The sequence below is a fragment of the Microbacterium alcoholitolerans genome (assembly GCF_050408615.1).
GTDB lineage: Bacteria > Actinomycetota > Actinomycetes > Actinomycetales > Microbacteriaceae > Microbacterium.
The window spans coordinates 1,472,223-1,527,368 of sequence record NZ_JBNTKD010000001.1 but is presented as its reverse complement, the minus strand read 5'-3'; the positions used below and the strand labels follow the sequence as shown (position 1 = coordinate 1,527,368).

The 55,146-nt window shown below is 67.5% G+C and carries 59 protein-coding genes and 1 tRNA gene (2 of these 60 running past the window's edge); 38 read left to right on the top strand and 22 right to left on the bottom strand.

The annotated features are described in order from the left end of the window. A protein-coding gene (locus tag ACQUSX_RS07295) for an AraC-like ligand-binding domain-containing protein (RefSeq protein ID WP_428907609.1) crosses the window boundary here: on the bottom strand, positions 1-542 show its 5' portion. 418 nt of this gene lie to the left of the window's left edge; only the first 542 of its 960 coding nucleotides appear in the window; its start codon is at positions 540-542; the stop codon falls past the left edge of the window. A gap of 262 nt (positions 543-804) precedes the next feature. Here ACQUSX_RS07295 and ACQUSX_RS07290 point away from each other — a divergent pair, with 262 nt between their 5' ends. The 10 genes from ACQUSX_RS07290 (at position 805) to ACQUSX_RS07245 (ending at position 8,878) form a co-directional block, all read left to right on the top strand. Then, positions 805-1,812 carry an ABC transporter substrate-binding protein gene (locus tag ACQUSX_RS07290; RefSeq protein ID WP_428906284.1) on the top strand — a complete coding sequence of 336 codons (1,008 nt, stop codon included), beginning with the start codon at positions 805-807 and terminating at the stop codon, positions 1,810-1,812. Then, on the top strand, positions 1,809-2,294 hold the full coding sequence (locus ACQUSX_RS07285) for an ester cyclase (RefSeq protein ID WP_428906283.1): 486 nt from the start codon (positions 1,809-1,811) through the stop codon (positions 2,292-2,294). The genes ACQUSX_RS07290 and ACQUSX_RS07285 overlap by 4 nt, the downstream gene beginning before the upstream one ends. Positions 2,295-2,325: 31 nt before the next feature. Further along, positions 2,326-3,093: an ABC transporter permease gene (locus tag ACQUSX_RS07280; RefSeq protein ID WP_428906282.1), complete on the top strand. Its 768-nt coding sequence runs from the start codon at positions 2,326-2,328 to the stop codon at positions 3,091-3,093. Next, positions 3,093-3,929, top strand: coding sequence for an ABC transporter permease (locus ACQUSX_RS07275; protein ID WP_428906281.1), 837 nt, complete (start codon positions 3,093-3,095; stop codon positions 3,927-3,929). Before ACQUSX_RS07280 ends, ACQUSX_RS07275 begins: the two co-directional genes overlap by 1 nt. 10 nt (positions 3,930-3,939) lie before the next feature. Further along, positions 3,940-4,758: an ABC transporter ATP-binding protein gene (locus ACQUSX_RS07270; RefSeq protein WP_428906280.1), complete on the top strand. Its 819-nt coding sequence runs from the start codon at positions 3,940-3,942 to the stop codon at positions 4,756-4,758. Positions 4,759-4,899: 141 nt separating this feature from the next. After that, positions 4,900-5,112 carry a multidrug transporter gene (locus ACQUSX_RS07265; protein ID WP_428906279.1) on the top strand — a complete coding sequence of 71 codons (213 nt, stop codon included), beginning with the start codon at positions 4,900-4,902 and terminating at the stop codon, positions 5,110-5,112. 69 nt (positions 5,113-5,181) lie between these two features. Further along, a complete protein-coding gene (locus tag ACQUSX_RS07260) occupies positions 5,182-5,799 on the top strand; it encodes a TetR/AcrR family transcriptional regulator (protein ID WP_428906278.1) in 618 nt (205 codons plus the stop codon). Further along, positions 5,796-7,358, top strand: coding sequence for an MDR family MFS transporter (locus ACQUSX_RS07255; RefSeq protein WP_428906277.1), 1,563 nt, complete (start codon positions 5,796-5,798; stop codon positions 7,356-7,358). Before ACQUSX_RS07260 ends, ACQUSX_RS07255 begins: the two co-directional genes overlap by 4 nt. A gap of 53 nt (positions 7,359-7,411) precedes the next feature. Beyond that, on the top strand, positions 7,412-7,978 hold the full coding sequence (locus ACQUSX_RS07250) for an NADPH-dependent FMN reductase (RefSeq protein WP_428906276.1): 567 nt from the start codon (positions 7,412-7,414) through the stop codon (positions 7,976-7,978). Between the two features lie 33 nt (positions 7,979-8,011). Beyond that, positions 8,012-8,878: an LLM class flavin-dependent oxidoreductase gene (locus tag ACQUSX_RS07245; protein WP_428906275.1), complete on the top strand. Its 867-nt coding sequence runs from the start codon at positions 8,012-8,014 to the stop codon at positions 8,876-8,878. A gap of 42 nt (positions 8,879-8,920) precedes the next feature. Here the strand turns inward: ACQUSX_RS07245 and ACQUSX_RS07240 are convergent, their stop codons facing one another. The 4 genes from ACQUSX_RS07240 to ACQUSX_RS07225 form a co-directional block, all read right to left on the bottom strand. After that, the gene (locus ACQUSX_RS07240; protein ID WP_428906274.1) at positions 8,921-10,357 is read right to left on the bottom strand and encodes a rhamnulokinase; all 1,437 of its coding nucleotides are present in this window, start codon (positions 10,355-10,357) and stop codon (positions 8,921-8,923) included. Further along, positions 10,354-12,390 (bottom strand): bifunctional aldolase/short-chain dehydrogenase, encoded by a 2,037-nt coding sequence (locus ACQUSX_RS07235; protein ID WP_428906273.1) that lies wholly within the window; start codon positions 12,388-12,390, stop codon positions 10,354-10,356. Before ACQUSX_RS07235 ends, ACQUSX_RS07240 begins: the two co-directional genes overlap by 4 nt. A gap of 69 nt (positions 12,391-12,459) precedes the next feature. Next, positions 12,460-13,221 (bottom strand): DeoR/GlpR family DNA-binding transcription regulator, encoded by a 762-nt coding sequence (locus tag ACQUSX_RS07230; RefSeq protein ID WP_428906272.1) that lies wholly within the window; start codon positions 13,219-13,221, stop codon positions 12,460-12,462. Positions 13,222-13,271: 50 nt separating this feature from the next. Beyond that, entirely contained in the window at positions 13,272-14,321 is a 1,050-nt protein-coding gene (locus ACQUSX_RS07225) for a LacI family DNA-binding transcriptional regulator (protein ID WP_428906271.1), read from the bottom strand. A 204-nt stretch (positions 14,322-14,525) separates the two neighbouring features. On the opposite strand from ACQUSX_RS07225, the gene ACQUSX_RS07220 reads away from it, so the two are divergent. From ACQUSX_RS07220 to ACQUSX_RS07185, 8 genes are all read left to right on the top strand, one after another. After that, the gene (locus ACQUSX_RS07220) at positions 14,526-15,572 is read left to right on the top strand and encodes an autoinducer 2 ABC transporter substrate-binding protein (RefSeq protein WP_428906270.1); all 1,047 of its coding nucleotides are present in this window, start codon (positions 14,526-14,528) and stop codon (positions 15,570-15,572) included. A gap of 86 nt (positions 15,573-15,658) precedes the next feature. Next, positions 15,659-17,173, top strand: coding sequence for a sugar ABC transporter ATP-binding protein (locus tag ACQUSX_RS07215; protein ID WP_428906269.1), 1,515 nt, complete (start codon positions 15,659-15,661; stop codon positions 17,171-17,173). Between the two features lies 1 nt (position 17,174). Next, positions 17,175-18,188, top strand: coding sequence for an ABC transporter permease (locus tag ACQUSX_RS07210; protein ID WP_428906268.1), 1,014 nt, complete (start codon positions 17,175-17,177; stop codon positions 18,186-18,188). Positions 18,189-18,201: 13 nt separating this feature from the next. Beyond that, positions 18,202-19,242, top strand: coding sequence for an ABC transporter permease (locus ACQUSX_RS07205; protein WP_428906267.1), 1,041 nt, complete (start codon positions 18,202-18,204; stop codon positions 19,240-19,242). Further along, the gene (locus ACQUSX_RS07200) at positions 19,239-19,802 is read left to right on the top strand and encodes an RpiB/LacA/LacB family sugar-phosphate isomerase (RefSeq protein ID WP_428906266.1); all 564 of its coding nucleotides are present in this window, start codon (positions 19,239-19,241) and stop codon (positions 19,800-19,802) included. Before ACQUSX_RS07205 ends, ACQUSX_RS07200 begins: the two co-directional genes overlap by 4 nt. Positions 19,803-19,817: 15 nt before the next feature. Beyond that, positions 19,818-20,567, top strand: coding sequence for a glutamine amidotransferase (locus ACQUSX_RS07195; protein WP_428906265.1), 750 nt, complete (start codon positions 19,818-19,820; stop codon positions 20,565-20,567). A 5-nt stretch (positions 20,568-20,572) separates the two neighbouring features. After that, on the top strand, positions 20,573-22,000 hold the full coding sequence (locus ACQUSX_RS07190) for a rhamnulokinase (protein ID WP_428906264.1): 1,428 nt from the start codon (positions 20,573-20,575) through the stop codon (positions 21,998-22,000). A 23-nt stretch (positions 22,001-22,023) separates the two neighbouring features. Further along, complete coding sequence (locus ACQUSX_RS07185) at positions 22,024-22,800, top strand: class II aldolase/adducin family protein (RefSeq protein WP_428906263.1); 777 nt, start codon at positions 22,024-22,026, stop codon at positions 22,798-22,800. Between the two features lie 52 nt (positions 22,801-22,852). Here ACQUSX_RS07185 and ACQUSX_RS07180 read toward each other — a convergent pair whose 3' ends face one another. The 3 genes from ACQUSX_RS07180 to ACQUSX_RS07170 are packed head-to-tail and all read right to left on the bottom strand — an operon-like array spanning position 22,853 to position 25,731. Further along, positions 22,853-24,163, bottom strand: a complete 1,311-nt coding sequence (locus tag ACQUSX_RS07180; protein ID WP_428906262.1) for an MFS transporter — start codon at positions 24,161-24,163, stop codon at positions 22,853-22,855. 33 nt (positions 24,164-24,196) lie between these two features. Continuing rightward, positions 24,197-25,363, bottom strand: a complete 1,167-nt coding sequence (rhaI, locus tag ACQUSX_RS07175) for an L-rhamnose isomerase (protein ID WP_428906261.1) — start codon at positions 25,361-25,363, stop codon at positions 24,197-24,199. Positions 25,364-25,365: 2 nt separating this feature from the next. After that, positions 25,366-25,731: an L-rhamnose mutarotase gene (locus ACQUSX_RS07170; protein ID WP_428906260.1), complete on the bottom strand. Its 366-nt coding sequence runs from the start codon at positions 25,729-25,731 to the stop codon at positions 25,366-25,368. Between the two features lie 174 nt (positions 25,732-25,905). Between ACQUSX_RS07170 and ACQUSX_RS07165 the strand changes: the two genes are divergently transcribed. From ACQUSX_RS07165 to ACQUSX_RS07120, 10 genes are all read left to right on the top strand, one after another. Beyond that, positions 25,906-26,925 carry a LacI family DNA-binding transcriptional regulator gene (locus ACQUSX_RS07165; RefSeq protein WP_428907608.1) on the top strand — a complete coding sequence of 340 codons (1,020 nt, stop codon included), beginning with the start codon at positions 25,906-25,908 and terminating at the stop codon, positions 26,923-26,925. A 62-nt stretch (positions 26,926-26,987) separates the two neighbouring features. Continuing rightward, positions 26,988-28,640 carry a sodium-dependent transporter gene (locus tag ACQUSX_RS07160; protein WP_428906259.1) on the top strand — a complete coding sequence of 551 codons (1,653 nt, stop codon included), beginning with the start codon at positions 26,988-26,990 and terminating at the stop codon, positions 28,638-28,640. Beyond that, complete coding sequence (locus ACQUSX_RS07155; RefSeq protein WP_428906258.1) at positions 28,637-28,771, top strand: methionine/alanine import family NSS transporter small subunit; 135 nt, start codon at positions 28,637-28,639, stop codon at positions 28,769-28,771. The genes ACQUSX_RS07160 and ACQUSX_RS07155 overlap by 4 nt, the downstream gene beginning before the upstream one ends. Positions 28,772-28,854: 83 nt before the next feature. After that, positions 28,855-29,514, top strand: a complete 660-nt coding sequence (locus ACQUSX_RS07150) for a GntR family transcriptional regulator (protein WP_428906257.1) — start codon at positions 28,855-28,857, stop codon at positions 29,512-29,514. A 53-nt stretch (positions 29,515-29,567) separates the two neighbouring features. Then, the gene (locus ACQUSX_RS07145) at positions 29,568-30,212 is read left to right on the top strand and encodes an asparagine synthase (protein WP_428906256.1); all 645 of its coding nucleotides are present in this window, start codon (positions 29,568-29,570) and stop codon (positions 30,210-30,212) included. Positions 30,213-30,285: 73 nt separating this feature from the next. Further along, a tRNA-Arg gene (locus ACQUSX_RS07140) sits at positions 30,286-30,358 on the top strand. Positions 30,359-30,458: 100 nt separating this feature from the next. After that, a complete protein-coding gene (locus ACQUSX_RS07135) occupies positions 30,459-31,964 on the top strand; it encodes an L-serine ammonia-lyase, iron-sulfur-dependent, subunit alpha (protein ID WP_428906255.1) in 1,506 nt (501 codons plus the stop codon). 45 nt (positions 31,965-32,009) lie between these two features. Then, a complete protein-coding gene (locus tag ACQUSX_RS07130) occupies positions 32,010-32,597 on the top strand; it encodes a TetR/AcrR family transcriptional regulator (protein ID WP_428906254.1) in 588 nt (195 codons plus the stop codon). A gap of 72 nt (positions 32,598-32,669) precedes the next feature. Beyond that, entirely contained in the window at positions 32,670-33,479 is an 810-nt protein-coding gene (locus ACQUSX_RS07125; protein WP_428906253.1) for an ABC transporter ATP-binding protein, read from the top strand. Beyond that, positions 33,476-34,210: an ABC transporter permease gene (locus tag ACQUSX_RS07120; protein WP_428906252.1), complete on the top strand. Its 735-nt coding sequence runs from the start codon at positions 33,476-33,478 to the stop codon at positions 34,208-34,210. Before ACQUSX_RS07125 ends, ACQUSX_RS07120 begins: the two co-directional genes overlap by 4 nt. A gap of 22 nt (positions 34,211-34,232) precedes the next feature. Here the strand turns inward: ACQUSX_RS07120 and hrpB are convergent, their stop codons facing one another. The 6 genes from hrpB to ACQUSX_RS07090 form a co-directional block, all read right to left on the bottom strand. Beyond that, a complete protein-coding gene (gene hrpB, locus ACQUSX_RS07115; RefSeq protein WP_428906251.1) occupies positions 34,233-36,776 on the bottom strand; it encodes an ATP-dependent helicase HrpB in 2,544 nt (847 codons plus the stop codon). A 5-nt stretch (positions 36,777-36,781) separates the two neighbouring features. Continuing rightward, entirely contained in the window at positions 36,782-37,312 is a 531-nt protein-coding gene (locus ACQUSX_RS07110; RefSeq protein ID WP_428906250.1) for a hypothetical protein, read from the bottom strand. A gap of 91 nt (positions 37,313-37,403) precedes the next feature. Continuing rightward, entirely contained in the window at positions 37,404-38,981 is a 1,578-nt protein-coding gene (locus ACQUSX_RS07105) for an SPFH domain-containing protein (protein WP_428906249.1), read from the bottom strand. A gap of 119 nt (positions 38,982-39,100) precedes the next feature. Next, positions 39,101-40,447: a DUF222 domain-containing protein gene (locus ACQUSX_RS07100; RefSeq protein ID WP_428906248.1), complete on the bottom strand. Its 1,347-nt coding sequence runs from the start codon at positions 40,445-40,447 to the stop codon at positions 39,101-39,103. 120 nt (positions 40,448-40,567) lie between these two features. Further along, positions 40,568-40,999, bottom strand: coding sequence for a MarR family winged helix-turn-helix transcriptional regulator (locus ACQUSX_RS07095; RefSeq protein WP_428906247.1), 432 nt, complete (start codon positions 40,997-40,999; stop codon positions 40,568-40,570). A 198-nt stretch (positions 41,000-41,197) separates the two neighbouring features. After that, positions 41,198-42,460 carry a PEP/pyruvate-binding domain-containing protein gene (locus tag ACQUSX_RS07090; RefSeq protein ID WP_428906246.1) on the bottom strand — a complete coding sequence of 421 codons (1,263 nt, stop codon included), beginning with the start codon at positions 42,458-42,460 and terminating at the stop codon, positions 41,198-41,200. Between the two features lie 9 nt (positions 42,461-42,469). Between ACQUSX_RS07090 and ACQUSX_RS07085 the strand changes: the two genes are divergently transcribed. From ACQUSX_RS07085 to ACQUSX_RS07060, 6 genes are all read left to right on the top strand, one after another. After that, positions 42,470-42,865 carry an SANT/Myb-like DNA-binding domain-containing protein gene (locus ACQUSX_RS07085; protein WP_428906245.1) on the top strand — a complete coding sequence of 132 codons (396 nt, stop codon included), beginning with the start codon at positions 42,470-42,472 and terminating at the stop codon, positions 42,863-42,865. After that, the gene (locus tag ACQUSX_RS07080) at positions 42,862-43,497 is read left to right on the top strand and encodes a transcriptional regulator (protein ID WP_428906244.1); all 636 of its coding nucleotides are present in this window, start codon (positions 42,862-42,864) and stop codon (positions 43,495-43,497) included. The genes ACQUSX_RS07085 and ACQUSX_RS07080 overlap by 4 nt, the downstream gene beginning before the upstream one ends. A gap of 76 nt (positions 43,498-43,573) precedes the next feature. Continuing rightward, the gene (locus ACQUSX_RS07075) at positions 43,574-44,026 is read left to right on the top strand and encodes an OsmC family protein (protein WP_428906243.1); all 453 of its coding nucleotides are present in this window, start codon (positions 43,574-43,576) and stop codon (positions 44,024-44,026) included. Continuing rightward, positions 44,023-44,382: a hypothetical protein gene (locus ACQUSX_RS07070; protein ID WP_428906242.1), complete on the top strand. Its 360-nt coding sequence runs from the start codon at positions 44,023-44,025 to the stop codon at positions 44,380-44,382. Before ACQUSX_RS07075 ends, ACQUSX_RS07070 begins: the two co-directional genes overlap by 4 nt. After that, a complete protein-coding gene (locus ACQUSX_RS07065; protein ID WP_428906241.1) occupies positions 44,379-45,044 on the top strand; it encodes an ArsR/SmtB family transcription factor in 666 nt (221 codons plus the stop codon). Before ACQUSX_RS07070 ends, ACQUSX_RS07065 begins: the two co-directional genes overlap by 4 nt. Before the next feature lie 70 nt (positions 45,045-45,114). Beyond that, positions 45,115-45,594, top strand: coding sequence for a DUF1990 family protein (locus ACQUSX_RS07060; RefSeq protein WP_428906240.1), 480 nt, complete (start codon positions 45,115-45,117; stop codon positions 45,592-45,594). Between the two features lie 49 nt (positions 45,595-45,643). Here ACQUSX_RS07060 and ACQUSX_RS07055 read toward each other — a convergent pair whose 3' ends face one another. From ACQUSX_RS07055 to ACQUSX_RS07025, 7 genes are all read right to left on the bottom strand, one after another. Then, positions 45,644-46,309, bottom strand: a complete 666-nt coding sequence (locus ACQUSX_RS07055; RefSeq protein ID WP_428906239.1) for a response regulator — start codon at positions 46,307-46,309, stop codon at positions 45,644-45,646. Then, entirely contained in the window at positions 46,309-47,442 is a 1,134-nt protein-coding gene (locus ACQUSX_RS07050) for a sensor histidine kinase (protein WP_428906238.1), read from the bottom strand. Before ACQUSX_RS07050 ends, ACQUSX_RS07055 begins: the two co-directional genes overlap by 1 nt. Before the next feature lie 56 nt (positions 47,443-47,498). Next, complete coding sequence (locus ACQUSX_RS07045; RefSeq protein ID WP_428906237.1) at positions 47,499-48,344, bottom strand: ABC transporter permease; 846 nt, start codon at positions 48,342-48,344, stop codon at positions 47,499-47,501. Next, positions 48,341-49,285: an ABC transporter ATP-binding protein gene (locus ACQUSX_RS07040; protein WP_428906236.1), complete on the bottom strand. Its 945-nt coding sequence runs from the start codon at positions 49,283-49,285 to the stop codon at positions 48,341-48,343. The genes ACQUSX_RS07045 and ACQUSX_RS07040 overlap by 4 nt, the downstream gene beginning before the upstream one ends. 130 nt (positions 49,286-49,415) lie before the next feature. Beyond that, the gene (locus tag ACQUSX_RS07035; RefSeq protein ID WP_428906235.1) at positions 49,416-49,913 is read right to left on the bottom strand and encodes a GNAT family N-acetyltransferase; all 498 of its coding nucleotides are present in this window, start codon (positions 49,911-49,913) and stop codon (positions 49,416-49,418) included. 11 nt (positions 49,914-49,924) lie between these two features. Further along, complete coding sequence (locus tag ACQUSX_RS07030; protein ID WP_428906234.1) at positions 49,925-50,131, bottom strand: CDGSH iron-sulfur domain-containing protein; 207 nt, start codon at positions 50,129-50,131, stop codon at positions 49,925-49,927. Further along, on the bottom strand, positions 50,128-51,183 hold the full coding sequence (locus ACQUSX_RS07025; RefSeq protein WP_428906233.1) for an iron-containing redox enzyme family protein: 1,056 nt from the start codon (positions 51,181-51,183) through the stop codon (positions 50,128-50,130). Before ACQUSX_RS07025 ends, ACQUSX_RS07030 begins: the two co-directional genes overlap by 4 nt. Positions 51,184-51,409: 226 nt before the next feature. Between ACQUSX_RS07025 and ACQUSX_RS07020 the strand changes: the two genes are divergently transcribed. Both ACQUSX_RS07020 and ACQUSX_RS07015 read left to right on the top strand, forming a co-directional pair. Then, a complete protein-coding gene (locus ACQUSX_RS07020; RefSeq protein ID WP_428906232.1) occupies positions 51,410-52,909 on the top strand; it encodes an arylsulfatase in 1,500 nt (499 codons plus the stop codon). A gap of 57 nt (positions 52,910-52,966) precedes the next feature. Further along, positions 52,967-53,242 (top strand): hypothetical protein, encoded by a 276-nt coding sequence (locus tag ACQUSX_RS07015; protein ID WP_428906231.1) that lies wholly within the window; start codon positions 52,967-52,969, stop codon positions 53,240-53,242. Between the two features lie 9 nt (positions 53,243-53,251). Here ACQUSX_RS07015 and ACQUSX_RS07010 read toward each other — a convergent pair whose 3' ends face one another. Continuing rightward, positions 53,252-54,271, bottom strand: coding sequence for a zinc-dependent alcohol dehydrogenase family protein (locus tag ACQUSX_RS07010; RefSeq protein ID WP_428906230.1), 1,020 nt, complete (start codon positions 54,269-54,271; stop codon positions 53,252-53,254). A gap of 131 nt (positions 54,272-54,402) precedes the next feature. Here ACQUSX_RS07010 and folE point away from each other — a divergent pair, with 131 nt between their 5' ends. Next, the gene (folE, locus tag ACQUSX_RS07005) at positions 54,403-55,074 is read left to right on the top strand and encodes a GTP cyclohydrolase I FolE (RefSeq protein WP_428906229.1); all 672 of its coding nucleotides are present in this window, start codon (positions 54,403-54,405) and stop codon (positions 55,072-55,074) included. Positions 55,075-55,140: 66 nt separating this feature from the next. Further along, a protein-coding gene (locus ACQUSX_RS07000; RefSeq protein WP_428906228.1) for an NAD(P)/FAD-dependent oxidoreductase crosses the window boundary here: on the top strand, positions 55,141-55,146 show its 5' portion. Its footprint extends 1,134 nt past the window's final position; the window shows 6 of its 1,140 coding nt (coding positions 1-6); its start codon is at positions 55,141-55,143; its stop codon lies beyond the right edge, outside the window.

Here is a 55,146-nt window from a genome sequence, read left to right as displayed (position 1 = left end):
AGTGAGAGCGTCTCATTGAGAGACGCGATGTCGAGCTGACTGCTCAGCGCGCCGAGAAAAGATGATGCGATCGCGCCGAGCCCTTGCCGTCCGGAGAATCGCAGGGCGGTGAGGTGGGACAGCGTCTGCCGGTCGACATGCAGCGCTTCGGCGGGGAGCATGACGACGAACATGCGGTGCCGTTCCGCGAAATCGAGCGTGTACGGACGCGTGGTGTCGTAGAACGCGAAATCCCCCGGCGCAAGCGCGGCGTCCCGACCGTCTTGCGTGATGACGCTGTACCCGTCGAGTTGAAGGCTGAGCTTTATGTGTCCGGGGTCGGAGCGGGCAATCTGCCGCTCGCTGCGCGTAACGCGCACCGGTGACCCGCTCACAGTGGCGACGTTCGCCCGGGCCAGAGGCTGAGCGACAAGCGCGCCGGTGAATCGCCGTCGTTCCTCCGGGTCGGGATTATCTGCCATCAGAGGCACGAAACTGTGGTTGACGGCATCCCGCCAGGCGTCGAACCGCTCACTCTCGCTGAGCACCTCGCAGTCGAGCATCGCCCTCTCCTCGACGACCGCAATCTCCGTTGTCTGCGTCACCGTCCGGCCTCTCCGCTCCATTGCATCAGTCACAACATCATCCCTCATTCGGCGGGAACTGCGTGGTCTGGCCGACGTCTGTGCAGCGCCGCGCGTGAAGCGTGCAGAACCGGCATGGTGCAGTGCGTCTTGCGCACATACATCCTGGGACGGCGGAAATAGATTGTCGTGAGCCCGACGTGATCGTGGCACCCGTGAACATCGAACGGAATGAACAATGATGAACTTTCCACGCACGCTGAGCACCGCCGCCGGCATCATCGCAGTGGGTGTCCTCGCCTTGAGCGGATGCGCGTCGTCCGCACCCGAGGGTCAACAGGATGCTCAGGACGGCGGCCTCACGACCGTACGAGTCTCCGCCCTGGCTGGGGTGGGCGGAAACGCCGCCCTCTACATGGGGATCGAACAGGGTTTCTTCGAGGACGAGGGCCTCTCGCTCGACATTCAGGAAGTGCAGAACGAGTCCGCGTCCATCGCAGCTCTCCAGGGCGGTCAGGTGGATGTCGCCTACGCGCCCACGATGACGACGCTGACGGCGATCAGCCAAGGGATCGACCTTCGACTTCTCGCGGCAGCGGACGGTTATGCCGCGGGGGCCAACCAGCAACCCGACCTCTCCAAGGTGGATGGCACCAGCCTGTACGGCGACCCCGAGTCGGGCATCGATGACCTGCAGGACCTGAAGGGGAAGAAGATCGCGATCCCAGCCCGCAAGTCGCACTTCGAGATCGTGATCGCCCAGGCGTTGAAGAACGAAGGCATCGATCCGGGATCGGTCGAGTGGGTGACGATGGACTTCCAGTCCGCGTCGACGGCGCTCAAGGCCGGTCAGGTGGATGCCGCGAGTTTTGTCGAACCATTCGGATCCGAAGTGCGTTCGGCCGGCATGGAGCTTCTCCTGTCTCCCACCGTGTCGTTCTTCGAAGAAGGAGCGGTCGCGGTGTGGGCGACAACCCCGAAGGCGGAAGATGAGCTGGGATCGGCGCTCGCCGCGTTCCAGCGGGCGATTTACAAGGCGGGCGCCTACGCGGTGGCTCACGACAGCGAGACCAGAGCGAAGATCCTCGAGATCACGCAGATGGATGTCGCCCCCGAGGACCTCATCGTCGTGCATTGGCCCGACACGCTGACCGTGCGCGATGTCGAACCGATCGCCGAGAAGATGGTGAAGCTCGGCTTCCTGGATGCGTCCATGGACGCTGGCGCCCTGATCGTGGAGCAGCCATGATGGAGAAGAACCCCACCGCGACCGGCGTCACGATCGCGGAAGAAGCGATCCGCGTCGTGTGGTCCGAGGGAGACACCTCTCGCATCCCTGAGTTCTACACGGCCGACTTCGTCGCCCACCAGCCACGGCCTTCGCTGAACTGGACCGGGGCGCCCGAGACGATGGACTGGACCGGGCATGCCGGTCTGAAAGCCGTCGTCAACGCGGTCCGCGCCTCGTTCCCGGACTACACGGAGACACCTGAACTCGTCGTCGCGGACGGAGATCTCATCGCCATGCGGATGCGCAACCGCGGCACGCACACCGGTTCGCCCATCGGCAGACTGGCTGCGAGCGGGAAGAGGATCGACGTCGTGGACACGATGTTCGTCCGGATCTCGAATGGGAAGATCGCGGAGCAGTGGGGGCTCTTCGATGAGTTCTCCGTCGGCCTGCAACTCGGGCTCATCTCGCCGCACGATCTTCCCATGCTGGGCGAGTGACCTCGGCCGAGATGATACCAAGGAGATCCCGGTGACAATCAAACGCCTGATTCTCGGGGCCGTCGGCTTCCTGCTGATCCTCGCTATCTGGCAGTGGGCCGCAAGCGGCCCGCTGTCGGATGGGCCGCTGCCCACGGCGGCGGCGACATTGTCCGAGTTGCTGGCACTGCTTCCGACCGCAGAGTTCTGGGGCAGCGTGTGGCTCACGGTCCAGGTCGCGCTCGGTGGGTTCCTGATCGCCCTCGTCGCAGGGGTCGCTCTGGGAATAGGCACGGCATCATCACGAGTGACGATGCACGCGACCAGGGCCGTGCTGGAATTCTTGAAGCCGATCCCGCCCATCGTCATCCTCCCGCTGGTGGTGCTGGTGCTTGGCCCGACCATGGATATGGGAATTTTCCTCGTCTTCTTCGGCTGTCTGCTGCCCGTACTCATGCAGACAGCGGCCGGCGTCCTCGATGTCGACCCCGTCGCACTTGCTACGGGGCGATCATTCAGCATGGGGCGGGGGGAGATCCTCCGACGGATCGTGCTTCCCAGCGCGATGCCGCACATCGGGACGGCGATACGACTGTCGGTGCCGACGTCGCTGGTGACCGCCGTCGTCGCCGGGCTGCTCGGCGGCGGGCCGGGACTCGGGAACAGCCTGATCAAGGCCCAGCTGAGCGGGTCGCAGGAACTGCTATTCGCCTATGTCATCGCGCTCGGACTGCTGGGACTCGTTTTCCAAGCCGTGAGCGATGGCATCGAGAGTCGTGTCCTTCGTTGGCATCCGTCGTATCGAAAGGCAGTGCACTGATGACCAGCACCATCACCGAGGCGACGAGGACTCCTCGGCGCGCGGGCGCCGCGCTTCCGCGTCTGAGCCGCCGCACGCTCATCGCCATCGAAGTCATCGTGCCGACGCTGCTCATCGCCGCCTGGTGGGCTGCTTCTGCGGGCTCGACCGATCCGTTCTTCCCTCCGCTCTCCGCGATCCTCCTGCGCTTTCGTGAACTGTGGCTCTTCGATCATCTGCTCAGTGATGTCGTCCCGAGTCTCGCCAACCTGTTCGGAGGCTTCATCCTGGGCGGACTCGCCGGCATCCTCGTCGGCATCGTGCTCGGATTGTTCGCGCCTATGAAATGGGTGTTCGGTCCCGTGATCGACTTCTGGCGCGCGCTTCCGGCCGTCGCCCTCATCCCCATCTTCGTGTCGTTGATGGGTTTCGGAAACGAGACCCGGGTCTTCGCCATCGTCCTCGCAGCCTTCTTTCCCGTGGTGATCGCCACCATGGACGGGGTACGCGCGCTTGACCCCCAGCTACGTGATGTGTCGGCGGTGTACCGGCTCACCAGAAGCGAACGACTCTTCCGCGTGTATCTACCCGCGGCGGGCCCTCGCATCGCCTCAGGGCTGCAGGTGAGTCTGCAGGCCTCCTTCGTGGTCATGGTAGCCAGCGAGATGCTTGGCTCTTCGCTCGGCATCGGAGCGATGACCCTCATCGCCCAGCAGTCCTTCGCGATACCGGACATGTGGGCGGGCATCATCCTTCTCAGCGTCATCGGGTACGCCACCAACCTGCTCTTCAACATCGTCCGCGACCGCGTGCTCCGGTGGTACGTCCGCTCGCAGAAAATCGGAAAGGAATCGTGAGATGAGATCGATGGAAGAGGTGCACGTCGGCACTCGTGCTGATGCGCGCGAAGAGCCGCGGTTGAGCGTGCGCGGCCTCAGCAAGTCGTACGGGAATGGCGACGACGCAGTGAACGTCATCGCAGACCTCACCTTCGACGTCGCAATGGGGGAGATCGTGTCGATCGTCGGCCCATCCGGGGTCGGCAAGACCACCCTCCTCAAGTGCCTCACCGGACTGCAACCGCTCACAAGCGGCGCCGCACTGATCGACGGCCGACTCATCGACGGACCGCCCGAAGAGATGGCGCTCGTCTTCCAGGAATACACCCGTTCGTTGATGCCCTGGCTCACGGTGCGCAAGAATGTACTCCTCCCGCTGCGCCACCTCAGGCTTCCCAAGCCCGAGCTCCAACGTCGGATCGACGAGGCGATCGCCGCCGTCGGTTTGGAGCACGCCACGGAAAAATACCCGTGGCAACTTTCGGGCGGCATGCAGCAGCGCGTCGCGATCGCGCGAGCACTGGCCTATCGACCCGAAGTGCTCGTGATGGACGAACCGTTCGCATCAGTGGACGCGCAGACCCGGTTCGAGCTGGAAGACCTCTGCCTGACGATTCGAGATCAGTTCAACATGACCATCCTGGTCGTGACTCATGACATCGATGAAGCCGTCTATCTATCCGATCGCATCGTCGTCCTCGGGAAGAAACCCGCAGTCGTCACACGTCTGCTAGATGTCGACCTTCCCGGTCCACGCAGCCAGATCCGGACCCGCTCGCTGCCGCACTTCGCCGACATGCGCACGGAGGTTCTCTCGCTCATTCAGGAGGGAAAGACGTCGCAGTAGTCCTCTGATGGCGTCATCGGCCCCGGGAGCGACCGAAGAACCCATGATCGGTTTGCCGGTCAGCGCCACGCTCCGTACCACTTCCGTGGTGAGGAGACCAGGGGATCGCGATCCGAGACGATCAAGCGCATCGTGCTGAGCATGTCCGAGAGCAACCGTGAACCAGACGAGATGACCTCCGAGCAGAAGCGACGGGATCAACTCCTTCGTGCCGAGCATTCCACCGAGGCCGACGCCGCACCGCGCATCGAGGTCTCCGAGCACGACGGGAACGTGCGGATCGACATCGCCGAGACGGCGGCCGTGCGTCCGGGGCCGGGTCCGGGTGTCGACGGCGCAGATGAGCCGAGTTAGGCGTGCTGGCCGCGCATCGAAGAAATCACGCACCCTGTGCAGAATTGCAGAAGATGCAATAATGCTCGGATGCAAGAACCTGAGGGCCTGAGAGCGCGCAAGCAGCGGCAGACGCGGGACGCCATCCATCGCGCCGCCGTCGAGCTCGCGCTCGAGAACGGACCTGAAGGTGCCACGGTCGCGGCGATCAGCGCCCGCGTCGACATCTCGCCGCGCACGTTCTTCAACTACTACCCGACCAAGGAAGACGCCATCGTCGGGCTGCACGAGGGGCTGCCCTCCGACGAGGAGCTCGACGAGCTGCGCGCGGGAACCTCCGACGACCTCATCGACGACATCCTCACCTTGATGATCGGCGTCTTCACTCCCAGCGATGAGACGCTGCTCGAACACCGCAAAGCACTCATCGCGAAGCACCCGCACCTGATCCAGCGGCAGTGGGCGCGCATGATCGGCGTCGAGCAGCGCATCGCCGGCGTCGTCGCCGAGCGCATGCAGACCTCGGGCGCATTCACCGACCTCAGCGACATCGACGATGCCGCACGCGCCCTCGTCGTCACGTGCAACGCGGTGCTGCGCCTCAGCATCCGAAAAACCATCACCGAGCACGCCTCGACCGACGGCATCCGACCGCACGCCGACGAGACTCTGCACGCCCTTCGAGAGGTACTGCGCACACTGCCATGACCACGACGACCATCAGACCGCGCTCTCACGAAACGCGCCGAGGCATCATCCTGCTCTTCATCGGACTGGTGCTGGCGATGCTCCTCGCCGCACTCAGCCAGACGGTGCTGAGCGCCGCGATGCCCACCATGGTGGGCGAACTCGGCGGCGTCGACCAGATGCTCTGGGTGATGACGGCGTACATCCTCGCATCCACCATCATGATGCCGATCTACGGCAAGATGAGCGACCTCATCGGCCGCAAGGGGCCGATGATCTTCGCGATCGTCACGTTCATGGCCGGCTCCGTCGTCGGCGCGCTCGCTCCGGACATGACGGTGCTGATCGTCGCGCGGATCGTGCAGGGCCTCGGCGGGGGCGGCCTCATCATCCTGTCGCAGGCGATCATCGCAGACGTCATCCCCGCGCGCGAGCGCGGCAAGTACATGGGCATCATCGGCGCGGTCTTCGCCGTGTCGTCCGTGGCGGGTCCTCTGCTCGGCGGCTGGCTGACCGAAGAGGTCGACTGGCGCTGGACGTTCTGGCTGAACATCCCGCTCGGCCTGCTCGCCCTCACCGCCGCGCTCACGCTGCTGCACCTGCCGAAGGGCACGACCTCCAGGCCGAAGATCGACGTGCTCGGCATGATGACGCTCGCCGGCGCGACCGCCTGCCTGATCCTGGTCGCATCCTGGGGCGGCAACGACTTCGAATGGACCTCTCCGGTCATCCTCTCGCTCATCGCCGCGACCGTCGTGCTCGCCGTGCTGTTCGTCCTGGCAGAGCGCCGCGCGGCCGAGCCGATCATGCCGCTCGGGATGTTCCACGAGCGCAACTTCGTGCTCGCCACCGTCGCCGGCCTCCTCATCGGCGTCGCGATGTTCGGCGCGATCGGCTACTTGCCGACGTACCTGCAGATGACGTTCGGGCAGGATGCCACGACCGCGGGCATCCTGATGGTGCCGATGATGGGGATGATGCTGGTCACCTCGCTGCTCAGCGGCTGGCTCGTGAGCAGGTACGGCAGGTACAAGTGGATGCCCATCGCCGGCGCCCTGTTCATCGTCGTCGCGCTCGTGCTGCTCGGCCTGATGACGCCCGAGACCCCTCTGTGGCGCTTCTGCATCGACGTCGGACTGCTGGGCGCGGGCCTCGGGGTCAACATGCAGATCCTCGTGCTGATCGTGCAGAACTCGTTCCCGAACCGCATCGTCGGAACGGCCACCGCGGCGAACAACTTCTTCCGCCAGATCGGCGCATCGCTCGGCAGTGCGGTGATCGGCAGCCTGTTCGCCCTGCGGCTCGTGAACATCATCAGCGAACGGCTTCCCGCCGGGGCGGCCGCGGCACAGGTGGGCGAGGTCGCGTCGCTCACCCCGCACAGCGTGCTCGAGCTGCCCGCCGCCGCGCGCGACATCGTGGTGCACGGCTACAACGACGCGCTCACCCCGCTCCTGCTCGGCATGGCGCCGCTCGCCGTCGCAGCGTTCATCCTGCTCTGCTTCATCAAGGAGGTGCCGCTGAAGACGACGATCGAGCGCGACGTCGTGCACGATCGTGTTGGGGAAAGACAGGGCTGACAACCGCGGCAACCGGGCGCACACTGGTCTCACATCAACCGTGAGGAGCTGCCATGTCGTACAAGGTCGGATACTTCGTCGGAAGCCTGTCGTCCACCTCGATCAACCGCGTACTGTCGAAGGCGCTGATCAGCCTCGCCCCCGATGATCTCGAATTCACGGAGATCCCGATCGGCGACCTGCCCCTGTACAGTCCGGACTACGACTCGGACTATCCGGAGGTCGCCCGGAAGCTGAAGGACACCATCGCCGGCAGCGACGCGGTGCTCTTCGTCACCCCCGAGTACAACCGGGCCATTCCGGGCGCACTGAAGAACGCGATCGACTGGGCGTCGCGCCCGTGGGGCGAGAACTCGTTCGACCACATGCCGACGGCGGTGATCGGGGCGTCCATCGGCGTCATCGGCACGGCAGTGGCGCAGCAGAACCTGCGCTCGGTGATGGCCTTCTGCAATGCCCGCCAGATGACGGCGCCCGAGGCATACATCCACTTCTCCCCCGAGGTGTTCCGCGAGGACGGGACGATCACGAAGCCCGACACGGAGGAGTTCCTTCGCACGTTCATGAAGGAGTTCCACGAGCACGTCCAGCGGGTGCTGACCGTGCTGCCCCGCTCGTAAACGCGCGCGGACGAACTCTGGCATCATGCCCTCATGAGCAGCATCGGAGCCGTCTTCAGCCCGTATCAGCATCCCCCGGAGGATTTCAGAGCCGCGGTTCACGCGGCGGAGGCCGCCGGTCTCTCCCAGTTGTGGCTGTGGGAGGACTGCTTCCGCGAGTCGGCTTATGCGTCGGCGGCGGCCGCGTTGGCGTGGACCGAGAATCTGCGGGTCGGGATCGGCATCGCTCCGCTGCCGCTTCGCAACGTGGCGGTCACGGCGATGGAGGTCGCCACGATCGAGCGCATGTTCCCCGGCCGGCTCATGCCCGGTTTCGGTCACGGCGTGCTGGAGTGGATGGGGCAGGCCGGTGCGCGGGTGAAGTCGCCGTTGACGCTGATGCGTGAGCAGCTGCCCGCGCTGCGCGCACTGCTCGAGGGAGAAGAGGTCACGTTCTCCGGACGCTATGTGAACCTCGACCGCGTCCGGCTGGACTGGCCGCCGGATGCTGCACCTGCGGTGTACGCGGCGGGTGAGGGCCCGAAGACCCTGGCGCTCGCCGGTGCCGTCGCCGACGGCGCGATCCTCACCGGCGGCTACTCCTCGGCGGAGGTCGTCGACCAGATCGCCCGCGTGCGCGCCGGTGCGCGCGAGGCGGGCCGAGAGAATGAGCCGAAGATCGTCTCTTATCTCACGGCGGCGTTCGGCGACGGCGCGGAATCGCGGGTGCGCGAAGCGCTCGGCGAGCGGGGCATCGACGACGACCGCGCCGCATGGGGAGACCCCGCTGAAGTCGCCCAGGTCGTGCGACGCCTGAGGGATGTCGGCATCGATGACGTCGTGCTCTCGCCCGCAGCCGGCGAGCCGGACCTGGGCGAGTTCTTCCGCGCCGCGGTGGAGGTCGAGCGCCTGATCGGTTGAGCTCAGACCGTGCTCAGCGCCTGCTGCGCGTCGCGGGCTTCCTCAGCGCGGCTCGTACCGCACCGGCGAGTGCCCGGCGGCGACGATCGTGCGCAGCTGCTCGAGGGTGGCGCCCTGGCCGTCCAATGCCCGTGCCTGGACGAGCACGTTGCCCAGCGCGGTCGCCTCGACCGGTCCCGCGAAGACCGGCAGGCCGGCACGGTCGGCGGTCGCCTGGCAGAGCGGCTCGTTCAGCGAGCCGCCGCCGACGATGTGGATGCTGTCGACCGCGCGACCTGCCAGGTCTCCTGCCGTGCGCACGGCATCGGCGAACGCCGCGGCGATCGACTCGACGATCGTCCGGACGAACGCGGGGCGCCCGACCGGAACGTCATGACCGGATCGGCGCAGCAGCGCGGCGATACGCGCGGGCATGTCGCCGGGAGTGCTGAGCGAGGGGTCGTTCGCGTCGAACAGCGGCTCGTGAGCGTCCACCGCGCCGGCCTCCGCCGTCTTAGCATCCACCGCCCCGGCTTCCGCGAGCAGGGCCGGAAGATCGATCGGCCTGCCGTCCTCGGCCTCCCAGGCTCGGATGGTCTCGCTGAGCAGCCAGAGGCCGGTGACGTTGTGCAGAAAGCGGATGCGCCCGTCGACGCCGAGCTCATTGGTGAAGTTCGCCTCGCGTGCGGCATCCGACAGCACCGGCGCTTCGAGCTCGAGCCCGACGAGCCCCCACGTGCCGCACGAGATGTAGGCGGCATCGGGAGAGACCAGGGGAGCGGCGACCACCGCCGAGGCGGTGTCGTGCGACCCGACGGCGATCACCGGCAGAACCGAACCGATGCGGTCGGCGACGTCGGGCCGGAGGCGCCCGACGGTCTCGCCGGGGTTCACCAGCTCGGGCAGCATCCGGCGGGGTATGCCGAGCTGCTCGGCGAGCTCGAGATCCCACTCCGAGGAGCGCACGTCGAGCAGCCCTGTCGTCGAGGCGTTGGTGCGCTCGGCCACCTGCCGTCCGGTGAGCAGCCAGGCCACCAGATCGGGGATCAGCAGTGCCGCATCCGCCTCGGCCGTGCGGGCATCGACACGGTACTGATACAGGGTGTTGAACGGCAGGAACTGCAGCCCGTTGCGCTGATACAGCTGCGCGAACGGAACGATGTCGTGCACCTCGGCGATACCCCGCTCGGTGCGGTCGTCACGATAGTGGAACGGCTCGGCGAGCAGCGCCCCGTCGCGCAGCAGACCGTAGTCGACCGCCCACGAGTCGATGCCGATGCTCTCGATGGCCGGCTCGCGACGCACCGCCTCGGCGAGGCCGTCGACGATGCTCGCGTACAGCGCACCGAAATCCCAGTGCAGGCCGTCCTCGCGCTCGACGGGCCCGTTCGGGAAGCGCGAGACGAGCTCGAGGTCCACCGCATCGGCGGTGATCCGGCCGATCACCACCCGCCCGCTGGTCGCTCCGAGATCGACCGCAGCGACCGCGCGGGCGGTCATCGCAGGAACGCGGCGGCGACGCCGGAGTCGACAGGGACGTGCAGGCCGGTGGTGCGGCTGAGCTCGGGGCCGGTGAGCACGTACACGGCGTCCGCGACGTTCTCGGGCACGACCTCGCGCTTGAGGATGGTGCGGTTGGCGTAGAACTGACCGAGGTCCTCTTCTGCGACGCCGTAGGTCGCGGCGCGGTTGGCGCCCCAGCCCGAGGCGAAGATCCCCGAGCCGCGCACGACGCCGTCGGGGTTGATGCCGTTGACCCGGATGCCGTGCTCGCCGAGCTCCACGGCCAGCAGGCGCACCTGGTGGGCCTGATCGGCCTTGGTTGCCGAGTAGGCGATGTTGTTGGGACCGGCGAAGACCGAGTTCTTCGACGAGATGTAGATCACGTCGCCGCCGAGCTTCTGCTCGATCAGCACCTTCGCGGCGGCCTTCGAGACGAGGAACGAGCCCTTCGCCATCACGTCGTGCTGCAGGTCCCAGTCCTTCTCAGTGGTCTCCAGCAGCGGCTTCGACAGCGACAGGCCGGCATTGTTGACGACGAGGTCCACGCCGCCGAAGGCGAGGACCGCCTCGTTCAGCGCAGCCTGAACGGCATCAGCATCCGCCACATTCGCGGCGACGCCGATCGCGACGTCGGAGTCACCCAGTTCTGCGGCAGCCGCCTGCGCCTTCTCGAGGTCGAGGTCGGCGACGACGACGCACGCGCCTTCGGCCGCAAGGCGCGTGGCGATGGCCTTGCCGATGCCCGATGCCGCGCCGGTCACGAACGCGATGCGGCCCTGGTGGGTCTTCGGCTTCGGCATCCGCTGCAGCTTGGCTTCTTCAAGCGCCCAGTACTCGATGCGGAACTTCTCGGCGTCGGAGATGGGGGAGTACGTGGAGAGCGCCTCGGCGCCGCGCATCACGTTGATGGCGTTGACGTAGAACTCGCCGGCCACTCGGGCGGTCTGCTTGTTCGCGCCGTACGAGAACATGCCGACCCCGGGGATGAGCACGATCAGCGGGTCAGCGCCCCGGATAGCCGGGCTGTCGGCAGTCGCGTGCGCGTCGTAGTAGGCCAGGTAATCGGCACGGTACTCGGCGTGCAGCTCGTGCAGGCGCGCGATCTGCTCGTCGAGGGTCGCCGTGGCCGGCACGTCGAGGATCAGCGGCTTGACCTTGGTGCGGAGGAAGTGGTCGGGGCAGCTCGTGCCCAGGGCGGCGAGGGCGGGTGCCTTCTCGGATGCCAGGAAGCCCGTCACCACGTCGGAGTCGGTGAAGTGACCGACCATCGGCGTGTCGTGCGAGGCGATGCCACGGATCGTCGGCGCGAGCGCCGCCGCGCGCTCGCGACGCTCTGCGTCGGCAAGCGCCTCGAACCCGGAGCGCGCGCCGCCGAACGGCTCGGCTTTCCCGTGCTCGGCGATGTAGGCCGCCGCGGTGTCGATGATCCACAGGGAGTTCGCCTCGGCAGCATCCGACGTGTCTCCCCACGCCGTGATGCCGTGCCCGCCCAGGATGCAGCCGATGGCATCCGGGTTCTGCTTCTTGATCTCGGCGATGTCGAGACCCAGCTGGAAGCCGGGGCGACGCCACGGTACCCACACGACCTTCTCGCCGAAGATCTTCGCCGTCAGCTGCTCGCCGTCGGCCGCGGTGGCGATCGCGATGCCGCTGTCGGGGTGCAGGTGGTCGACGTGCGCGGCGTCGACGAGGCCGTGCATCGCGGTGTCGATCGAGGGAGCCGCGCCGCCCTTGCCGTGCAGGCAGTAGTCGAATGCGGCGACCATCTCGTCCTCGCGGTCGATGCCGGGGTAGACGTCGACCAGTGCGCGCATGCGGTCGAGTCGCAGCACGGCGAGGCCCTGCTCCGTGAGTGTGCCCAGGTCGCCGCCGGAGCCCTTCACCCACAGCAGCTCGACCGGCTGACCGGTGACCGGGTCGGTCTCGGTTCCCTTGGCCGAGGTGTTGCCGCCGGCGTAGTTGGTGTTCTTCGGGTCTGCGCCGAGACGGTTCGAACGCGCGATGAGGGAGGCGGCGGTGGGATTGGTCATGAGGCTCCGAACTCAAAGGTGTTGTTACTTCATGTTAATAGTGACAAGAAGTAACGAGAGATGCAAGTGTCAGCGAATGTCGACGGAGTCTCGGTACCGGTCAAGCCGGCGATCGGCAGGGTCGAGTTCCGTGATCATCACGTGCACTTCTGGGAGTGTGAAAGACAGTGACGCAGCGATCGCATCCAGCTTCGAGGAGTCGACGCACAGAATGATCTGACGGCTGTTGCGAGCGAAGCACCGCTTGACCTGACTCTCAGCCAGCGAGATCTCAGAACTGCCATGGCTCGCGTCAACGGCGCTCGCTGAAGTGAAGAAGCGCTGGTACAGCATGGATTCGGCGGCCTCGCAGGCGAGCTTTCCCACGAAGCTCCCCGTCTGGGCCTCGAGCTCTCCACCTACCAGCACGGGCGTGAGCCCCTGACCGGTGCGCAGCACGCTGAAGCTCTCCCATGAGTTCGTTGCGATCATGAGATTCGAGTGCGTGTTCAGGTCGGGAGCGAGCGCTGCCACGGTGCTGGAGGCATCCATCGCGATGGCTCCGCTCGCAGGCAGCAGGGCTGCGGCTTTCGCAGCGATCGCCTGTTTCGCGCGCGTGCGCACGGTGCGGCGTTCGCGGAACGGGCGTGGTCCGTCGATGGACAGCGCGCCGCCGCGAACTCTCCGCAGCAGTCCCTCGGCTTCAAGATCATCCAGATCTCGCCGCACGGTCATCTCGGACACTCCGAGCTCCCTGGCCAGTGCGTCGATCTGCGCGGCACCCTCGCGGTTCACTGCGGCGAGGATCGAGGTGCGGCGCTCTTCGCCGCGGATGGTGCTGTTCGTCGCCATCGGGTGCCTTCCGTGATCGATCGTGTGACTTCGCACAGGATATCTCGCGTTCAGCGGTGCGAGTCGGTCCTCCGGTCCGTGGAAAGGCGGACGACCAGCTCGGGTTCGAGCACGACCCGGCGATGAACGTGTGACGCATCGCCCGCGGAGTGCTCCAGCAGCAGTTGGGCCGCGATGTGCCCGAGTTCATCGATGGGCTGCCGAATGGAGGTCAGCGGCACGACCCAGTCCCTGGCGAATTCGATGTCGTCGTAGCCGACGAGAGCAACATCGTCGGGAACCGTCAGGCCGGCTGCCGCGAGGGCGCGGTACGCACCGAAAGCCAGCATGTCGTTACCGCAGAAAATGGCATCGGGCACCCCCGCTTCCAGCAGGAGATCCGCTGCACGCTGACCGTCGCGAATGCCGATGCCGGAGACGCTGATCTCGGTCAGCTGCTCGTCCGGGTCGAGCCCGACGTCGATCATGGCCTGGCGGGCGCCGGCGGCGCGCTGCGTGAACTGACGCAGGTCAGGGGACCCTCCGAGGAAGGCGATCTTCCGGTGGCCGAGTTCAAGCAGGTGTTGCACGGCGAGCGCGCCGCCGCTGAAGTTGTCGACGGTGACTGAGCAGTGCTGTTCCCCGCCTTCGAAGTCGAGCAGGACCACCGGGAGGTCGCCGGGCAGATTGACGTAGCGATCGGAGTCCGGGTCGGGTGTCGCCGGCGCGAGGAGCGCCCCGCGCACGCGCTGTGCGGCGAGCATCGTGAGCAGAGCCGACTCCCGCTCGAGATCTCCCTCGGAGTTGCAGAGCATGACGACGTGATCCGACTCGCGCACCGCCCGTTCGAGCGCGTGCGCCGTCTCCATGTAGAAGGGGCTTTCGACGTCGAGCACGACGAGTCCGATGACGCTGCTGGCGGCGCCCGTCAGCACGCGCGCCTGCTGGTTGGGAACGAAGCCCAGCGTGTGAATGGCCTCTTCCACGACCTTGCGAGTACGAGGGTGCACGCGCTCGGGGTGGTTGATGGTGTTCGAGACCGTACCGGTGGCCACCCCGGCGAGTTCGGCCACGTCGCGCAGTCGCACTGGACCGCGGTGGGCCGGCGTATTGCCCGCCATGGCTCGCCCCCTTTCGATGACACTGCTGCCTGCTCACTTTACGGCCGCGCAGGGTGCTCTCTTGCGAGAACGTCGGCGACCCGGTACCTTTTGAAGCGCTTCAGAAACTGAAGCGCTTCAAAAGTGTTTATATCACGCAGCGGCGCGGGAATCCCTGTCCAGCGTCGCCCCATCCCGATCCGTAGTCGCATCAAGGAGACGAACATGAAGCAACGACGCTTTACCGGCCTCGCCGTCGGTCTGGCCGCAGTGCTGACGCTGGGCCTCGCAGCGTGCACCCCCGGTGGCGAAGCCGCCGGACCAGGCTCCGACGGAGCGAAGGGCGATGGTGATTACACCATCGCCATCGTTCCGAAGGATTCCACGAACCCGTGGTTCGTGCGCATGGAGGAGGGCGTCAAGCAGTACGCCGCCGACACCGGGATGGAGGTGTACCAGAAGGGCCCCGCTGAGACCGACGCCACAATGCAGGCGCAGGTCATCCAGGACCTGATTGCGCAGGGTGTCGACGCCATCGGCGTCGTCCCGGTCGATCCGGGTGCGCTTGAGACCGTGCTCAAGCAGGCGATGGACGCTGGAATCGTCGTCGTCACGCACGAAGGCGCCAGCCAGCAGAACACGATGTACGACATCGAGGCGTTCAACAACAGCGACTACGGCGGGTTCATCATGGACAATCTCGCCGAGGCGATGGGCGAAGAGGGCGTTTACACCACCATGGTCGGACACGTCACGAACGCATCGCACAATGAGTGGGCCGACGGAGCCGTCGCGAGGGCCGACGAGGAGTACCCCGACATGACGCTTCTCGCTGCAGAACCGCGGGTCGAATCCCAGGATGACGGAGAAGTGGCCTACCAGGTCGCCAAGGAGGTGCTGAAGAAGTACCCCGAGATCAAGGGCATCGTCGGCACCTCGTCGTTCGACGCTCCCGGCGTCGCCCGTGCGATCGAGGAACTCGGCCTCACCGGGAAGGTCTTCGTGACAGGCACCGGTATGCCGGAGGCCAACAAGGGCATCCTCGACAAGGGTCTCGTGCAGAGCCTGACCCTGTGGGACCCCGCGGATGCCGGATACGCGCTGGCCGCGCTAGCCACGAAGATCCTGGACGGCGAGGACATCTCCGACGGTGTCGACCTCGGCATCAAGGGCTATGAGGACATGAAGTTCGCCGAAGGCAGCGACAAGGTCCTCGAGGGCGACGGGTGGATCGTCATCAACAAGGAAAACGTCGACAGCTTCGGCTTCTGAGCCGCAGGGCGATCGCCGGGGCGGACACGCTCCGCCCCGGCGATCGTTCGGCTGACTCGCAGAACCCAGTTAGAAAGGACGCGCCGATGGTGGAGAACGTCATCGCCGTACGAGGCGTCAGCAAGGCCTTCGCCGGAGTGCAGGCGCTGGATGACATCTCGCTGGAGATCGCACCTGGCGAGATCCACTGCCTGGCCGGTGAGAACGGCAGCGGGAAGTCAACGCTCATCAAGGTCATCTCCGGCGTGCACTCACAGGATTCGGGCGTCGTCGAGCTCGGTGGCGAGCCGTTCACGAAGCTCAATCCGCGCACCGCCATCGCGCACGGCGTGCAGGTGATCTACCAGGACTTCTCCGTCTTCCCGAATCTCACCGTGATGGAGAACCTCGCTCTCCCGGCCGAGCTCTCCGGCCGGCGTCCGTTCGTGAGCTGGCGTCGCATGCGCAAGGTCGCCGCGCAGGCACTCGCGAAGATCAACGTCGACATCGATCTCGACGCGATCGTGGGCACCCTGTCAGTGGCGCAGAAACAGCTGATCGCCATCGCCCGTGCACTCATGAGCGATGCGCGGCTGATCATCATGGATGAGCCGACCACGGCGCTGACCAAGCGCGAGGTGAACGCTCTGTTCGCGATCATCCTCGACCTGAAGTCCCGAGGCATCGCGACCCTCTTTGTCAGCCACAAGCTGGAGGAGGTGTTCGAGATCAGCGAGAAGTTCACCATCATCCGCAATGGGAAGCACGTGATCACCTGCCTGCCCGAGGAGCTGGATCACAAGAAGTTCTCCTTCTACATGACGGGGCGCGAATTCGACGATGCCCGCTTCACACCGGAATTGGAATCATCCCAGCCCGTGCTCGAAGTCCGAGACCTTTCGGCGCATGGAGCGTTCGCCGACGTCAACCTGTCGCTGCGCGCCGGAGAGATCCTTGGCATCACGGGCCTGCTGGGCTCGGGACGAACCGAGTTGGCGCTCTCCCTGTTCGGCGCGCTCAAGGCCGACTCGGGCGAGATGCGCATCGAAGGCGCACCCGTGAAGCTGAAGACGGTGCGCGATGCCATCGGACATCGCATCGGCTATGTGCCAGAGGACCGTCTCACCGAAGGGCTTTTCCTGGAGCGCTCGATCAGCTCCAACATCGTCATATCCGAGATCGACTCGTTCGTCTCATCTCTGGGCGCGCTGGATCAGAAGAAGGCAGATGCTGAGGCCCAGCGGTGGGTCGACCGACTGCGTATCGCGACGCCGGATCCCGAGAACGCCGTGAACACCCTGTCGGGCGGAAACCAGCAGCGCATCGTGCTGGCGAAGTGGCTCGCGACCAACCCTCGGGTCCTGATCCTCAACGGACCGACCGTGGGCGTCGACATCGGATCGAAGCACGATATCCATCGGGTGCTCCGAGACCTGGCCACCGAAGGACTTGCGGTCATCATCATCTCCGATGACATCCCCGAGGTGCTGCAGAACTGCAACCGAGTGCTCGTGATGAACGCCGGGCGCATAGTCACAGAGATCGATCCCGAAACGACAAGCGAAGCGGAACTGGCGGCGCTGATGTCCGAGGACATGACCACCCGAAAGGAGGAGGACTGAGATGCGGTCATACCTGCACAGGATCGTCCGAGCCAACGAGTTCTACGTTCTGCTCGTCATCGTCGCGCTGAGCCTGATCATTCAGGCGCGCAGCGGCCAGTTCTTCACTGCGAACAACCTCGTCGACCTCGCCAATGCGATGGTCGTACCCGGCATCTTCGCGGTGGGCGCGTTCATGGTGCTCGTCTCCGGCGGCATCGACGTGTCCTTCCCCGCGCTGGCTTCGCTGGCGGTGTATGCCACGACGCGTTTGCTCGTGGATGCCGAGTGGGAGGGCGGCATCTGGCCTCCGCTTGTGCTGGCCATCGCGTTCGGCGCGGTTCTCGGAGCGTTCAACGGGTTCTTCGCCGCTCGCTACGCAGTGCCGGTGCTGATCATCACACTGGGTACGGCCAGCGTCTTCTCGGGAATCATGCAGGGCGCCCTCGGTTCGGTGCAGATCCCGAACATCCCGCCGGCGATGGCCGAGTTCGGACGCAGCACCCTGTTCGTCGCGACCAATCCGAAGTCCGGGCTCACCTCGAGCATGCCGGTCTCGTTCCTGCTGTTGATCGTGGTCGTCGCCATCGCGTTCGTCGTGCTGAAGTACACCACCTTCGGTCGGGGGATCTACGCGATCGGTGGCGACGAGAGCGCAGCCTCGCGGGCCGGATTCAATGTGCGTCGCACGAAGTTCTGGCTTTACGTCGCCGTCGGCGTCATCTCAGCGATCGCCGGTCTGATCCGCACCAGCGGCATGGGGCAGATGCATCCCACCAACCTGCTCGGAATGGAGCTGATGGTGATCGCGGCGGTCGTGCTCGGCGGCACCGCGATCACCGGCGGTACCGGCACTCTGACCGGCGCCATGCTCGGCACCGTGCTGATCGTCATCGTTCAGAACAGCATGATCCTCGTCGGTGTGCCCACCTTCTGGCAGGGGTTCGCTCTGGGCATGCTCATCATCATCGGGACCGGCATCTCGGCAATCCAACTCACCAGACGTGCCCGCCGACGCACCGCGGCACTGGTCTAGAAGGGACCGGACGATGTTCGATACGACACAGACACGACGTCCTCGACTGCCCATCCTGCGCGACCAGCACGTGGTTCGGCTCGCCGGCATTCTCGTACTGCTGCTCATCTTCTTCGCCATCATGAAGCCGAAGAACTTCTTCGGTGCGGCCACCTGGCAGTCGATGGCCATCCAATTCCCCGAGTTCGGCCTGATGGCGCTCGGGGTGATGGTGACCATGATCATCGGCGGTATCGACCTGTCGGTGGTCGGCATCGCGAACATGACGGCGATCGGGAGTGCGCTGCTCATGCTGCAGATCGCACCGGCGGGATCCGATCAGGGCAGCGGGCAGCTGGCACTGGTCGCCGCGATCCTGTTCTCGCTCGTGGTGGGCGCTGCGGCGGGCATCCTGAACGGCATCCTGGTGGCCAAAGTGCGCATCCCCGCGATCCTGGTGACGCTGGGAACGTTCGAGCTGTTCACCGGCATCGCCGTCATCGTCAGCGGTGGAAAGCCGACCAGCGGACTCCCGCCTGAGTACGCCCAAGTGATGGCGAGCCGGGTCGTCGGCATCCCGATGCCACTGATCATCTTCGTCATCGCCACTGTCGTGATCGGCCTGATCATGTACAAGACCGCGTTCGGAACGAAGCTCTACATGCTCGGCTCCAACGAGACCGCCGCTCAGTTCAGCGGCCTGAAGACGACCAGCCTCATCATCCGCACCTACATGATCTCGGGTGTATACGCGTCGCTCGCCGGCCTGGTGATGCTCGCCAACTACAACTCCGCGAAGGCGGACTACGGGTCGACGTACACGCTGCTGGCTGTGCTGATCGTGGTGCTCGGCGGGGTCAACCCCTACGGCGGTTCGGGGCGCCTGTCCGGCGTCGTCCTCGCGGTGGTCGTGCTGCAGGTGCTGTCGTCGCTGCTGAACACCTTCCCGAACATCAGCAACTTCTACCGTCCCCTCATCTGGGGTGGAGTGCTGCTGCTGGTCATCGTCGTGAACCAATGGGACAAGCGCGGCAACCTCACTCGACTACTCCGCTGGAAAGGGAGAGCATCATGAAGCTGACCAGAGATCGCCACGTCGTCGTCGGCGCTGATTTCGCAGGCTATCCGCTGAAGGAGGCGGTCAAGGAGCACCTGCAGGAGCGCGGGTGGACCGTCCACGACCTGACTCCGTCGCAAGAGGACGCACCGATGTATCACCGCGTCGGCTTCATGCTCGGCGCGCAGATCGCCGAGCGCCGGTTCGAGAAGGCCCTCGCGTTCTGCGGCTCGGGAATGGGCATCCACGTGGCCGCGAGCAAGGTGCCGCACGTGCACGCCGCAGTGTGCGAGTCCGTGCCGTCGGCCCTCCGGGCGACCACGGCGAACAACTGCAACCTGCTCGCGATGGGAGCCTTCTACATCGCGCCCCGGTTGGGCAAGGCGATGGCTGACGCGTTCCTCGATCACGAATTCGGCGATGGCTACGAGGACTGGGACGGCTTCGCCGACTACCACCGGATCGGATTCGACGAATGCGAGAACTTCGATTACGGCGCGTATCGCGACAACGGATTCGAGGTCGTGAACCCGGGCGAGGCAGTGCTCGGCGACGAGCCGCGCGGCCTGGCCTTCTGAGAGAACGGAGCTGAAATGGCGAAGATCCTGCTGGCGGGGGAGTCCTGGGCGACGACCACGATCCACACCAAGGGGTTCGACACCTTCACGACCTCTTCCTACGGGGAGGGGGCCGCGGACTTCATCGCCGCGGCAGAGGCGGGCGGGCACACGGTCGACTTCATGCCCAATCATGTCGCCGCCGTGAAGTTCCCGACGGATGCCGAGGCGCTCGCAGCCTATGACGTGGTCGTGCTGAGCGATATCGGCGCGAACACGCTGCTGCTCCCCGACAGCGTGTTCGTCCGTGGTGAGCGGATGCCCAACCGACTGCAGGTGCTCGCGGATTGGACCCGCGCCGGTGGCGCACTGCTGATGGTCGGCGGGTACCTCACGTTCCAGGGCATCGAAGGGAAGGCGAACTATCGCAACACGCCCCTCGCCGATGTGCTGCCCGTCGAGATGGAGATCGGCGACGATCGCGAGGAGACCCCGCAGGGAGTTTTCCCCCGCATGGTTGCAGACCATGCCATCACGCGCGAGCTGGCGACCGACTGGCCGGCCATCCTCGGGCACCATCGATTGACGGCGCGTGCCGACGCGGAGGTGCTCGTCGAGGTCAGCGGGTATCCGCTGCTCGTCGTCGATGAGCAGGGCGCGGGCCGTGTCGGTGCGTTCGCCAGCGATATGGGTCCGCACTGGCTGCCGCCGGAGTTCCTTGCCTGGGAGGGGTTCGCTCCGCTCTGGCAGCGGCTCATCGGGTGGCTGAGCAGAGAGGTCGAGTGAGGGCGGTGCCGAGAATCGCTGGTCACGTCGCGGCTCTCGACTTCGGCGCCACCAGCGGACGGGTGATCGTCGGTCACGTCGGCGCGGATGAGCTGACGATGCAGCAGTTCGCCCGCTTCGCCAACGAGCCCGTGCGTGTGGCGGGTCGGCTGCACTGGAATGTGCTCTCGCTCTGGCAAGGGGCGCTCGACGGGCTTGCCGCGGCCGGCAGATCCACGAGCCGGCTGCTGTCGGTGGCGGCGGACACCTGGGGGGTCGACTACGGCATCCTCCGCGGCGGGCGGATGCTGTCGACGCCCGCGCACTACCGCGACGAGCGCACGGCGGACGTCGTCGAGCGGGTGCATCACCGGATGTCTGCCGCGGAGCAGTACGCGCGAGCCGGCACGCAGATCCTGCCAATCAACACGATCTATCAGTTCGCGGCGGACGCCGCGGAAGGCGGGTTCGATGGCGCCGATCGAGCGCTGCTGATGCCTGACCTGTTCTCCTACTGGCTCAGCGGGGAGCACGTCGCGGAACGCACGATGGCCTCGACCACCGGGCTCATGAACGCGCGCACGGGAGACTGGGACGATGCCCTCGTCGCAGCCTCTGCGGCGCCGGCCGGCATCCTGCCCGAGATCGTGTTGCCCGGCACGTCGATCGGCTCGCTGCGCATGGACGTCGCCGAGTCGATCGGCGTCGGCGCGACGGGCGTGCAGGTGCTCGCGGTGGGCGCGCACGATACGGCATCCGCTGTCGTCGCGACACCGATGCCGACGCACGGCGCCGCCTACATCTCCTGTGGAACGTGGGGGCTCGTCGGCATCGAACGGGATGCCCCGGTGCTCACGGAAGATGCGCGCACCGCCGGCTTCACCAACGAGTCGGGTGTCGACGGACGGTACCTGTTCATGCGCAACGCGATGGGGCTGTGGATGCTGAGCGAGAGCATCCGATCCTGGCATGCCGCCGGCATCGGCACTGAACTGTCGGAACTGCTCCGCGCCGCCGCCGAGGTCACCACCGAGATGCCCGTCGTCGACGTCGACGATCCGCGTTTCGCCACCCCGGGGGACATGCCGGAGCGTGTCGCGGGATGGTGCCGGGAGCGCGGACTGGTCGCGCCGCAGAATCCGGCCGAGGTCGTCCGGTGCATCGTCGAGTCCCTTGCGGCCGCATTCGCCGACGCCACCCGGCACGCCGCGCGGCTGGCGGGGACGACACTGCGCCAGATCAACATCGTCGGAGGCGGGTCGCAGAACGAGCTGCTGTGCCAGCGAATCGCCGATCGCTCCGGCCTGACCGTGTTCGCCGGTCCGGTGGAGGCGACCGCTCTGGGCAACATCCTCATCCAGGCGCGCACAGTGGGCCTGGTCGACGGCACGCTCGACGATCTGCGGCAACTGGTGCGCCGTACTCACGTGCCCCGACGGCACGACCCGCGATGACCATCTCACGAGAGAAAGAAGCCATGACCGCACGCATCCAGCCCGACCTCGTCAGCGACGAGCTGATCGACCTGACCCGCCGCCTCGGCCGTCCCGAGCGCGATCTCGTGATCCTCGCGGAAGGCAACACGAGCGAGTTGGTCGCCGAGGGGGTCTTCGCCGTCAAGACCTCCGGTTCGTCGATGGAACAGGCCTCGGTCGACACCTTCGTCGTGGCTGACGTGGAACCGCTGCTCGCGATCATCCGCGATCCCGCGGCGACGCAGGACGATCTCACCGCTGCGCTGACCGCCGTCAGCGGTGATGGGACGACCGTCCGTGCTTCGATCGAGTCGCTCGTACACGCGGCGGCACGGGCCCACATGCCGGTACGCTACGTCGCCCACACGCATCCCACTGACGTGGTGGCGCTGCTGTCGAGCGCCGAGGCCGACGTGGCGTTCGCCGACCCGGTGTACTCGGAGGAGTACATGATCCTCGGTCGCAGCCTGTTCGTGCCGTATGCGGAGCCGGGATTGAAGCTCGGGCGGGTCTTCCTCGAGCATCTTGATCGGTACGTCGAGCAGCATGAGGAGATCCCCTCACTCGTGCTGCTGGGCAACCACGGCATCGTGGCGATGTCCGACTCTGCGGCAGGAGCCGAGGCGATCTCGCTGATGGCGGTCAAGAGTGCGCGGGTGCGACTGGGGGCTCGTCTGGCGGGCGGCGTCGCGACACTGGATGCGGCTACGACCGCGGAATACTTCGATCGAGCGGACTTCCGCGAGCGGCGGGCGAACCTGGCAGGCACGCAGAAGTGAGAGTGGCCTCAGCCAGATATCTCTGGCTGAGGCCCCTTGAGTCGCGCGTGGGTCAGAGGTTGGCGGGCAGCTCGGTGCTGACGGGTGTCTGGTTGCCGTAGCGCTCGGCCTCGATCTCGTCGAGCGACTTGCCCTCGGTCTTGGGTGCCCAGATGGTGCCGATGAGCAGTGCGGCCACGAGCAGTCCGATGATGATGACGCCGAGGCCGGGCAGGCCGAGCGAGTTCAGCAGCACCGGGAAGACGAGGCTGAGCAGGCCGACCATGACGCGGGCGAGCATGAACAGCACGCCCTGCGCGCTGGCGCGGTAGCGGGTCGCGAACAGCTCAGCAGTCCACAGACCGTAGAAGGCCTGGGCACCGAGACCGGCCGAGATGCCCCACGCGATCGCGAAGAACAGCAGCGAGAACAGCCCGGGAGGGGCGTAGATGAGCACGGCCCAGCCGACGATGCCGAGCGCGGCGCCGCCGAAGTACAGCCAGCGGCGCTTGACGCGATCGCCGTAGCGCATGAAGCCGAAGTAAGTGGCCAGAGCGGTCAGCGACCACACGAGCACCTGCAGCAGGTTCTGCTGCATCGGATCGTGCACGCCGGCGGCGTCGTACACCCGCGGCTGGAAGATGCCGGCCTGACCGGCGACGGTGTTCCACAGGCCGTAGACGCCGAGCAGGAAGGCGAGCGCGCCCCAGTTCTTGGGCTGCTTGAGCAGACCCGAGATGCCGGAGAAGAACGAGGGGCGCTTGCCCGAGGCGATCTCGGCCTCGCGGTCGGCCTTCCAGCGCGACGACTCCGGGAGGCCGCGGCGCACCCACCAGGTGACCGCGGCGATGATGAACAGGTGGAAGAAGATGAGCCGCGAGCCCATCACCCCGAGCGGTCCGACGACGACGGCCAGCAGGAAGCCGACGGCCGGTCCGATCGACCAGGCCAGCTGCGCGGTGCCGACGTGGGCGGCGCGCTGCTCGCTCGGTGCCTCCTCGGCGATGTACGTCCACGACGCGGGAACGCCCGCGCCGACCGCGATGCCCATCAGCACCACGCCGATGAGCAGCATGACCAGCCCCGGCGAGAACGTCACCAGCAGTGCACCGATCATGAACAGGATCAGATCGTAGGTGTAGATGAACTTGCGACCGAGGCGGTCGCAGAGCGGACCGCCGATGGCGGCGCCGATCGCGGCTCCGAACGCGTTGGCGGACAGGGCGGCGATCACGCCGACCATTCCGTCGTCGAAGCCGAAGGCTCCCTGCCACAGCGTCAGGCTCGTGGCGAGCGCGATGATGGCACCGGCTTCGATGTAGTTCGACATGGCGACGGCGATCGTCGCCTTCCAGGCAGTGAGGGTCCGCTTCTGCGCGGTCATGCAGTCTTCCTTCGTTGGAGAGTGGGAAAAGGGTCAGGCGCCCCAGCCGGCCTGCGTGCCGCCGACGCGGTCGGCGGCGATCTTCTGCTGGTAGCCGGATGCCGCGTACGCGGCCATCGGGTCGGCGGGAAGTCCCCGTGACTCGCGCCACTGCGCGAGTGCCGGACGCACATCGGTGGAGAACGCATCCATGAACACCGCGTTCGCGGTCAGGACGTCGCCGGACTTCTGCGCAGCCGCGAGCGCCTCGCGGTCGACGAGCAGGGCGCGCGCGGTCATCTCCTGAACGTTGAGCACGCTGCGGATCTGACCGGGGATCTTGTCCTCGACGTTGTGGCACTGGTCGAGCATGAACGCCACGTCGGCGTTGTTCAGTCCGCCTCCGCGGACGACCTCGAACAGGATGCGGAACAGCTGGAACGGGTCGGCGGCGCCGACGATCAGGTCGTCGTCGGCGTAGAAACGCGAATTGAAGTCGAACGAGCCGAGCTTACCCAGGCGCAGCAGCTGCATGACGATGAACTCGATGTTCGTGCCCGGGGCGTGGTGGCCGGTGTCCAGGCACACGAGTGCCTTGTCGCCGAGAGCGCTGACCTGGGCGTAGGACGTGCCCCAGTCCGGAACATCGGTGTGGTAGAACGCCGGCTCGAAGAACTTGTACTCGAGGACGAGGCGCTGATCGTCGCCCAGGCGGGCATAGATCTTCTCGAGCGAGTCGTGCAGGCGGTCCTGACGGCCCCGCATGTCGGCCTGGCCGGGGTAGTTCGATCCCTCGGCGAGCCAGATCTTCAGGTCACGGCTGCCGGTGGCATCCATCACATCGATGCAGGCGAGGTGGTGATCGATCGCCTTCTGGCGGATCGCAACGTCTTCGTGCGTGAGCGCGCCGAACTTGTAGTCCTCGTCCTGGAAGGTGTTCGAGTTGATGGTGCCCAATTGAACGCCGAGGTCCTCGGCGTGCTTGCGCAGGTCGTCGAACGAGTCGACGAGGTCCCACGGGATGTGCAGCGCGACCGACGGGGCGAGCGCGGTGTACTTGTGCACCTGAGCGGCATCCGCGATCTTCTCCCACGGGTCGCGGGGGGTGCCGGGCGTGCCGAAGACGCGGAAGCGCGTCCCGGAGTTGCCGAACGCCCACGAGGGGAGCTCGATGGACTGCTTCTCCAGTGCGGAGAGGATCTCGGGGGAGAGCACCGACATGGTCACTCGCTTTCTGCCGGGGTGGGCACTGCGGACAGCTGGTCCGCGAGGTTGAAGACCTCCGTCAACGGCGTCGCCGCCTGATCGGGGCGGCCGTCGAGGTCGACGAAGAAGCGGGCCATCTCGGCCTCCCACCGGGTCGCGACCTCCGAAGCGGCGAGGTATGCCTGGGCTGCGGGGTCATCATCGGTCTCGTAGTAGCCGATGAGGCGTCCGCCGTCGCCGACGAAGAGCGAGTAGTTGCGCCGGCCGGATGCTGCGATCTCTGCGAGCATCTCGGGCCAGACCGGCGAGTGGCGGGCGAGGTACTCATCGAGGAGCTCGGGGCGAACCTGCAGCTGGAAGCAGACGCGAGTGGGTTCGGTCATCGTTGACATGCTCCTCATCGAGTGGGTGAGACGGGTGGATGAATCGTTTCAAGAGTAACCCCACATCGGTGACGATGCAAAGCTCGCCACTGATCCCGCGGGCTGCGATCATGGCCGACGTCCGTGACCGGGATGCCGTACACTCACGCTCAGCGGGGCGAACAGGAGCAGCAGGTGGCGGTGAGTGTGCGGGATGTCGCGGTCGCGGCATCCGTCTCGGTCGGCACCGTCTCGAACGTGCTCAACAGGCCCGAGAAGGTCTCCGCGGCGACGGTCGCGCGCGTGCACGCCGCCATCGAAGAGCTCGGCTTCGTGCGCAACGACGCAGCCCGGCAGCTGCGCGCCGGGCGCAGCAGGTCGCTGGGGCTCGTGGTGCTCGACGTCGGGAACCCATTCTTCGCCGAGGTCGCCCGCGGCGCGGATGCGCGCGCGGCATCAGAGGGCATCACGGTGCTCGTGGGCAGCAGCGATGAGGATGCCGATCGGGAAGCCGCGTATCTCGACCTGTTCCGCGAGCAGAGGGTCAACGGCGTGCTGCTGACCCCCGTGCAGGCTGACGCCGCACGGCTGGAGCGCCTTCGCATGGCCGGCGTCCCCGTGGTGCTCGTCGACGCTGAGCTTGCGCCGGCGGACGGTGCGGGATCGGTGCCGTCCGTTTCGGTAGACGACATCGAAGGCGGCTTTCTTGCGGCGTCGCATCTGCTGGCTACGGGGCGCCGTCGCCTCGCCTTCGTCGGCGGATCCCTCGAGGTCAGGCAGGTCTCCGACCGTCTCGACGGTGCGCGGCGGGCAGTCGCCGAGTGCGATGGCGCGCGGCTCGAGGTGATCGAGAGGCCTTCGCTCACTGTGCTGGAGGGGCGATCGGTGGGTGAGCAGCTCGCCGCGAGGGCGGAACCGGGTCGGCCGGATGCCGTGTTCTGTGCGAACGACCTGCTCGCGGTCGGCATGCTGCAGGGGCTGTCGATTCTCGGCGGCGTTCGCGTGCCCGAGGACATCGCACTGATCGGCTACGACGACATCGACTTCGCCTCGACTGCTGTCGTGCCGTTGAGTTCGATCCGCCAGCCGGCGCGCGAAATCGGGGCTGCGGCGGTTGAGCTGCTGATGGAGGTGATCGCCGAACCTGAGTCCGCCGGGCGCGCGGTGAGGTTCATACCCGAGTTGGTCGTGCGGGCATCCACCGCGAGCGGTTGAGCTCGTCGCCGTGACCGGCGATGCCCTGATGCCGCCCGCACCCCTCCGGTATCCTCGGCGACATGGCGAACGCAACGACGCAGGCCCCCCGGCGCGAGTCATTCGGGTCTCGCAACGTCTTCATCCTGTCGGCCATCGGCTCGGCCGTCGGTCTCGGGAACATCTGGCGCTTCCCCTACGTGGCCTATGAGGGCGGCGGCGGCGCGTTCCTGATCCCGTATCTGTGCGCGCTGCTGACAGCTGGCATCCCGCTGCTGTTCTTCGACTATGCGATCGGCCACCGCTTCCGCGGGTCGGCGCCGCTCGCGTTCCGGCGCATGCACCGCGCCGCCGAGCCGCTCGGCTGGTGGCAGGTGCTCATCTGCGTCGTGATCGCCACCTACTACGCGGTGATCATCGCGTGGGCGGGCATGTACACCTGGTTCTCGGCGCAGCTCACCTGGGGCGCGGGCAACGAACAGGACTTCTTCTTCACGGACTTCCTGCAGATGGGCGACGTCGCAGCCGGCGGAGTGTCCACGCAGTTCGTGCCGCAGGTAGGTCTGCCGCTGATCGGCGTCTGGCTGATCGTGATCATCATCATGGCCCTCGGCGTCAAGCGCGGCATCGGCGCGGCGAACATGGTGCTCATGCCGCTGCTGACGGTCATGTTCGCCGTCCTCGTCGTGCAGTCGCTCTTCCTGCCCGGCGCGATGGACGGACTGAATGCGTTCTTCACGCCGAACTGGGAGGCACTCGCAGACCCGGGCGTGTGGGCGTCCGCGTACGGTCACATCTTCTTCTCGCTGTCGGTGGCCTTCGGGATCATGGTCACCTACTCGTCGTACCTGAAGCGCAAGACCGACCTCACCGGCTCGGGTCTTGTGGTGGCATTCGCCAACTCGGGCTTCGAGATCCTCGCCGGGATCGGCGTGTTCGCGGCGCTCGGCTTCATGGCGCAGGCGGCCAGCACTGACGTCGCCGGCGTCGCGACGTCAGGCATCGGTCTCGCCTTCATCGCCTTCCCGACGATCGTCTCGCAGGCCACCGGCGGATCGATCATCGGCGTGCTGTTCTTCGGCGCACTCGTGTTCGCCGGCATCACCTCGCTGATCTCGGTCCTCGAGGTCGTGGTCGCGGCGCTGCAGGACAAGCTCGGCTGGGGTCGCGTGCGCACCACGCTGATCGTGTCGATTCCGATCGCGGTGATATCGATCGCGCTGTTCTCGACGACGACGGCGCTCGCGGTGCTCGATACGACGGATGCCTTCGTCAACGCGTTCGGGATCATGGCGGTCGCCCTGATCGCCGTGATCGTGGTGGCGTGGATCCTGTTCAAGCTGCCGGTGCTGCGCGAGCATCTGAACCGCCGCTCGAGCTTCAAGATCGGTCGCATCTGGATGCTGCTGGTGGGGGTTCTCGCACCGCTCGTGCTCGGCTACCTGCTGGTGAGTGAGATCATCACCAAGATCACGACGCCGTACGAGGGCTATCCGATCTGGTTCCTGTCGGTGTTCGGCTGGGGCATGGCGATCGGACTGATCGTGATCGGGATGCTGCTGTCGCTGCTGCCGTGGAGCCGCCGCTCGCACGCGAAGGACGATCCCGACTACGACGAGTTCCTCGTGGAGGAGAGCTACGCGCCGGACACCGAGACCGGAACCGTCGCGGTGCCGGGAGAAGGAGCGCCGAGATACGCGGTGCCGGGAGAAACGCAGAACGGAGCACGCTCATGACCACCACAGCCGTCGTCATGATGATCATCGCGATGGTCACCGTCTGGGGCGGCCTCATCGCCGCGATCGTCAACCTCGCCAAGCACCCCGAGGTCGCCGAGGCAGAACCCGCCCCGCCTGTCGAGCTCTGAGCTGACGGGAGCGCGCCGGCCGACTGCCCGGCGCGGTATTCCGGATGCTGGTAAACGTCCGCGCCAGGTGGTTGAATCCGACTATGGCGATCGAGCGGACGACGATGCTGGAGTCGGTGCGCGTCGCCGATGCCCTGCGCAACGACATCATGCTCGGTCGCCGGCTGCCCGGCTCTCGCCTCGTCGAGCGCGATATCGCGGCCGAACTCCGCGTTTCGCGGCTGCCGGTGCGCGAGGCGATCAGGGTCCTCGTCGCCGAGGGTGTCGTGGTGGCGCGTCCGCGCACGTGGGCGGTCGTGCGCGAGTTCTCCGCGCAGGACCTGCAGGATTTCGCAGAGGTGCGCGAAGCGATGGAGACGCTCGCCTTCGCGCTCGCGACGGCGCGGATCGACGACGACGGAATCGCGCAGCTGCAATCCCTTGTCCGACGCGAGGCCGAAGCCGCGGAGAACGGGGATGCGGACGCCGCACGCAATGCCGCCGCGATGTTCCACCTCTCGGCGGTGCGCCTGTCGGGCAACGCGATGCTCGTCGAGCTCGGCGAGATGCTGGTGACCCGCCTGCGCTGGCTGTTCGGTCAGCATGACGACCTCGGGCACATGGCGGGCGCTCATCACGAGATTCTCGACGCGATGCGCGCGCGAGATGTGGCGCGGGTGCAGCGTCTGATTCCCGCCCATCTCGCCGAGGGCCGGCTGGCTGCCGAGCAGCGACTGGAAGCGGGCGTCGAGAATCTCGACTGAATCATCTGCACGCGGGTCGGTGGCTGCCGGTACGCTCGGTTCTGGAGGTGCTCGTGGGACGAACAGCGGATGCTATCGCCGAGGGCGTCGCGATCGCCACGGCGGCTGTTCGGCTGACCGTGAAGAACCAGATCCTGGTCGGCACGATCGCCCGGGGCGGCACCTTCGAGATCGAGCACTACATGGATGTCGCGCGCACAGCGCTGCTCTCGATGGCCCAGGAGTCCGAAGACGCCGCCGAGCTCCTGACCCGCCTGCGCAAGCGGGCTCGCGGGCGTCACTCCGACCCGCACGGCACGCACGATTACCGTGATCGAGATGTGCGCAACCTGCGCCGCCGTGCCAAGCAGTCGGTGGGCGTCGCTGACCATCTGCGCAAGATGACCGAAGACCCGGATGCGCTGCGGACCCTCGTGGAGGACGCCCGCGCCGCGGCCTGGGCCGATGTGCGCGGCAACCTCGACCGGCGCCTGCGCGTCGAGGGCATGCGCCCCGATCAGGATCCAGATTACGACACGATGCGGGACGCGCGGATGCAGGCGCTGAAGCTCGTCGACCTGCAGGCACTGTCGTCGCAGCAGAGGGCCCGGAAGAAACGCGAGAAGGCAGCCGAGAAGGAAGCCGCCAAAGAGGCCGCGAAGACCTCTTCGCGCAGTGAGCGCAGCAACCGGCGGGACGCCCGCACGGTCAACAGCTGAGCGCCGGCCGCCGGGATTTCACTTCTCGGCGGAACCTGTTGTAGGCTGTTCCCTGGCCCGCTGAGCGGGCCGTGCGCCCCTAGCTCAATGGATAGAGCATCTGACTACGGATCAGAAGGTTGGGGGTTCGAGTCCCTCGGGGCGCGCACTGTGTTGAGACAGTATTGAAACCCCCGTCGCGGAAGCGGCGGGGGTTTCGTCTTTTCCTCCAGCGCCAGTGACTCGTCGGCGACGTAGGCTGGAGGAGTGACTGCGTACGTCTCGGCTTTCGACCTGTTCTCCATCGGTGTGGGACCTTCGAGTTCGCACACCGTCGGGCCGATGCGCGCAGGCGTCGACTTCGCCGCACGCCTGCGTGAGCAGGGGCTCCTCGACCGGGTGGCGCGCGTCACGTGCGAGCTGTACGGCTCGCTCGGTGCGACCGGGCTCGGTCACGGCACACCGGATGCCGTCGTCGCCGGTCTGCAGGGACTGCACCCCGAGACGTGCGATCCGGATGACGTGCGCGCACTCTGGTCGGACTGGCCCGAGAGGCGCGACCTGATGCTGGCCGGCGAGCATGCCGTCGCCTTCGCCAAGGACGACATCGCGTTCGTTCCGCGAACGCGCCTGCCCGGGCATCCGAACGCGATGACGCTGCATGCGCTGGATGCTGACGGCGCGGCGGTTCTGGACGAGACGTACTACTCCATCGGCGGCGGGTTCATCCGCCGCGACGGGGAGCCGCCGCGCGTGGCTGCAGCCGAGCAGCCGTTCCCGTTCCGTGACGCCGAAGAGCTGATGGCGCTGTGCGACGAGCACGGCATGTCGATCGCCGAGATCGCCCGCGCGAACGAGATGGCGCTGCGCAGCGAGGAGGAGGTCGCGGCCGGGCTCGACGCCATCTGGGACGCCATGTCGTCCTGCGTGGATGCGGGTCTGCACTCCGACGGCACGCTGCCGGGCATCCTCAAGGTCAAGCGCCGCGCGGCGGACATCCGAGAACAGCTGGAGGCCTCAGAGGCCGGCGGGCACCGCGAGCTGCCAGGGGAGTGGCTGGGCGCGTTCGCGCTCGCCGTCAACGAGGAGAACGCCGCAGGCGGACGGGTGGTCACCGCGCCCACGAACGGAGCCGCCGGGATCCTGCCGGCCGTCGCGATGTACTGGTGGCGATTCCTCGCCGACTCCGGCCTCGGCGTCGGCAACGCGGTCACTCCGCACGGCGAGCTGGTCGGCAGCGCGCTGCTCGGGTTCGGTTCGGACACCGGCGACGACTACGGGTCGTTGAGCGAGGAGCGCAGCGACGAGACGAAACGCGCCGAGGCGAATCGGCGTCGTGGCATCCGACGCTTTCTGCTGACGGCCACCGCGCTGGGATCGCTGTTCAAGGCCAACGCCTCGATCTCGGGAGCGGAGGGCGGCTGCCAGGCCGAGGTGGGCTCGGCCTGCGCCATGGCCGCGGGCGGCCTCACCGCCGTCATGGGCGGCACGGTGCGCCAGATCGAGAACGCGGCCGAGATCGCGATGGAGCACCACCTGGGGCTCACGTGCGACCCGATCGGCGGCCTGGTGCAGATCCCGTGCATCGAGCGGAACGCGATCGCGGCATCCACTGCCGTCACTGCGACGCGACTCGCGCTGCGCGGCGACGGACAGCATTACGTCTCGCTGGATGCCGTGGTCGAGACGATGCGGCAGACGGGGCTCGACATGTCAACGAAGTACAAGGAGACCAGTGAGGGCGGCCTCGCGGTGAACGTCATCGAATGCTGAGCCGGGTCCGATGAGCGGCCGGGGGCAGAGTCGTAGGCTGGTTTGATGGCGAGCAGACGCGGCAGGGGGCGGCCCCCGGGGGAGTCCGACGCGCGCGCCCGGATCGCGGCCGCCGCCGTGCACGAGTTCGGCGAGCACGGCTACGAGGGTGCGACGGTGCGGGCCATCGCCGCACGGGCCGGCGTTGACGCCGCGCTCGTGCATCACTATTTCGGAGCCAAGGCCGACCTGTTCGCAGAGGTCACGGATTTTCCGCTGCGGCCGGACCTCGAGGTGCCGAGGATCCTGCGGGGCCCGCGTGATGAGGTGGGCGAGCGCATCGTGCGCTTCGTGCTGCAGTCGTTCGAGCGGCCCGAGGTGCGAAAGCGCGGGATCATCGTGCTGCGCACGGCGATCAGCGGCAAGCTGACCGCACCCCTGCTGACCGGTTTCCTGTCGAAGGAGATGCTGCCGCGCATCGCCGCGGAGCTGGATGCTCCGGATGCCACACTGCGGGCCTCGATGGTCGCGTCGCAGATCGCGGGGCTGCTCATCACCCGATATCTCGTGAAGCTGCCGGCCATGGTCGAGGCTCCGGTCGACGAGCTCGTCGCACGCATCGGGCCGACGATCCAGCGCTACCTGTTCGACTGACGCGTCGGCGGTCCCACCCACGGTTGCGGTGAGGGGTTGACCCGTCGTCGACGCGGATGAATAATTCAACACATGATGAATAGTGCGGACGTCATGGCCGGCGGCGCCGGGGCGAGCGGCGCCGGTATGGCCGACGCCGTGGTGATCGACGCGCTGCAGGTGCGGCGCGGGCGCCGCGAGGTCTTCGATGGGCTGTCGCTGCGCATTCCCCGCGGCCAGGTGATCGGGCTGCTCGGGCCGTCCGGCTGCGGGAAGACGACGCTGATGCGCTCCATCGTGGGCGTGCAGCGCATTCACGGCGGAACCGTCGAGGTGTTCGGCGAGGCAGCCGGCTCGCGCGGGCTGCGACATCGCGTCTCGTACGGGACGCAGGGCTCGGCAGTGTACGCCGACCTCACGGTGCGCGAGAACCTCCGCTACTTCGCATCCGTCCTCGGCGCCCCGCGTGCCGACGTCGACCGGGTGATGACACAGGTCGGCCTGGTCGACGACGCGAACCAGTCTGTCGATGCGCTCAGCGGCGGTCAGCTGAACCGCGTGTCGCTGGCCGTCGCGCTGCTGGGTGACCCCGAGCTCATCGTCCTCGACGAGCCCACCGTCGGCCTCGACCCCGTGCTGCGCGCCGAGCTGTGGGGACTCTTCCGCGACATCGCCGAGACCGGCACCACCATGCTCGTCTCCAGCCACGTGATGGATGAAGCCCAGCGCTGCGACCGGCTGCTGCTGCTACGCGACGGGCGGATCATCGCCGACACCACGCCCACGCAGCTGCTCGCCGATACGCGGCAGACCGACGCGGAAGCCGCATTCCTCGCCCTGATCGAGGCCGACACCGCCGCGAGTCGCGAGACGCGCCGCTCACGTCGGGAGGGAGAGCGATGAACCTGCGCCGTTCCTTCGCCACGGCGGGTCGGGTGCTGCAGCAGCTGCGGCACGATCCGCGATCCATCGCGCTGATGCTGATCGCGCCGAGCCTGCTGGTCGGCCTGTTCGCGTGGCTGTTCGTCGATCAGGACGGCGTCTTCGACCGGTTCGGCGGTGCGATCCTGGCGCTGTTCCCGTTCATCGTGATGTTCCTGATCACCTCGATCACCACGCTGCGCGAACGTCGTTCGGGAACCCTCGAGCGACTGATGACGACGCCGCTGGGGAAGGCGGACTTCATCCTCGGCTACGCGCTCGCGTTCGGGTTGATGGCCATCGTGCAGGCCGTCATCACGGTAGCGTTCGCGGTGTACGTCTGCGGGCTGAGCGTGGACGGCCCGCTCTGGCAGCTCGGGCTGGTCGCGGTGGTGGATGCCGTGCTCGGCACCGCACTCGGGCTGCTGGCCAGCGCATTCGCGACGACGGAGTTCCAGGCGGTGCAGTTCATGCCGGTGCTGGTGTTCCCGCAGATCATCCTCGGCGGGCTGTTCATGCCGCGCGATGAGATGCCCGACGTGCTCTACGCGATCTCGGACTGGCTGCCGCTCAGCCATGCGGTCGACGCGATCCAGGCGGTCGCTGCCGGAGACGAGGGGTGGGACGTCTGGACCCCGCTGCTGATCGTCGCGGCGTTCGCGATCGGATTCCTGGTGCTGGCGCCGCTCACCTTGCGCCGGCGGACGCCGTAGCTCGGGAGCGCAACGCGGGAGGTCAGTCGCGCGCAGCGCGCTTGGTCGTGTGCCGGGTGGGTGCGGCCCGCCAGGGATCCTCCGGCCACGGGTGCTTCGGATACCGGCCGCGCATCTCCGCGCGCACCTGAGCGTAAGGGCCCGACCAGAACGACGCGAGGTCGTCGGTCACGGCCAGCGGACGCCCGGCGGGTGAGAGCAGATGGAACAGCACGGGGACGCGCCCACCGGCCAGTTGCGGCGTCTCGGCCCAGCCGAAGCACTCCTGCAGCTTCACCGCGACGACTGGCCTCGCCGTCGGATCATCCGCGGGCGGATAGGTGATGCGAATCCAGCTGCCGCTCGGCACTTCAAGTCGCTCCGGGGCGAGTGCATCGAAGTCGGATGCTGCGGGCCAGGGCAGCAGACGCCGGAGCGCGGGGGCGAGATCGATGCGGTCGGCCGCGGTTCCGGATGCCAGTGCGCCGAGCTCCGGACCGAGCCACGTGTCGAGGTCGGCGAGCAGCGCGGCATCCGACACATCGGGCCACGGATCGCCCAGCTCGCGGTGCAGCAGTGCGAGTCGGCGGCGGAGCTGATCTGCGGCATCCGACCACGTGAACACATCGAGCCCGTTCGTCTGCAGCGCGCGACGCACCGCGTCGCGCCCCTCATCCGCCGAGGCGCGGACCGGCACCGACGAACGCACGATCGCTCCGACGCGCCGCTCGCGACGCGCGGAGACGCGGCCCTTCGCGAACTCGGCCTCGACGCGGTCGGTCAGCAGGTGCGCGGCGGCCTCCTCGACCTGCTCCTCGGTGGTGACGGCAGCGGCGCGGATGATCGCACCGGATCCGGCCGCCGCGCGGCCGGTGGCGAGTGCGACGTCGGCGATGGCCAGCCACTCCGCGTCGGCGAGCGACCCGCGCACGCCCGCGCGGGTTCCGGATGCCAGCAGGAACGTCGCTCCGTCGGCTGAGCGATCCACGCGCCGGGCGACCCGCTCGGGGAAGGCGAGCGCGATGATCAGGCCGACGTCATCGGTGCTGGTGCGGGCACGAGTCTCGGGTGTGAAGCGCCGCAGACGCTCGACGTCGCGGGCCCAGCGCTGGGCATCCGGTCCGCGCCGATGGCGCAGAGCGACGACAGCGTCGGAGACATCGGCGTCCGCGATTCTGATGTCCGCGCCGATGAGGGCGACGACTTCGGCCGCGAGCCGCGACCCGACCAGCGGGCCGCCGTCGAGCAGGGCGCGGGCAAGACGCGGGTCGGTGGGGATGCGGGCGAGCGCGCGACCCTCGGCGGTGGCACGCCCCTCATCGTCGATGGCGCCGAGGCCGTGCAGCACGCGCAGTGCGTCGGCGAGGCTGTCTGGCGGAAGCGGATCGATCAGGCGCAGACCCGCGCCGCCGGGTGCGCCCCAGCAGGCCAGCAGCAGCGCGGCATCCGCGAGGTCGGTGGTCGCGACCTCGGGAGCCGGACGGGCGGGAGCCGCGGCATACGTGCGCTCGTCGATGCAGCGGATGACGGTGCCGGGCCCCTGACGGGTGGCGCGGCCGGCGCGCTGAACCGCCGAGGATCGGGATGCGCCGGATGTCACGAGACCGGTCATTCCGCGCGCGGCGTCACGCTGTGGCTGCCGGGCCAGGCAGCTGTCGACGACCAGGCGGACGCCCGGCACGGTCAGCGACGATTCGGCGAGCGAGGTCGTGACGATGATGCGCGGTGGGTCCTGCGGCCGGCGGCCGCGGACGACGGCATCCTGCTCGGATGAGGGGATCTGCCCGTGCAGTTCGCGCACATCGAACCCGGCCGCGGCGTCTCGGACGCGGCGCGCGATCTCGGCGACCTCGCGTGCGCCGGGAGCGAAGACCAGCACGTCGGCCGTCGGGTCGGTGAGGTTCAGTGCGGCGGATGCCGTCGTGCGGGCGACGTGGTCGAGGAAGGCCCAGGTGACTCCGCGCTCGTCGAGCCGCGGTGCCGGGCTCGGCGTCCAGATCTCGGTGAGCGGGTGCGCCGGGACGCTGTGGTCGACGATCGGTGCGGGGGCGTGGTCGGTGCCGATGACTCGCGCGAGCCGCTCGGCGTCTAGGGTGGCGGACATCGCCACGACGACGAGCTCGTCGCGCAGTTCGCGGACCTCGCCGAGCAGCCCGATGAGGAGGTCGGTCTCCAGGGCGCGCTCGTGCACCTCGTCGATGATCACGGCGTCGACGCCGTCGAGGCCGGGGTCATCCAGCATCCGACGAAGCAGCACGCCTGCGGTGACGAACTCGATGCGCGTTCCGGCGCTGACCTTGCGCTCGCCGCGGACGGTGAAGCCGACGCGCGCGCCGAGCGGGGTGCCGTCGAGTTGCGCGAGGCGGCGGGCCGCTGCGCGGGCGGCGACCCGACGCGGCTGGGTGACGATGACGCGGCCGGGGGAGCGGGATGCCAGCAGCGGCGGGACCAGCGTCGTCTTGCCGGTGCCAGGCGGAGCGGTGACGACGGCCGCGGTGCTCTCGTCGAGGGCGGCGGTGAGAGAGTCGAGCGCGGCGGCGAAAGACAGCCCGCCGCCGATCCTGGCCAGGTCGAACGCGGTGCTCATCCCGCTCACATGTTGAGAACGAGCATGGTGACCACGAGAACCACGACGACGGCAAGCAGCCCGCCACCGCAGCCGATGGCCGCGATCGCACCGTAGCCGAGGCGTGAGACGCGTGCGCCGGAGAATCGCATGGCGGTGAGGAACTCCGCGCCGCCTCCGCCGTGGAACGCGCGCGCCGCAGCCGCTTGATTGACGCCGCGGCCGACGCCGCTGGCGACATTCACACCCGGGAGATCGGCGACGTGTCCGACGGCGTTGGCGGCGTTGAGGCCGAGGGCGCGGTTCACTGCGCCCGGGTCGGCGAGGATCGGGTAGCTCTGCCCGCGTACCTGCAGTGTGATGCGCTGAGCCGCCGACTTCACCGCCACCTCGCCGGCGGGGACGCTGAACTGCTGAGCCCATCCTGCGGACGAGGCGACCCACAGGGTGACGAACCCTTCGCTCACGACGGCCTGCGCGGGGTACCAGCCCCCGGTGGCGCTGTCGCCCAGCGCTCCCGAGAAGATGGCGTGCGGCAGCTGGTTCGGCGCGGTCATGAGTCGAGTCTACGGACGCGGCCGGGTGGGCCGCGGGGACGAGGCGACGGGCTCAGCGATCCGCATGCGTGGATCGCTGAGCCCCGTTTGCTTACTCGGCCGGTGCGGCCGGGGGCTCGGTGCGCGCGGACGACCGCGTCACGGGCTCGGATGCAGCGGGTGCGGGTGCGGGGGCGTCGGTTGCCTGGGCGACTCCGGCGCCGAAACCGCGGCCGACGGCCTGACCCTGGATGATCGAGGCGAGGTCGAGGCCGGTGGCGGCGTTGACGCTGTCGAACACGGCGCGCATCGCCTTGGCGTTGTCGCCGCCGACGACGCTGGAGGCGCCGTCTTCGCCGGAGCCGCCGATGATCGAGACGCTGCCGATGGTCGCATAGCCCTTCGCGAACTCGCTCATGATCGAGGGCAGCACCTCGAGCACGCGCTGCGAGAGGAAGGCCTCCTGGTTCGAGGCGATGGCCTTGGCCTCTGCCTCCACTGCGGCGGCGCGGGCGTCACCCTCGGCGCGGATGGCGTCTGCTTCGGCATTGGCGCGCAGGCGGCGGGCCTCGGCCTCGGCGGTGGCCTGGGCGCGGAGCGCTTCTGCCTCACCGGCGGCGCGGGCCTTGTCGGCTTCAGCCTGCTGCTCCGCGATGCGGGTGCGGGCCTCGGCCTGCTTGACCTGCTCGATGGCGGCTGCCTCGGCCGCCTTCTCGCGGGTGAACAGGTCGGCCTGGGCGCGGGTCTCGGCCTCGTAGCGCTGGGCGTCGGCGACGCGCTTGACGTCGGCGTCGAGCTGCGCCTGCCGGTTCTCGGCCTGCTGCTGCAGAACGGCCTGCTCTGCCTGGGCGCGGGCGAGGTGCTCTGCCTGCTCGGCCTCGGCGCGTGCGCGGCCGATCCCGGCGTTGGCGTTGGCGGTGTTGGTGTCGAGGGCGGTCTGCTCGATCAGGTTCGCCTCGTCGTTGGCGATGTTCTTCTGGTTGATCGCGCGGTCGGCGTTGGTCTGCGAGATCTCGGCGGCCTGGCGCTTGGACTGGATCTCGGGAGCTCCGAGCGACTGGATGTATCCGACGGCGTCGGTGATGCCCTTGATCTGGAACGAGTCGAGGATGAGGCCCTGCTCGGCGAGCTCGTGCGAGACGTCGGCGGCGATCTGGTCCGAGAACTTCTTGCGCTCGCGCATCAGCTCGACGACCGAGAGGGTGGCGACGATGCCGCGCAGCGCACCTTCTAGCTGTTCGGTGGTGAACTGCTCGATGGCCTTGTCCTGCGAGGCGAAGCGCTCTGCGGCGCGGCGCACGTACAGCGGGTCGGAGCCGATCTTCACGATGGCCACGCCGTCGACGTTGAGGGTGACGCTGTCGAGCGACTGCGCTTCAGCGTTGAGTGAGACCTGGCGCGAGCGCAGCGAGATGATCTCGTGGCGCTGGGTGATGGGGTTGACGAGAGACTTGCCGTTGACGATGACCGTGACGGGCGACTCTGCCAGCTCGGAGCTGGTGGTGCCGTCTGCGTTCATCACCGCCCGCTGGACCTTCTGCTTGCGGCCCGAGATGACGAGCGCTTCGTCGGCGCGTGCGACCTTGATCCAGCTGCGCGCGAACAGCAGCATGATGAGTCCGACGACGATGACGGCAACGACGACGATGCCGATGATGAGCAGGATGCCGACGATTCCGGCGATCTCCATGGTGTCTCCCTAATGCACGGTTCCCCTCGAACCGCACCATCAGCCACCTTGCCAGAGATCGGGGCGCGCTCGCGCGCGTCGGTGGCGAAATTCCCTGGTGCGGGCGTACGCTGGCGCGCTCAGGCCGCGAGGGTGTATCTCGCCAGCCCGCCGAGCCGCGGCGTGCGGGATTGATCCACATACGGCGGCGGGATGAACCACACCCGACTCTTCGTGCTGGCGCCGTCGACCTGGATCTCCCAGCCGTTGTCATGGATGCGATGGTGGCAGGTCTCGCAGAGGAGGATGCCGTTGGAGAGGTCTGTGGGCCCGGCATCCCGCTTCCACCATTCGATGTGGTGGGCGCGGGTCATCTCTGGCGGAAGGCCGCACATCGCGCATCCGCCGTCTCTCTCAGCCAGCGCGAGGCGCTGCGCTCGGCTGAAGAAGCGCCGTTCGCGGCCCCAGTCGAGGATTTCGCTGCCTGCGCCGAGGACGCAGGGAATGACCCCGCCGGAGGCGGCCATCCGACGGACCGCGCCGATGCTGATCGGCTGGTCCGCGCCATCCACGGTGCCGTAGCCGGTGCCCTCGATCAGATCGGCGGCGTCCACGCGCACGATGACGGTGGCGCCCGACAGTGCGGGCGCGTTGTTGTCGCATCCGATGGAGTGAGCGCAGATCGAGGTGAGCGCATCGGCCTGCAGCTGAGCAACGGAGCGGTGGTCGGCGTCGCCGGCATCCGGGTCGACGGCCTCCTTCCGCGCGGCGAATTGCGCGGACACGTAACCGTTGACAGCCGCGCGGATGGGCGCACCTGATTCGATGTCGAAGACGGCGTTCAGGTGGAGAGCTCCGTCGCGCTCGAACATGCTGACCGAGCGACGTGCCCGGATCTCTTCCTCGCGCGGTGCGACTCCGTCGGGATCGAGCCACGCCTCGGCGTGAGTGAGCAGCTTTCGCACGTCGTCGAGAGACATGCCCACGGCCTTCTCGGTCAGCAGGACTTCTGCTTCAGTCAGTTGCTCGGGTGTGATTTTGAGGCACACGCGGTCGAGCAGCGCGATGATCGCCGCCGCGGTGCTGGCGCTCAGTCGTCCGGCTGACAGCGCGCGCCGCACCTCGGGGTGCTTGGACGGGAGCCGTGCGCCGACCAGGTCGGTGCGCGGTGCGGTCGCCTCACCGACCTTCACCAGTTTCGAGGCATCGGCCGTGGACCCGCCCGATGCGGTGGCGATCAGCCGCGCCGCGTTGCGGAACCCCTGTTGCTTGGCGAGTGACTCAGGTCCGAGCGCCGGCCGGGACTCGTGAGCGATTCCGGCGGCGACCTCAGCGTGCAGACCATCGATGAGGCGCTGCACGGCGGCGAGGGCGTCGTTCGCGTCGATCAGCTGCTTCCGCGTGAGGCTCGCGCCGTCCTGCGCACCGCACCATGCCGCGTCGAGGTGCTCGATCGCCTCGTGCAGCGGTGCCAGGTGTTCGGACATGACTCCAGCTTACGCTCGGAGGCGGTGAGTGTCAAATATTTGTTCGAACAATTTTCGAGAAGCGCCGAAATCGCGGCATCCGACGTTGCGCGTGGGTGACCACACTCTCGTATATTTGAACTATGCGCCGCGCCGCAGCTTCTCGGTCAACGTCAGCAGTTCCCCGAGTTCAGAGTCACTGAGCGGCGACATCTTCTCCGCGATGGAGCGTCCATGCGAGGTCGCGACCTGGCGGAACGCGCGAGCGCCGGCATCCGTCGCAGTGATCAGGGCCCCGCGGCCGTCCTCCGGGTCCGCGGACTTGGTGACCAGCTCGCGAGCGACCATCCGGTCGACCAGGCGCGAGACACTCGGCTGACTGATCAGCAGGTTCGCGGTGACGTCGCGAAGGCGGGCCGTCATCTTCGGAGCCCGCACGACGGTGAGCAGGACGTCGTACTCACCCTGCGTGATGGATGCGTTGTCGAAATCGGATGCCATCGCGTGGAACAGCTCGTGCTGCGCGCGGAACAGGCTCTCCCAGGCTCGAAGTGCGAGCTCGCGGTCGGTCATGGTCACCAGCGTAGCGGCGCGGCCAGACATCATGCGGATGCAGTGAGAGCCGGCCGGAGAGGCTTCCGACCGGCTCTTTTCCCTTGCACCAAGAGTGTCCTGCAATCACATGCGGTGTATGCCACAGCAAACATTCACCGTGCGATCACTCTATAACGGCGAGGTAACGAATGCAACGGTTTGGTCACAGAATCGACATCACGGCGATGTCCCTGGCGAGATGATGACGGTTCCGTCGGTGCCATTGACGGTGATCCGGATGCCGTCCTGGATCCGGGTGGTTGCTTGTAGAACGCCGAGGACTGCCGGGATGCCATGCTCGCGGGCCACGATCGCGGCGTGGGAGAGCACGCCACCCGTCTCGGTGACGAGAGCGGCAGCGTGACGGAACAGCGGTGTCCAGGCTGGGTCGGTGTACTCGCAGATCGCGATGTCTCCCGGCTGGACGCGCGGGAAGTCGGATGGGCCGCGCAGGACGCGGGCGATCCCGGAGACGGTGCCGTGGGATCCCGCCGTGCCGATCAGCGGCTCATCTCCGCTCGCGAGAATCTTTGGCGCCAGCGAAGGGGTGGGCGCGGTGATCGGTCGCGCTTGGAGAATCCAGACCTTTCCGTCCTCGATCGCCCATTCGATGTCTTGCGGCTGGCCGAATACGTCTGCGATTCGGCGTCCGAAGCCCGCGAGGGCCGCGGCGGTGGCTGCGTCAAGCGCTGGGAGTGTCTGTTGTTTCTCCGGCACATCACGGACGATCACGCCACAGCTGTCGCGGTCCCATCGGGTCGTCTTGCGAGCGACGATGCGCCGGAGGCCTCCGTCTGTGGCAATCTCGTACGTGTCTGGGGTGACGGTCCCTCCAGCCACACTGGGCCCCAGGCCCCAGGATGCTTCGATCCGAGCGCGGCCCTCAGGGCACGCCGGGTTGAACATCACGCCGGAGACGTCGGCGTCGACCAGACGCTGGACGAGGACGGCCATGTCGGGCCCACCGTCCGTGGCGTCGCCGTGCACATGGTTGCCGTAGCCGGCAACGCGTGCTGAAGAGCTCGAGGCCCAGCACGTCCGGACGGCCTCGGCCACGGCTGGAACTCCGCGCACGGCCAGCACGCTCTCGTACCGGCCAGCGGCGGATCCACCTGCGGTGTCCTCGTTCGCCGCAGACGATCGGACGGCCACCGGCGGGTCGCCCATCCGCGCAAGGTGCCGGGTGAGTGCATCCCGCAGCTCGTGATTTACCGGCAAGTCGGCTTCGCTCCGCGCGATTCGGTGCGCGGCGAACGGAATAACAAACCCGTCCGGCACCGGCAGGCCCTCCCTGGCCAGCACTGCCAGGGCCGTCGCCTTACCGCCGCAGCTGACCGCCCTCGCGTCACGCAGGGTCGTGAGCATGCCCACTCCTTCACCCTCATCTTGAACTCGCTCGCGAATCAATGAAATGTTGACAACAATGCGTTGATTGTCCAAGATGAGGGCATGGAACGCAAGCGGGATCTCGACCGCTCGAAGGCAATGGACCACCCACAGGCTCATCGGGAGCATGAAGCGCAGGAGCACCTCTTGGGACTCGGCGCCGATACCCTGGCCGCGCGCCCGTGGAGGCCCGGTTCGATGCCGCCCGCTGCCGTCGAGCTGACGCAATTCGCACTCTGGCGCTCCGCAGACCTCACCTCCGATGATCTGCTCAGCGCGCTTGCCTTGCTTCCAGCGGCGCGGGCCGAAGTGGAGGGCGTGGAAGCTGCGCTTCTGTTCACGGCGAAGGCAGCCGGACTGACCTGGGCGCAGATCGCCGAGGCGATGGGGTTCCGCTCGCCGCAGGCGTGTCAACAGCATTTCAACCGACTCAGCGCCAGGCGCTCCGAGCGAGCATGACTCACAATTCGCCTCCATACCTCCTGGTGCTGCATGCCGTGCGACTTCTCGGCTTCAACGAGCCCGCCGCGATCGGTGCACGCGCAGGGATCGACCACGACGCCGTCGTCGACCTGCTGCGCGACGCGGAACAGCACGGGTGGGTTCGGCATGACGCGTTCGCCGGCCTCGAAGGATGGTCACTGACGGAGGAGGGCAGACGTGAGAACCAACGTCAGCTCGCGCAGGAGCGCGTCGGCGCCGACTCGGACGATGTGCTCCGCGGCGTCTACCGTGATTTCCTCCCACTCAACGCGCGCCTTGTGGCCGCCTGCACGGACTGGCAGCTCAGGCCCACCAATCACGACAGGCTCGCCGCCAATGACCATGCCGACCCTGCCTGGGACGCTCACGTCCTCAACGAGCTAGACGAGTTGAGCACCGGCCTCACTGCGCTGGTCGCGCGGCTGGTCGCCGTGCTGGCGAGATTCACCGGGTACGACAGCCGCTTCGACGTCGCGCTCCGCCGCGCACGAGCCGGCCAGAGTGAATGGGTCGACAGAACCGGCATCGACTCCTGTCACCGCGTCTGGTTCGAACTCCACGAAGACCTCCTCGCCACCCTCGACATCGATCGCAGAGCAGAGAACTGAAGTGCTGTCCGCCTCAGCCCCTTCGCGTCGCCTCATTTCGACCCCCGTCGAAACGACTCGGACCTACGCTGACGACATGACAGTTCACGAGTACACGTCGACCCTCTTGTGGGAGGGCAGCACCGGCGCCGGATATCGTGCGTACAGCCGCGCGCACGATGTGAAGGTCGCCGACGAGATCCTGACGCTCAGCGCCGACCCTGCGTTCCGCGGAGACGCCTCGCTGCCGAACCCCGAGCAGCTGCTGCTGGCTGCAGCGAGCTCATGCCTGCTGCTCTCGTTCCTCGCCGTCGCCGCGCAGGCCGGCGTCGACGTCGTCCGGTATGAGGATGCCGGGGCTGCGTGCATGCCGATGGACCGGCATCCCGTCCGGATCACGAAGGTCGCGCTGACGCCCCGCATCGCCGTCCGCGACGCCGAGCCCGCTCACATCATCGAGCTCGTGCGGCAGGCGCACGACGGATGCTACATCGCGAACTCGCTGGCGGTGGAGGCGGTCGTGGACGCGACGGTGGAGGTCGTCGAATGAACGATGTGATGATCCCGGTCGTCGATATCGCCGCGGACGTCGCGCGCGTCGGAGCCGTCTTGGGTTCGGCGGGTGTCGGGCTCGAAGGCGGTGGCGTCTGGGGCGGCACGGCCCGCTACCTCGTCGACGATGGTGCGGCCGCCGTCAGCGCACTCGCAGCCGCGGGCATCGACGGAGCCGTCGCCAAGCCGGCACTGGTGGTGCCGCTCCGCGCTGACGTGCCGGGGGAGCTCGGCCGCATGATGAACGCACTGCATGCCGCGGGAGTGCAGATCGAGGCGCAGTACAGCGACCACGACAACCGAAAGGTGTTTGTGGTCGACGATCCAGAACGTGCCGAGCGGGTGCTGCGATGACGCGGCCATCACTCGAACTCCTCGCACAGGCACTCGCCGAGCCCCGCCGGCTGCAGATCCTGCAGGAGCTGCTCGGAGGCATCCCGCTGCCGGTCGGCGCTCTCGCGACACGCATCGGCATCGCGCCGTCGACCGTCACATCGCACGTCACGCGCCTGCGCGAGGCGGGACTGCTGACGATCGAGCAGGCTGGACGGATACGCCTGGTCAGTATCAGCGAGCCCGCCGTAGCCGAGGCGGTGGAGGCGATCCTCCGCCTGACCGCCGAGCCTGCCGTCTCGTTCTGGTCGGCGAGCGACCGCCGCACCGCGATGCGCCGGGCTCGGACCTGCTACGACCACCTGGCAGGCGATCTCGGAATCGCTGTCGCTGACAGGCTGGTGGAGCGCGGCCTGCTGAATGCCGACCTCGGCTCGGCTTCCACGGATTCCGCCGGCGTCGGCGACGCGCTAGGTCTCGAACTCGCCGTCGCCGACTCGTCGCGTCCGTTCGTGCGCGGATGCCTGGACTGGACGGCCCGACGGCCCCATGTCGCCGGGCGTCTGGGCGCAGCCGTGCTCGAGGCGATGCTGACAGGCGGATGGGTTGCCCGGAGGCGAGACGACAGAGCGCTGCGGATCACGCCGCTCGGCGCGCAGCGACTGGACGAACTGCGGCTCTGAACCCGCGCACGTTCCCGCCGCTCGCCGACGCCGAGCCGCGCCCACGCCGACGCGGTGTCATCATCGAAGGATGACCACCACAAGCCCCGCGCTAGCGGAATGGCCGCAGACCGGCGACGCGCACCGCCGGGCCGAGAATTCGGCTGTCATCGGCAGTGGTGACGGAGTATGGGAGCGCGCGACTCGCGACGTGCTGCGCTGGCGGGTGAAGACGGCCAGCGGATTCGCAGTCGACTCGACAGGTCCTGTCTCAGAGGGCGACCACGTCACCGTGACGGCGCGCGTCCTGTTCCTCACCGTCGTCGAACCCGTCGAGGTCGTGGCTGTCGTCGCCGAGCCCAACCGCGTCGGATTCGCGTACCGCACCCTGCCCGGGCATCCGGTCAGCGGCGAAGAGGCCTTCATCGTCCACCGCAGCGGCGACGAGGTCCGACTGACCGTCAGATCGCTCACCCGTGCGGCCCCTCAGCAGCCGTGGCGAGCGCTGTATCCACTGCTGCTCATCGCCCAGCAGGTCGCCAGACGCCGCTACCTGCGGTCACTGCGCTGATCATTGACAGCCGGCGCCAGCGTTCGCGCTGCAGCCCTCTGACCCACCGCTACTGGCCCACCACTCCGAGTTCGTACGCCCGGATCACGGCCTCCACGCGGTTGCGCAACTCGAGTTTGAAGAGCACGCGTCCCACATGCGCCTTCACGGTCGAGTCGCTCAGGAAGAGACTCTCGGCGATCTCGCCGTTGGTCAGTCCGCGCCCGATGAGGATGAAGATCTCCCGCTCGCGCGCGGTCAGCTCCGACAGCGCATCCTCGACGTCGTCGTTCCGGCGCACGCCCAGATGGGGCGTTGCCGCCTCGATGAGCTTCGCGGTGATGCGGGGCGAGACTACGGCGTCGCCCACGTGCACGGCCCTGACCGCCGCGACGAGATCGTCAGGTCGGGTGTCCTTGAGCAGGAATCCCGCGGCACCGGCGCGGAGTGCCCCGAACGCATACTCATCGAGGTCATAGGTGGTCAGCGCCAGCACTCGAGTGCACGAAAGGCGGCCGGTGATGTGCTTGGTCGCCTCGATGCCGTTGAGGCCGGGCATGCGGACATCCATCAGCACGACATCCGGCTTCAGCCGCTCCGCGGCCCCGATCGCGCTCGCACCGTCATCCGCTTCGCCGACCACGAGCATGCCCGGCGTCGTCTCGAGCATCAGCCGGAACCCGTAGCGCACGAGCTTCTGGTCGTCGACGAGCAGCACCCTGATCTCATCGGTCATCACCCGTCCTCCCATCGCAGGCGCGCGAACACGCGCCATCCGCCGTCGTGCGGCCCCACCTCGATCTCTCCGTCGTACAGCGCGACGCGCTCCTGCATCCCGAGCAGGCCGCGCCCGGCATCCGACGGCGAAGCCACGACCGACGAGACGTCCTGAACCACGATCGACACCTCATCTCCTGCCCACCCCACCGTCGCATCCACGCCCGTCACGCCCTGCGCATGACGCAACGCGTTCGTCAGCGATTCCTGCACGATCCTGTACACCGTAAGGCCCAGGGCCGGATCAGATGGCGGCTGACCGGTCACACTCAGGCGCACCGGCAGGCCTGCCGCTGTGAATTCCTGCACGAGGGACGCGAGCTGAGAGGCATCCGGGTGCGGCGCGTGCGCCGCGACGCCGTCGCCGCGCACCGAGCCGAGCAGCCTGCGCACCTCGCTGAGCGTCTTGCGGCCGGTGTCGGCGACGCGCGCGATCGCCTCCTTCGCTTCGGCGGGGCGCGTGTCGGATGCCGCATGCGCGCCGTCCGAGATCGCGATCATCACCGACAGGCTGTGCGCGATGATGTCGTGCATCTCGCGTGCGATCCGCTCGCGCTCATGGGCGCGCGCCGTCTCGGCCTGCTGATCGCGTTCACGTGCGAGCTGCTCGGCGCGATGAACCAGCTCGCCGACGTATCGGCGCCTGTGCCCCACGCTCGTGCCGAGCAGGGTGACGACGAGCAGGATCACTGCCATCACGAGGCAGAAGTTCGCCCAGTCCACGATCGTGTCACGCGAGGCGATCGGTGGCTGCAACCCCAGGATCGGCGGCATGGTGCGTCCGCGCATGGTGAGTGCCAGCGCGCTGAGCGCGGCGGCCACCATGGCGATTCCGAAGTGCATCCACGTCACTGCCGCGCGCCACCGCACCCCGGCGTCGTACAGCGCGAAGAAAGCGAGCAGCGACTCCGCACCGGAGCCCGCAGCCAGGGAGAGCACCGACAGCACCATCGCCGCCGCGAACGCGATGTGCGGGTGTCGACGGCGCACCGTCAGCGTCGCGAAGCCCCCGACAGCCAGCAGAATCATCGTCCACAGCGGCGTGACGTACGGCGGTTCCAGCGAGAGAAGGGCCAGACCGACCGCGGTCACCCCGTAGATTGCCCAGGGCAAGCACGGGGTGACGCGCGCGGCCGCGCTACGGATGTTCAGGCGTCCCCCTGACGCAGTCGGCCGGCGCCCAGCGCGAGGAACACACCAGTCCAGACGGCGGCAATCAGCCAGCCCGCACCCGAGCTGACATACCCGGCCGCAAGATCCATGAACACTCCCTGGTCGTCGATGGGGTTGCTCATCGCATCCCCCGCTTTGGACATCGACAGGAGCTGAAGGTTTCGCACCACCTGTGAGGCAGGCAGCGCCGACAGCACGATCGGCAGCAGCAGCATCACTGAGACCGTCGTGGCGATGCCCGCCGCGACGCTGCGCAGCAGCGTGCCGATGCCCAAGCCGAGAATAGCCGAGAGCCCCAGGAACACCGATCCGCCGACGAATGACATCACCACGCCCGGCTCGTCGAGCTCGATCGCGAGATCGAAGGCAGCGAACATCGGATAGGTCGCCGCCCACGACCCGAACGTCGCGATGAGAGCGGATGCCGTCGTCGCCGCGAACAGCACGATCGCCTTCGCGGCGAGCACGGGCAGGCGGGTCGGCACGGCGATCAGCGTCCGCTGGATCATGCCGCTGGAGTACTCGCCGCTGATCATCATCACGCCGAGCACGGCGGCGATGACCTGGCCGAACAGCACCGTGCCGAGCGTGACCTGGTCGAGCATGAAGTCGATGGACGGCTGATCCGGCAGCCCGGCGCCCTCCATCGTCAGGCTCAGCGCGATGCTCACGCCGAGGCCGAACACGATGATCGCCAGCAGCAGCGCCACACTGGAGCGCAGGCTGGTGAGCTTGATGAACTCCGAGCGCACGACGCCGCCGAAGCTCACCCGGTCGGCGCTGTGGATGAAAGTGGTGCGCCGGTTCTCGAGCGTCGTCATCGCTGTGCTCCCATCGTCGAAGTCTCTGCTGCGCAACTGTTCGCCGATCGGTACTCGACCTCACCGGCCGTCAGCGCGATGTACGCCTCTTCGAGCGACCCCGACACGGTGACCACCTCGTGCAGCACCACGCCGGCCGCGGACGCGGCGACGGCCACCTGCTCGGCGGTCAGCCCGGAGATCTCGAGCGCATCACCGGTGGGCATCGTCACCGCGACGTCGGCACCGGCGAGTGCTGACATCAGACGCCCCGCCTCGCGCGTGCGCACCCTGATCACCGATCGGGTGACCTGGGCGATGACGTCGCCGATGGGTGCGTCGGCGAGGATCCTGCCGCGGCCGATGACGATCAGATGATCGGCGGTCTGCGCCATCTCGCTCATCAGATGGGATGACAGCAGCACCGTCCGTCCGTCAGCGGCGAGGCTCTTCATCAGGTTCCTGACCCACCGGACGCCCTCGGGGTCGAGCCCGTTCACCGGCTCGTCGAGGATCACGGTGGCCGGGTCCCCGAGCAGGGCGGCGGCGATCCCCAGCCGCTGCCCCATCCCGAGCGAGAACCCGCCGATGCGCCTGCCGGCAACGGCATCCAGTCCGGCGAGCCCGAGCACTTCGCGCACTCGGGAGGCGCCGATGCGGTGCGTCGCTGCGATCGACAGCAGGTGCTTGTACGCGGTCCGCCCGCCGTGCGCGGCCTTCGCGTCGAGCAGTACCCCCACCTCGCGGAGCGGCGCACGATGCTGCTCGTAGCGGCGCCCGTTCACCTGCACGGTGCCGGATGTCGGCCGCTCCAGCCCGACGACCATCCGCATGGTCGTCGACTTCCCAGCGCCGTTCGGCCCCAGAAAGCCGGTTACCTGTCCCGGCCGCACCGTGAAATCGATCGCGTCCACCGCGACCTTCTCGCCGTAGCGCTTCACCAGCGCCTCGGCGGCAATCAACTCAGTCTCTTTCGCATGATCAGAAGCGTATGAACGGCACACCCGCATCCACATCGGACGAGAGTGCACGTTCTGTGCGACGACCGGTACCTGGGTACTGGCCGATGCGGCGCCAGCGGGCGCTGACTGCTCAGGAGGCCCCGCCTTCGTCGAGTCTCTTGCGCATGAAGATCTGCGCGGTGCCGTCGCCTTGGTCGATGCGCTCGACGATCCGGTATCCGCAATCCTCGTACAGCGCGATGTTCGCCTCGCTGAGGCTGCCCGTGAACAGCTCCGCCTCGGCGCAGTCGGTGTCGTCCTCGATGGCCGCCAGCAGCTGCCGCCCGATGCCGGAGCCCTGAATATCGGGGGCGACGGCGATGCGACCGATCTGCAGCACCCCGTCACGCTCCGTGGCGCGCAGGGCTCCGACGATCCGCCGACCGCGCACCGCGACGAAGCCTCGCGCATCTCGCAGCTCCGCCTCCAGCTGCTCGAAGGTCTGCGTGAGCGGCGGCTGATTCGGATCGCCGTAGATCAGCGCCTCCGACACGAACGCGGCGCGCTGGATGGTCAGCACCTCCCCGGCATCCGCCGTGGTGATCCGCCGGATCTCGATCTCGGTCACTGTCTCGGCCTCCTCAGTCATCTGTGCCTCGGTCAGTCGTCGGTGCGGAACCCGGCCGCCTTGTGGGTGCCGTCGCAGAACGGCTTGATCGACGACAGTCCGCATCGGCACAGGGCGACGGTGCGACGTCGCCGCTCGATCGGCTCTCCTTCGACCGTCAGAACCTGCACGTCGCCGCGGACGATCAGCGGACCATCGGGGTACGGAGTGATCGTGGGCTCATCGCGTCGAGTGATCATCGATCCACTCCGATTCGCAGCGACGACTCGTGACGCTGCCAGGAGCCGAGCATGTGGGCGCTGACCCTTCCGTCGATCATCAGGCAGGCCGCCGCGCCGAACATGATGTCGGGGAGAAGATCGGGCCGGTCCTCAGCGAGAGAGCCGGCGAGGTCGCGGGCGGCGATCTGCTCGTGCACGGCATCCGCTTCGACGTGCTCATCGAAGTAGTCGGTGACCTCTTCGCCGTACCCCAGCCGGCGCAGCCCGTCGCCGTACAGGCGATTCGGGATGGACGATGTCATCTCGAACGCCGCCAGGTGACCGACGATCGCACCGATCAGCCGCCGGTTCATGCCGAACATCGACATCATGTTGAGTGACGCGAGGGTCACCGCGGGCACGTCGTCGACGTAGGCGGCGTACGACGCATCGAGGCCCATCCCGCGCACGGCCCTGGCGAAGATCTCGGCATGCACGCGGTCCGGGCGCCCTCCGCCGTACTCGTCGGACTGGATCTCGACGAGAGCAGCCTTCGCGCGGCCGGTCAGGCGCGGGATCGCCCAGGAGTGCGGATCGGCCTCGCGCAACGTGTAGATCGACCGCTGCATGAAGAACTCGCGCATCTGCTCTTCCGTGGCCCGCTTCGCGACGTAGCGCGACAGACTCGGACCCGAATCGGATGCCACGAGCTCGAACAGTCCGCGCGCGACGGCATCCTCGCTTGCGTCGGGGAGCGCAGGAACCGGCACGACATCGCGGAGCTGCCGCTCGAAAGCGGCCTCGAGCCGCACGCGTGCTTCGATGAGCTGCGGCTCCCACTCGAGATCGGCGTCGAAGCCGGGAACCGAACCGTACGACGACGCATACAGCGCGAACAGGGCGAGCTGGATGTCATCGTTCTCGATGACATCCGCGCTGCCGGCGAGAGCGCCGTCGATCTCCGCCCGCAGATCCGGACGTGCACTCGCTGTCAGCCAGCTCAGGACCGCCGCACTCAGCGCTCCCCGTGGGGAGAACGGAATCGGAAAGCCGAGCTCGACGGCGCTGTCCGGCGACGCGGTGATGGTCATGCAGATCCTCCTGGGTCGATGAAGACACAGTCTCGTCGCGAACGGCGTCGAACCGCCAGGGACTTGACCGGCGTGCGTTCGGCGCGCTATCCGCGCCGTCTCCGGGCCTGAGCCCGTGTGTCACGGGCTCACCCCTTGGGAATGAATGCCCTGGTCTTCCCCGTGGAAGCAGTGCTTGACTGCATCCGAAGTCATCCGCTCGTTCGCACGTCAGCAAGGAGTTCTCATGGCCGAGAAGCCCAACGTCCTCATCATCTGGGGCGACGACATCGGGATCAGCAATCTCAGCACCTACTCGGACGGACTGATGGGGTACCGCACCCCGAACATCGACCGGATCGCCGACGAGGGGGTGAAGTTCACCGACTACTACGGCGAGCAGAGTTGCACGGCAGGCAGGGCGGCCTTCCTCACGGGGCAGAACCCGTACCGCACGGGGCTGACCAAGGTCGGCATGCCGGGCGCGAAGCTCGGGCTGCAGCCCGAGGATCCGACCATCGCCGACGCGTTCAAGCACCACGGCTACGCCACGGGCCAGTTCGGCAAGAACCACCTCGGCGACCGCGACGAGCACCTGCCCACGGTGCACGGGTTCGATGAATTCTTCGGCAACCTCTACCACCTCAACGCCGAGGAGGAGCCGGAGCACCCCGACTATCCCACCGATGAGGAGTTCCCGGGGTTCAGCGAGAAGTTCCGGCCGCGCGGCGTGATCCACTCCTGGGCGGAGCCCGACGGCGGCCAGCGCATTGAAGACACCGGACCGCTGACGAAGAAGCGCATGGAGACAGTCGACGAGGAGTTCCGCGACGCGGCAGCCGACTTCATTCGCCGCCAGGCCGAAGACGACACCCCCTTCTTCGTCTGGTTCAACTCGACGCACATGCATTTCCGCACGCACGTGAAGGAAGAGAGCAGGGGCCGTGCCGGCCGGTGGCAGTCCGAGTACCACGACACGATGCTCGACCACGACGATCTCGTGGGCAGCCTGCTCGACCTGCTCGATGAGCTGGGGCTGGCCGAGGACACCATCGTGATGTACTCCACCGACAACGGTCCGCACATGAACAGCTGGCCGGATGCCGGGATGACGCCGTTCCGCAACGAGAAGAACTCCAATTGGGAGGGCGCATATCGTGTCCCGGCGATGGTGCGATGGCCCGGCCGCTTTCCAGCTGGCAAGACGCTCAACGGCATCGTCAGCCACAACGACTGGTTCGTCACGCTGCTGGCGGCCATCGGCGATGACGACATCGCCGATCGCCTGAAGGCGGGCACCGAACTGCACGATGCGCCGTTCAAGGTGCACCTTGACGGTCACAATCAACTCGACTACATCACCGGAGTCGTCGAACAGAGCCCTCGCCGGCACTTCTTCTACGTGTCGGACGACGGAGATCTCACCGCTCTGCGCTTCGACAACTGGAAACTCGTGTTCCTCGAGCAGCGCGCGGTCGGCACACTCAGCGTCTGGCAGGAGCCGTACATCGAGCTGCGGTTCCCGAAGCTGTTCAACCTGCGCACCGACCCGTACGAGCGCGCGGACATCACCTCGAACACCTACTGGGACTGGGTGCTCGACCACGTCTTCCTGTTCGTGCCGGCGCAGGCGTATGTCGCGCAGATGCTGCCGACGCTGCAGGAGTTCCCACCGCGGCAGAAGTCGGCGTCGTTCACGATCAACCAGGTAATGGCGAAGCTGCAGTCGACCGTCGGCAGCTCCTGACGCGGCGCGGGTCGGACTTCTCCTGCTGCGCGATCGCCGCCGCGCTAAGGTCAACCCATGGATGAGACGCAGAATCTACTGGGCAAGCGGTGGATCGTCGGCGTGACGCTGCTCGCCGCAGAGCAGGCACAGCGCGTGCTCGAGATCTGCGCGACCACGTCGGGCGGTGAGAAGGACCTGAATCGCGCGCTGCGCGAAGCCTTCGACATCGGCGAGTTGGATGCTGAGGTGATCCTGTCCATGCAGGTGCGCCGGTTCACGCCGGCATCCGTGCAGCGGCTGCGCGCCGAACTCGACGAGATCGAAAGGCAACTCGCGATCGCCGAGGCGTGAACGCCGGACTCAAACCGTGAGCAGCACTTTCGTCGCCCGTCGCTCGTCCATGGCGCGGTAGCCGTCGGCCGCATTCGCGAGCGGCAGCGTCAGATCGAACACGATGCCGGGGTCGATCCTGCGGTCCCAGATGAGCTGGATGAGCTCGGGCAGGAAGCGGCGGACCGGCGCGGGGCCACCGTGCAGATGCACGCCGGAGAAGAACAGCTCTTCGCCGGGCAGCGAGACATCGTGGGAGACGCCTACGTAGCCGACGTGTCCGCCGGGTCGGGCAGAGCGGATCGCCTGCATCATCGACTCCTGCGTGCCGACGGCCTCGATCACCGAGTGCGCTCCCAGGCCGCTCGTGAGCTCTTTGACGCGGGACACGCCTTCGTCGCCGCGCTCCTCGACGATGTCCGTCGCGCCGAGCCTTCGTGCAAGCTCCTGGCGGTCGGCGTGCCTGCTCATCGCGATGATGCGCTCGGCGCCGAGCTGCGACGCCGCCAGAACGCCGAGCAGTCCGACCGCCCCGTCGCCGACGACGGCGACGGTCTTGCCGGGGCCGACCTCTGCGGCGACGGCGGCGAACCAGCCGGTGCCGAGGACGTCGGATGCCGCGAGCAGCGAGGGTATGAGGTCGGCATCGGGCGCTCCCGGCGTCGCGACGAGCGTGCCGTCGGCGTGGGGGATGAGCGCGTACTCCGCCTGCGTGCCGAACGTGCCCATGGGCACGACGTGCACGCACCGCGACTGGTAGCCGGCACGGCAGATCTCGCAGGTGTTGTCGGATGCCATGAACGAGCCGACCACGAAGTCGCCGACCCGCAGGCTCTTCACGGCGGTGCCGATCTCCTCGACGATGCCGACGTACTCGTGCCCCATCGGCGTCGCATCGACCTGATCGGCTCCGCGGTACGGCCACAGGTCGGATCCGCATATGCAGGTCGCCGCGATCTTGATCACCGCGTCAGTCGGCCGGCCGATGGTCGGTTTCTCCCGCTCCTCCACCCGGACGTCGCCGGGTCCGTGCATCACCACACCGCGCATGCGTCGATTATCCACCCTGCCCGGCAGTGCCGCCGCCGCTTTTCGCGAACTGCTCCGGTTCTAAAAAACAATCCCCTTGTATTTAGAGCCGGATCGGGTGTCTCATAGAAGAAGGAGCACAGGAGGTCGACATGACGATCACGGCAATCGACAGCAGCGCGGCGCTCGACCAAGAAAGCGCCCACGCAGCGCATCCGGCACCGCTCGGCCCGCAGCGCGTGCGGGTCGAGGCGGCTGCCCAGCCCGTCGATCTCGTCGCCGCCGAGCGCGCCGGCCGGCTGTTCCTGCGCGCGCTCGGCATCGATCCCGAAGCGTCGCCCGATCTCGCCCGCACGCCGCGGCGCTTCGCCGAGGCGTATGCCGAGCTGCTGGCATCCGAGCCGTTCGACTTCACCACCTTCGCGAACTCCGAGGGCTACGACGAGCTGGTGCTGATCCGCGACATCCCGGTGCGCTCGCTGTGCGAGCACCACCTGCTGCCGTTCACCGGCGTCGCCCACGTCGCGTATCTGCCGGCCGATCGCGTCGTCGGGCTGTCGAAGATCCCGCGCATGGTCGAGCACTACGCCCGCCGCCCGCAGACGCAGGAGCGGCTGACGGTGCAGGTCGCGGATGCCCTCGCCGCGCGCCTGCAGCCACGGGGAATCGGCGTTGTCATCGAAGCCACTCACACGTGCATGACCCTTCGCGGTGCGCGTGCGACAGGCTCGGCGACGACGACCTCCACGCTGCGCGGCACGCTGCGTGAGGATGCACGCTCCCGCGCGGAGTTCTTCGCCCTCGCCGCAGCCCAGGCGCGGTGACCACCGACGCCACGACAGAGCCAGAACGCACGACAGAGCCAGAACGCACGACAGAGAGGAACCGAGATGACC

Excerpts from the sequence above, each read along its gene's own strand:
- ACQUSX_RS07070 (WP_428906242.1), top strand. The coding sequence starts at position 44,023 with ATGAACGATGTGATGATCCCGGTCGTCGATATCGCCGCGGACGTCGCG.
- ACQUSX_RS07195 (WP_428906265.1), top strand. The coding sequence starts at position 19,818 with ATGGCGAAGATCCTGCTGGCGGGGGAGTCCTGGGCGACGACCACGATC.
- ACQUSX_RS07120 (WP_428906252.1), top strand. The coding sequence starts at position 33,476 with ATGAACCTGCGCCGTTCCTTCGCCACGGCGGGTCGGGTGCTGCAGCAG.
- ACQUSX_RS07045 (WP_428906237.1), bottom strand. The coding sequence starts at position 48,344 with ATGACGACGCTCGAGAACCGGCGCACCACTTTCATCCACAGCGCCGAC.
- ACQUSX_RS07235 (WP_428906273.1), bottom strand. The coding sequence starts at position 12,390 with ATGACCAATCCCACCGCCGCCTCCCTCATCGCGCGTTCGAACCGTCTC.
- ACQUSX_RS07270 (WP_428906280.1), top strand. The coding sequence starts at position 3,940 with ATGGAAGAGGTGCACGTCGGCACTCGTGCTGATGCGCGCGAAGAGCCG.
- ACQUSX_RS07055 (WP_428906239.1), bottom strand. The coding sequence starts at position 46,309 with ATGACCGATGAGATCAGGGTGCTGCTCGTCGACGACCAGAAGCTCGTG.
- ACQUSX_RS07225 (WP_428906271.1), bottom strand. The coding sequence starts at position 14,321 with ATGGCGGGCAATACGCCGGCCCACCGCGGTCCAGTGCGACTGCGCGAC.
- ACQUSX_RS07200 (WP_428906266.1), top strand. The coding sequence starts at position 19,239 with ATGAAGCTGACCAGAGATCGCCACGTCGTCGTCGGCGCTGATTTCGCA.
- ACQUSX_RS07185 (WP_428906263.1), top strand. The coding sequence starts at position 22,024 with ATGACCGCACGCATCCAGCCCGACCTCGTCAGCGACGAGCTGATCGAC.
- ACQUSX_RS07255 (WP_428906277.1), top strand. The coding sequence starts at position 5,796 with ATGACCACGACGACCATCAGACCGCGCTCTCACGAAACGCGCCGAGGC.
- ACQUSX_RS07290 (WP_428906284.1), top strand. The coding sequence starts at position 805 with ATGAACTTTCCACGCACGCTGAGCACCGCCGCCGGCATCATCGCAGTG.
- ACQUSX_RS07065 (WP_428906241.1), top strand. The coding sequence starts at position 44,379 with ATGACGCGGCCATCACTCGAACTCCTCGCACAGGCACTCGCCGAGCCC.
- ACQUSX_RS07210 (WP_428906268.1), top strand. The coding sequence starts at position 17,175 with ATGCGGTCATACCTGCACAGGATCGTCCGAGCCAACGAGTTCTACGTT.
- ACQUSX_RS07035 (WP_428906235.1), bottom strand. The coding sequence starts at position 49,913 with ATGACTGAGGAGGCCGAGACAGTGACCGAGATCGAGATCCGGCGGATC.
- ACQUSX_RS07100 (WP_428906248.1), bottom strand. The coding sequence starts at position 40,447 with ATGTCCGAACACCTGGCACCGCTGCACGAGGCGATCGAGCACCTCGAC.
- ACQUSX_RS07105 (WP_428906249.1), bottom strand. The coding sequence starts at position 38,981 with ATGGAGATCGCCGGAATCGTCGGCATCCTGCTCATCATCGGCATCGTC.
- ACQUSX_RS07095 (WP_428906247.1), bottom strand. The coding sequence starts at position 40,999 with ATGACCGACCGCGAGCTCGCACTTCGAGCCTGGGAGAGCCTGTTCCGC.
- ACQUSX_RS07180 (WP_428906262.1), bottom strand. The coding sequence starts at position 24,163 with ATGACCGCGCAGAAGCGGACCCTCACTGCCTGGAAGGCGACGATCGCC.
- ACQUSX_RS07020 (WP_428906232.1), top strand. The coding sequence starts at position 51,410 with ATGGCCGAGAAGCCCAACGTCCTCATCATCTGGGGCGACGACATCGGG.
- ACQUSX_RS07085 (WP_428906245.1), top strand. The coding sequence starts at position 42,470 with ATGGAACGCAAGCGGGATCTCGACCGCTCGAAGGCAATGGACCACCCA.
- rhaI (WP_428906261.1), bottom strand. The coding sequence starts at position 25,363 with ATGTCGGTGCTCTCCCCCGAGATCCTCTCCGCACTGGAGAAGCAGTCC.
- hrpB (WP_428906251.1), bottom strand. The coding sequence starts at position 36,776 with ATGAGCACCGCGTTCGACCTGGCCAGGATCGGCGGCGGGCTGTCTTTC.
- ACQUSX_RS07230 (WP_428906272.1), bottom strand. The coding sequence starts at position 13,221 with ATGGCGACGAACAGCACCATCCGCGGCGAAGAGCGCCGCACCTCGATC.
- ACQUSX_RS07110 (WP_428906250.1), bottom strand. The coding sequence starts at position 37,312 with ATGACCGCGCCGAACCAGCTGCCGCACGCCATCTTCTCGGGAGCGCTG.
- ACQUSX_RS07240 (WP_428906274.1), bottom strand. The coding sequence starts at position 10,357 with ATGACCGCCCGCGCGGTCGCTGCGGTCGATCTCGGAGCGACCAGCGGG.
- ACQUSX_RS07245 (WP_428906275.1), top strand. The coding sequence starts at position 8,012 with ATGAGCAGCATCGGAGCCGTCTTCAGCCCGTATCAGCATCCCCCGGAG.
- ACQUSX_RS07285 (WP_428906283.1), top strand. The coding sequence starts at position 1,809 with ATGATGGAGAAGAACCCCACCGCGACCGGCGTCACGATCGCGGAAGAA.
- ACQUSX_RS07215 (WP_428906269.1), top strand. The coding sequence starts at position 15,659 with ATGGTGGAGAACGTCATCGCCGTACGAGGCGTCAGCAAGGCCTTCGCC.
- ACQUSX_RS07160 (WP_428906259.1), top strand. The coding sequence starts at position 26,988 with ATGGCGAACGCAACGACGCAGGCCCCCCGGCGCGAGTCATTCGGGTCT.
- ACQUSX_RS07265 (WP_428906279.1), top strand. The coding sequence starts at position 4,900 with ATGTCCGAGAGCAACCGTGAACCAGACGAGATGACCTCCGAGCAGAAG.
- folE (WP_428906229.1), top strand. The coding sequence starts at position 54,403 with ATGACGATCACGGCAATCGACAGCAGCGCGGCGCTCGACCAAGAAAGC.
- ACQUSX_RS07025 (WP_428906233.1), bottom strand. The coding sequence starts at position 51,183 with ATGACCATCACCGCGTCGCCGGACAGCGCCGTCGAGCTCGGCTTTCCG.
- ACQUSX_RS07220 (WP_428906270.1), top strand. The coding sequence starts at position 14,526 with ATGAAGCAACGACGCTTTACCGGCCTCGCCGTCGGTCTGGCCGCAGTG.
- ACQUSX_RS07260 (WP_428906278.1), top strand. The coding sequence starts at position 5,182 with ATGCAAGAACCTGAGGGCCTGAGAGCGCGCAAGCAGCGGCAGACGCGG.
- ACQUSX_RS07155 (WP_428906258.1), top strand. The coding sequence starts at position 28,637 with ATGACCACCACAGCCGTCGTCATGATGATCATCGCGATGGTCACCGTC.
- ACQUSX_RS07015 (WP_428906231.1), top strand. The coding sequence starts at position 52,967 with ATGGATGAGACGCAGAATCTACTGGGCAAGCGGTGGATCGTCGGCGTG.
- ACQUSX_RS07010 (WP_428906230.1), bottom strand. The coding sequence starts at position 54,271 with ATGCGCGGTGTGGTGATGCACGGACCCGGCGACGTCCGGGTGGAGGAG.
- ACQUSX_RS07030 (WP_428906234.1), bottom strand. The coding sequence starts at position 50,131 with ATGATCACTCGACGCGATGAGCCCACGATCACTCCGTACCCCGATGGT.
- ACQUSX_RS07075 (WP_428906243.1), top strand. The coding sequence starts at position 43,574 with ATGACAGTTCACGAGTACACGTCGACCCTCTTGTGGGAGGGCAGCACC.
- ACQUSX_RS07205 (WP_428906267.1), top strand. The coding sequence starts at position 18,202 with ATGTTCGATACGACACAGACACGACGTCCTCGACTGCCCATCCTGCGC.
- ACQUSX_RS07275 (WP_428906281.1), top strand. The coding sequence starts at position 3,093 with ATGACCAGCACCATCACCGAGGCGACGAGGACTCCTCGGCGCGCGGGC.
- ACQUSX_RS07080 (WP_428906244.1), top strand. The coding sequence starts at position 42,862 with ATGACTCACAATTCGCCTCCATACCTCCTGGTGCTGCATGCCGTGCGA.
- ACQUSX_RS07250 (WP_428906276.1), top strand. The coding sequence starts at position 7,412 with ATGTCGTACAAGGTCGGATACTTCGTCGGAAGCCTGTCGTCCACCTCG.
- ACQUSX_RS07060 (WP_428906240.1), top strand. The coding sequence starts at position 45,115 with ATGACCACCACAAGCCCCGCGCTAGCGGAATGGCCGCAGACCGGCGAC.
- ACQUSX_RS07170 (WP_428906260.1), bottom strand. The coding sequence starts at position 25,731 with ATGACCGAACCCACTCGCGTCTGCTTCCAGCTGCAGGTTCGCCCCGAG.
- ACQUSX_RS07125 (WP_428906253.1), top strand. The coding sequence starts at position 32,670 with ATGATGAATAGTGCGGACGTCATGGCCGGCGGCGCCGGGGCGAGCGGC.
- ACQUSX_RS07130 (WP_428906254.1), top strand. The coding sequence starts at position 32,010 with ATGGCGAGCAGACGCGGCAGGGGGCGGCCCCCGGGGGAGTCCGACGCG.
- ACQUSX_RS07150 (WP_428906257.1), top strand. The coding sequence starts at position 28,855 with ATGGCGATCGAGCGGACGACGATGCTGGAGTCGGTGCGCGTCGCCGAT.